Origin of the sequence: Pseudomonas sp. Os17 (assembly GCF_001547895.1) — a bacterium.
Lineage (GTDB): Bacteria > Pseudomonadota > Gammaproteobacteria > Pseudomonadales > Pseudomonadaceae > Aquipseudomonas.
In genome coordinates this window covers 3,325,953-3,383,623 of record NZ_AP014627.1, presented here as the reverse complement: position 1 = coordinate 3,383,623, position 57,671 = coordinate 3,325,953, and the positions used below count along the sequence as shown (strand labels likewise).

At 64.5% G+C, this 57,671-nt stretch carries 23 protein-coding genes and 1 pseudogene (2 of these 24 cut by a window edge); 9 read left to right on the top strand and 15 right to left on the bottom strand.

Features of this window, described 5'->3' with window-relative positions; all coding sequences use genetic code 11:
- Nucleotides 1-384, top strand: the 3' portion of a protein-coding gene (locus POS17_RS14800; protein WP_060839261.1) for a hypothetical protein. The gene continues 294 nt to the left of window position 1, outside the view; the window shows 384 of its 678 coding nt (coding positions 295-678); its start codon lies beyond the left edge, outside the window; its stop codon occupies nt 382-384.
- A 466-nt stretch (nt 385-850) separates the two neighbouring features.
- On the opposite strand, the gene POS17_RS32445 is transcribed toward POS17_RS14800, so the two are convergent.
- The 5 genes and pseudogenes from POS17_RS32445 to POS17_RS14780 form a co-directional block, all read right to left on the bottom strand.
- Entirely contained in the window at nt 851-2,455 is a 1,605-nt protein-coding gene (locus POS17_RS32445) for an SEC-C metal-binding domain-containing protein (protein ID WP_269451940.1), read from the bottom strand.
- A 138-nt stretch (nt 2,456-2,593) separates the two neighbouring features.
- Nucleotides 2,594-2,957 (bottom strand): annotated as a pseudogene (locus POS17_RS30975) (IS3 family transposase); the annotation flags it as partial.
- Between the two features lie 111 nt (nt 2,958-3,068).
- Complete coding sequence (locus tag POS17_RS14790; protein WP_231979039.1) at nt 3,069-3,581, bottom strand: Imm15 family immunity protein; 513 nt, start codon at nt 3,579-3,581, stop codon at nt 3,069-3,071.
- Nucleotides 3,582-3,699: 118 nt separating this feature from the next.
- Nucleotides 3,700-4,845, bottom strand: a complete 1,146-nt coding sequence (locus POS17_RS14785; protein WP_060839259.1) for an AAA family ATPase — start codon at nt 4,843-4,845, stop codon at nt 3,700-3,702.
- A 14-nt stretch (nt 4,846-4,859) separates the two neighbouring features.
- Nucleotides 4,860-5,720: an RNA ligase family protein gene (locus POS17_RS14780; protein ID WP_060839258.1), complete on the bottom strand. Its 861-nt coding sequence runs from the start codon at nt 5,718-5,720 to the stop codon at nt 4,860-4,862.
- Nucleotides 5,721-6,059: 339 nt separating this feature from the next.
- Here POS17_RS14780 and POS17_RS14775 point away from each other — a divergent pair, with 339 nt between their 5' ends.
- Nucleotides 6,060-6,719 carry a hypothetical protein gene (locus tag POS17_RS14775; RefSeq protein WP_060839257.1) on the top strand — a complete coding sequence of 220 codons (660 nt, stop codon included), beginning with the start codon at nt 6,060-6,062 and terminating at the stop codon, nt 6,717-6,719.
- Between the two features lie 67 nt (nt 6,720-6,786).
- Here POS17_RS14775 and POS17_RS14770 read toward each other — a convergent pair whose 3' ends face one another.
- Nucleotides 6,787-8,352, bottom strand: coding sequence for a carbohydrate porin (locus tag POS17_RS14770; RefSeq protein WP_060839256.1), 1,566 nt, complete (start codon nt 8,350-8,352; stop codon nt 6,787-6,789).
- A gap of 167 nt (nt 8,353-8,519) precedes the next feature.
- Between POS17_RS14770 and POS17_RS14765 the strand changes: the two genes are divergently transcribed.
- From POS17_RS14765 to POS17_RS14750, 4 genes are read left to right on the top strand one after another with little or no spacing between them, the layout of a single operon-like run.
- Nucleotides 8,520-9,794 (top strand): ABC transporter substrate-binding protein, encoded by a 1,275-nt coding sequence (locus POS17_RS14765; protein ID WP_060839255.1) that lies wholly within the window; start codon nt 8,520-8,522, stop codon nt 9,792-9,794.
- A 21-nt stretch (nt 9,795-9,815) separates the two neighbouring features.
- Nucleotides 9,816-10,778 carry a carbohydrate ABC transporter permease gene (locus POS17_RS14760; RefSeq protein ID WP_060839254.1) on the top strand — a complete coding sequence of 321 codons (963 nt, stop codon included), beginning with the start codon at nt 9,816-9,818 and terminating at the stop codon, nt 10,776-10,778.
- Nucleotides 10,775-11,617, top strand: coding sequence for a carbohydrate ABC transporter permease (locus POS17_RS14755; RefSeq protein ID WP_060839253.1), 843 nt, complete (start codon nt 10,775-10,777; stop codon nt 11,615-11,617). Before POS17_RS14760 ends, POS17_RS14755 begins: the two co-directional genes overlap by 4 nt.
- A gap of 27 nt (nt 11,618-11,644) precedes the next feature.
- On the top strand, nt 11,645-12,790 hold the full coding sequence (locus POS17_RS14750; RefSeq protein ID WP_060839252.1) for an ABC transporter ATP-binding protein: 1,146 nt from the start codon (nt 11,645-11,647) through the stop codon (nt 12,788-12,790).
- Nucleotides 12,791-13,001: 211 nt separating this feature from the next.
- Here POS17_RS14750 and POS17_RS14745 read toward each other — a convergent pair whose 3' ends face one another.
- Both POS17_RS14745 and POS17_RS14740 read right to left on the bottom strand, forming a co-directional pair.
- Entirely contained in the window at nt 13,002-14,534 is a 1,533-nt protein-coding gene (locus POS17_RS14745; protein ID WP_060839251.1) for a diguanylate cyclase, read from the bottom strand.
- A gap of 176 nt (nt 14,535-14,710) precedes the next feature.
- Nucleotides 14,711-15,460, bottom strand: a complete 750-nt coding sequence (locus tag POS17_RS14740; protein ID WP_060839250.1) for a hydroxypyruvate isomerase family protein — start codon at nt 15,458-15,460, stop codon at nt 14,711-14,713.
- Nucleotides 15,461-15,638: 178 nt separating this feature from the next.
- On the opposite strand from POS17_RS14740, the gene POS17_RS14735 reads away from it, so the two are divergent.
- A complete protein-coding gene (locus tag POS17_RS14735) occupies nt 15,639-16,529 on the top strand; it encodes a LysR family transcriptional regulator (RefSeq protein ID WP_060839249.1) in 891 nt (296 codons plus the stop codon).
- 76 nt (nt 16,530-16,605) lie between these two features.
- On the opposite strand, the gene POS17_RS14730 is transcribed toward POS17_RS14735, so the two are convergent.
- Nucleotides 16,606-17,436 carry a glutathione S-transferase family protein gene (locus POS17_RS14730; protein WP_231979038.1) on the bottom strand — a complete coding sequence of 277 codons (831 nt, stop codon included), beginning with the start codon at nt 17,434-17,436 and terminating at the stop codon, nt 16,606-16,608.
- A gap of 25 nt (nt 17,437-17,461) precedes the next feature.
- Between POS17_RS14730 and POS17_RS14725 the strand changes: the two genes are divergently transcribed.
- Nucleotides 17,462-18,178 carry a helix-turn-helix transcriptional regulator gene (locus POS17_RS14725; RefSeq protein ID WP_060839247.1) on the top strand — a complete coding sequence of 239 codons (717 nt, stop codon included), beginning with the start codon at nt 17,462-17,464 and terminating at the stop codon, nt 18,176-18,178.
- Nucleotides 18,179-18,315: 137 nt separating this feature from the next.
- Here the strand turns inward: POS17_RS14725 and POS17_RS14720 are convergent, their stop codons facing one another.
- Both POS17_RS14720 and fabD read right to left on the bottom strand, forming a co-directional pair.
- Nucleotides 18,316-25,290 carry a beta-ketoacyl synthase N-terminal-like domain-containing protein gene (locus tag POS17_RS14720; RefSeq protein WP_060839246.1) on the bottom strand — a complete coding sequence of 2,325 codons (6,975 nt, stop codon included), beginning with the start codon at nt 25,288-25,290 and terminating at the stop codon, nt 18,316-18,318.
- A gap of 26 nt (nt 25,291-25,316) precedes the next feature.
- Nucleotides 25,317-27,293 (bottom strand): ACP S-malonyltransferase, encoded by a 1,977-nt coding sequence (gene fabD, locus POS17_RS14715; RefSeq protein ID WP_060839245.1) that lies wholly within the window; start codon nt 27,291-27,293, stop codon nt 25,317-25,319.
- A 164-nt stretch (nt 27,294-27,457) separates the two neighbouring features.
- On the opposite strand from fabD, the gene POS17_RS14710 reads away from it, so the two are divergent.
- A complete protein-coding gene (locus POS17_RS14710) occupies nt 27,458-28,324 on the top strand; it encodes a class I SAM-dependent methyltransferase (RefSeq protein ID WP_060839244.1) in 867 nt (288 codons plus the stop codon).
- A 37-nt stretch (nt 28,325-28,361) separates the two neighbouring features.
- Here the strand turns inward: POS17_RS14710 and POS17_RS14705 are convergent, their stop codons facing one another.
- The 4 genes from POS17_RS14705 to POS17_RS14690 all read right to left on the bottom strand — a co-directional run.
- A complete protein-coding gene (locus tag POS17_RS14705; RefSeq protein WP_060839243.1) occupies nt 28,362-35,990 on the bottom strand; it encodes an SDR family NAD(P)-dependent oxidoreductase in 7,629 nt (2,542 codons plus the stop codon).
- A 65-nt stretch (nt 35,991-36,055) separates the two neighbouring features.
- Entirely contained in the window at nt 36,056-48,556 is a 12,501-nt protein-coding gene (locus POS17_RS14700; protein WP_060839242.1) for an SDR family NAD(P)-dependent oxidoreductase, read from the bottom strand.
- A 66-nt stretch (nt 48,557-48,622) separates the two neighbouring features.
- Nucleotides 48,623-50,032 (bottom strand): cytochrome P450, encoded by a 1,410-nt coding sequence (locus POS17_RS14695; protein ID WP_060839241.1) that lies wholly within the window; start codon nt 50,030-50,032, stop codon nt 48,623-48,625.
- Nucleotides 50,029-57,671, bottom strand: the 3' portion of a protein-coding gene (locus POS17_RS14690; protein WP_060839240.1) for an SDR family NAD(P)-dependent oxidoreductase. The gene runs 4,438 nt beyond the window's last position; only the last 7,643 of its 12,081 coding nucleotides appear in the window; the start codon falls outside the window, past its right edge; the stop codon is at nt 50,029-50,031. The genes POS17_RS14695 and POS17_RS14690 overlap by 4 nt, the downstream gene beginning before the upstream one ends.

Below are 57,671 nucleotides of genomic sequence, written 5' to 3'. Positions count from 1 at the left end.
AAAGCGCTGCAAGATCAGCTCGAATCGCTTGAGGAAAAATCGGCGGATCAAGAACGTAAGCTGAAGAAAGCCCACCTGGGGCTCGAGAAAGCCACCGAGGAGAATGCTGAGCTTCTGAGTGAGTATTCGGCAATAGCCGAAGCGCTTGAGGAGCAGAGGTCGATGACAGCTGCCGAAAAATCCAAGCACCTCGAGAAGGACAGAAGGATCAGAGAGCTGGAGGAGCTATCGGAGCGCCAGAAGGGCGCCATGATTGCTCACAATGTGAACTCGGGAGACAAGGAAGACCGATCATTTAACACATCGTCGACAGTGCTTGAGCAGTCCATCACCAAGGTCAGCAGTAACAAGCCACTCGATGGATCCTATGCCTCAAGGCAGTAGCTGCTTCGATGGCCTTTTCAACTGTCCACTCGTACCGGCATTTTGCTCATAAAGGTGATACGGATGACGATGATACAAAACGCCGTGAACTCGATTCGGCTTGGGGTAGAGGATTTCAAGACTGCTGCTGAGGATGAGGCTCGTGCCCTCTCCTCCATCCGTAACCTAACAGCGGGCCTGTTACCACCTTTTAAAGTGAAGCTACAGGCCCTTAGCCCACCCGGCTCCAAAGATGCACTGCTCAAAGAGAGAGTGCCCCCCATTGTAGGCCCAGACGGCGAAACTTTGTGGGTCGGAAGCGGAGCCAAAACCGTTGACGTCGCTTCGATAATTTCTCGCCTTTGTTAGATCGAGAAACAGCCTTCGTAGGAGGGCAATTTAGAAGGAATGACAGAGCTCGGGAGTTGAGAAAGACACGCAAGTGAAATCTGCCATAAGGGGCACAAAGTGCCCCAGGGCCTTGGATTCAAGACAAGCAGCATTTCTTGTACTTCTTCCCGCTCCCGCAGAGGCACGGATCGTTGCGACCGGACTTTTCGACTCGCAAGCCCCTCTCCAGGGTTTTGATCACGGCCTCCATCCGGATGGGACTTTTCATGCCTTTGGTCAGCTCATCCAGCGCGGCGGAGCGAACCCACGGTGAATCGTAGGTCATGCCGAACTGAATATCACCCGCCGGGCTTAGCGAGACTCCAAACCACATGTTCGCCCTCTGAACGTACTTACGCTTCTCACAGTGCAACTGCAGGTCGTGGATCGCTGACGAATCGGGATTTGGATTGCAGTGGAACGTGATGCCGGTCTTGCCCTCGTCAACGACCAGCGTGAAATCATGTCGTTTGCCGTCCTTCGCTGCCAGGGCCGTGATGCCGGACAGGCCTTCGTGAATGTTCCGGCACGACCGATCGTTCATAGACAACAGCTCAAAGCCAAGCTCCAGCACACCGACATCAGCACGGCGCTCGATCTGCATGATCAACCGCTCGTAGAGCGTTCCCTGCATGTGCGTCAGGATGCCAGGCGGTATCCGCTTGCCAGGCACCCCTTCTCGCCTGACCGTCATGGCGACATCCAAGTCACCCGCGATGGAGTCATGCAGCGAGATCATGCTGAGATCAGGGTCTAGCCAGAGGTTTTGATGCAGGTGGTAAGCCAGCGCCGTCAATTCGTGGCTCGTCATCACCGATTTGACCGCCTTCGCCCGAAGCCGCACATAACTGAGCAAACGCAGCTGTGTATCAAGCATTTCCGTCAGGACGTCCAGCAGGAAGACGTCCATGACCAAGGGAGGTTGAACGATCTCCGTTGCCTGGTACTTGAGGTACTGGCTGACTTGGAACGCTAGCGCGGGGTAGTGATCAGAGACGACACAGAACGGGTAGACCTCCTTGATCGCCTGGGGTGGAGTAATCTCCCTACCCTTGTCATCGACCAAGCGGCATGTGCCGGAGAGGATGGCGGTGGCGCACTCCCAAGCTTGATCAGACGCCTTTTGGATTGCAGCTGCGAAATCGATCTTGAGTTGGCCGTCGTGGCCCTTACGAGCGGCCAGGGTGAGCTTCTTCGCCTTGGCCTGAACGATGATCATTCGATCGCCGAAGATGACCAAAACGTCTGCCTCTGCGACGACATCTTTTTTAATGAGATTGACGTTTGTGAAGACGTTGTCGGCGCCGAAGACCGCCGCCAATCGTCTGTGAGCAAACTGTTCGACAAATGCGCCCCTATTGTCGGATGCCTGTTGCCGGTAAAGGGGGTCAGCGTTCATCCAAAAGAACGGAGACTCGTAGAGCGCTTCGTAGATCGCGTAATGCATGAAGAGCAGCACTGACCCACGACCTGTAGACAGCAAAGGTGTGGCAGCCACGCTGTTGAAATCACCAAGCTCCTGGAACGCAGCGTTGTCACCAGTGAATGTCAGGGCATCAAACACGGCCTGGACGATGCCAATGTCCAACCCGGTTTTCTGACTGACTTGCTCCGCCGTAAACTCGAAATGAGCCAGAAGGTCATCAGCAACAGGCTTGGCGACCTTTCCACCCTGGTACAGCTTGGAGGCACGCGAGTCCATGCTCGAACACATCGCCCAGGCAACCTACTGTGCCTGCCGGCTCGTAAAGCCCTTATTCTGTTGAAGCCAGTCATCATCGCAGCTGTGTTTTTCCACGAAGAAGTGAATCACCCCGGATTCTCTAGACACCTTACAAACTCATTGCGTAACGTTTTCAAACTTCCCCGGCGACAGCTGATTGTTGAAGCCATGCCGACGTTTTACGTTGTAGAACATCTCGATGTAGTTGCCTCGGCGACTCTTACTGGCAATCAAATCTTCGTCAATCGGAGCTGCTGTATTAGCTGCCTAGGTCGGAATGAATCATCACCTCTTGCTTAGGTTTACGCCTCCAAACCGCCATCGCCACACGATGATGACCACAATCCTCACCGACCTCGCGCAAATCGTCATGGATTTTGCGATAGCCATAAACGCCGCCGCTCTCCAGCCAGGAATGCTTGATCAAACCCAGTAATCGCTGATCGTCTTTAGCGCGTGCAGATTGCGGATCAGACAACCAAGTACGCGGCGGTCTTCAGTGACGCGCTTGAGTTCTGCTCGCAGACGACGCAGTTCAGCGAGTTGATCATCGTCTTGCTGTCGTTCTTCTAGAGGGACGAGTTCTTTGCACTCAAAAAGTCCTGGGAACAGCAAAAACCCTTACAATTTCCTCAGCGCAAACGGCGTCATGAAATCTACTTTCATAAAAATCAAAAGCAGTTTCTACCCCACAGTTGGAAAAATACCTTTTTACTTCCTGCAACTCCCATGACTCAAGACCTCCATCATTTTCTCGTATTTTTTCCAAAAATCCGACTGAGGCCGGCTTTGGATAAATAAATACATTAGGTATGAGAATTCCTTGCTCCTCCAATCCCGCAAAGTCTGTAAAGGTCACGGCAAAAAACACACTTTCACTTCTAGATACTTCTAACAATCTTAAAGTATTCAAAAGAAACACAGCGAGCCCTGTCAGAAAGTTAGAAGCGCCGCTACCGCCCAGCTCATCCTTCAAGAGCTTTAAGCGACTGTATCTTGACACAAGTGGAATTTCTTCAAAGCTTTCATAGCTCTCGAAGAATACATCCATGTCGTTGTACGGTTCTTCGCTGATTATTTTATTGTAGATATCTGTAAGCTTCATTTTTAGGAGGGGCTCCATCCGTACTTGTTAAGTCATTAACTTATTTTCTTTTGCTCTGCTATAGAACTTTGAAAGCTTTTAATGAAGAACGGACTTATATTGGGAACGTAAGTGCCACTCACCCCGCCACCGCCTGATAAACCACCCGATGCGCCTCGGTCGGCAGCGGTACTTCCCACTTGAACAACATGCGGCGGATATCTTCGTTGCGCAGTGAGGTGTCGCGCTTCTGGTTGCGCCGCATGATCTCGTCCTCGGGCCGCTCCAGGTAAAGAATTTCCACCTCGGCGCCGTAGCCGTAGAGCAAGTCCAGGGTGCGGTTGCGCATCTGCGCCGACAGGTGCGTGGAGTTCCACACAAAGGGTTTGTGCTCGCGCAACAAGGCCTTGGCCCGGTCGATGGCGTAATGCGCAGCGGCGCCTTCGTTCTGTCCGTGGCGCAGGCCCAGGGCCTGGCGCGCGTCGTCGAACGACACCACCGGCAGCTCCGGGTAATGTTGCGCGGTCCAGGTGTCCTTGCCGCTGGCCGGCAGGCCCGAGAGCATCACCACCAACGAGCCCTGCGGCGGGTGCAGCGGGTAGTCGGGATGTACCCGGGCGCCACGCAGGTACTGAATGCGTGTGTAGTCGTCGACAAAGGCCCGCGGCCCGTGCAGGCAGCCCTCCTCCCGCGCCAGTTCGCGCCACAGTTCGATGGCGTCCAGTACATCGGCCTTGCCGGCGTAGTCGCGACCCTGCATATCGGCCTCGGCCACGGCACAGAGCATCCACAGCGGCAGTTCCCAGGACAGTTTGTGCAACAGGAACTCAGCGCTGCGGCCGCTGCGATCACCCTGCAGGGCGAAGAACGGCACCTGGTGCACGGCGATGATGCGGCAGATCTGCTCGCGCAACTCGAACGGCACACCGGCGCGCCACAACAGCAGCCGCGCATCCACCGCGCCCCGGCGTGAATGACCGGGCTGACCGATACGCCCGGTATCCGGGTCGATCACCGTGGTGTCGGGCTTGGCGATATCGTGCAACAGGGCAGCGAAGAACAGCACAAAGCGCTGCTCGGCGCTGGCCTGCTGGTAGGCGGATTGCGCCAGCAAGGCTTCGACCACCAGACGGGTATGAATCCACACATCGCCCTCGGCGTGGTAGGTCGGGTCTTGCGGTGTATCGGCCAGGCGCGCCAGGGCGGGGATGGCCGCCAGGCAGGCGGCGGCGTCCATATCGCGCCCCGGCTCGGGGACCAGTTGTTGCAGTTGTCGAATATCCATATCGGGATGCTCCTTCAATAGCCGTGGCGTGGGCCCTGCCAGTCCATGGACAGGCGCGGGGCATAGAGGTCGACGCCGTCGGCCAGTTGATTGGGGATGAAGGGTTGGTTGGCATGGTGCTGGTCGGCATCGATGATGGCCTGGACGAAGTCCTGGCGTACCCACTTGAGTCGGCCGAGGGTCTGCTGCTCGTCCTCGAGCTTCAGATAAAGGCCTTCCATGCGGCTGGATCGGTCGCACTGGCGCCAGGCACGGGCCAGGTCGAGGCCTTCGCGGCGCACCACCTGCTCGAACACCTCGCGCCAGCGCTCGGTCTTGGCCAGCGAATCGCCCACCAGCGCCATCAGCTCGGCATGTCGGCGCGGCGCCGGGCCTTCGTACAGCACCGGCACCGACAGCACCGGCCCTCCTTCGAGCAGGCACCGGCGCGCCGCGGTGGAGAGGAACAGCCCAGTGGCGCGGTCCCACACATCGAACTCGCAGAAATAATGTGGCAAGCGGTCGTAGAACACCGAGTGCTTCTTGTGCAGCCATTCGCCATACAGCACGAAGCGATCTTCCAGGCGCTCCAGCAACCAGTGTTCGTGAGCCACGGCCCACTGCTTGAACAGATTGAACTGGCGCTCGCGCCCACCGCCGGTGAGGTAGTGACCGCGAGATTGCAGGCGCAACTCGCCGCTTGCGCTAAAGCTGATGCCGGCGTTGGCGCCATCGAGTTTTTCTTCCACCACCAGCCACTGCCCGGCTAGAGCGGCATAGCGCACCTGGCCAGTGTCAGTGTCGCCATCTTGCAGGCGCGAGCCTTGCAGATGGGGCGTGCGGGGGTATTTGAGCAGTTCCAGGTTGTGCGCGGTGGCACGAATATCCATGTGCATGGGTTTGTCCTCGAAAACAGAGAAAAACCAACGACAGGATCAGGCAGGCATGGCAATGAAGCGCCGCCGCGCATAGGCACGGGCAGCCATCAGGCAGGATGGACCGTCGTCGGTATCAGGCGTGTTGGCTGGCGTAGGGCACTGGCTTCACCACTTGGAGAAAAGGTTGCAGAGGCTTTAGGGCGCGCATTCAACAGCAGATAGCGGTATCAGGTCAAGTCCCGAAAGGACAAAACCCCCGCGGCCCTGTTTGCGCGCAACACCCGAGCTTTTGTCATGAAAAAAACCGCCTGGTGCTCATAGGGTGCAGCCAGTCATAACCCCGATAAGGAATCGATCATGAAACTTTCAAGCGTGCTGATGGCTGGCGTCATTGGCGTGGCCCTTGCACCTTTGGCCCAGGCCTCGTCCACATCGGACAGCGAAGAAAAAGCCCAGTTACGCAAACTCTTCTGCGAGTCGAAGGGCGGCGCCGATATCACGGCGCTGGGTGAGTTGAACAAGTCCGACGACGTCGGCGCCGTGGTGGTGTGCAAGCTTCCGCCGTCGCCCACCACCGTGGTGGAAAACCAGGCGGCATCGAGCCTTGCCGCCCTGCCATTGACGCCCGTCACGGCAACGCTTGCGCCACCGTCCGGGGTCTACAAGCTCGCCCCGGGCGCCAGCAGCGTCAACACGTCCTGCTCGGCCAACCTGGCCATCGCCAAATGGGCGGGCTTTCCCAGTACCAGCAACGGCAACGCCACCTTGAACTGTCGCGGATACAACGCCGGCGCAGCAGGCGGCACGCTGGGGTGCAAGATCGAATGGACCGGGCCGACCCAGGTCGCCATCGGGGTCACCCCTTACGGCGGCCAGGTGGCGGTGAACTTCAATTGCCAGGCCCTGTACTTCGGCTCCGTCGGCACGGTGATGGATTTCAGCTACGCCGATCCGACTTATCCGCGCATCCGCTACGGCTCGGTCCAGGCCACCAGCAGCATGACCATCACCCAGTAAGGCCGTGCCGGCTCGGCTGAGCTCCGATCCAGCGCCGGCAAGGCATGTTTGCCGGCGCGTTCAACTATCAAAACCAGGTTTCCATCTGTATGCCGTACTGCCATACACCTCCGGCGTTGAAGTCCGACTTGCCGAAGGCGTCCGAGGAGCTGTATCTGTCCAGATCGGACGACCAACTCATGTAGCTTGCGAACACTCGCAATTCGGGACGTGTGAGTAGGTCTCCAACGTCAAGTTTGAAGGTCGGGGCGACCGTGAATTTCCAGAAATTGCCGTCAACCGCATTACGTTGGAGATAGCCCTTGGGATCGAGGCTCATGGTTTGCCAGCTCATTTCGTAGGCCATCTCGAAGTTGCTGTTGATTGTGTTGGCCAAGCGCACGTTCAGGGTCAGCCAGCGGTAGTCGTCGCCCTTGACGTATCTGTCGGTGCTCTGTTCGGCCAGCACGCTGGGCCCGATGCGCCAGTCGGGCGCTATGGGGGTCTCGCCGTAAAGGGCAAGACGCAGCGCCCGGGCCTCGTCGATCAGTTCGCCATCCGAGCCGACGTTCTTGACCTCCGCGCCCAGGCCTTGCCCATAGAGCAGCGCCGTTTTGAGGAAGCCTTCTCTGCCGAAGAAGTTCTTCTGGTGATTGGCCAGCATGCTGTGCAGGCCGGAATCCGCGGGGGTCAAACCGGCTTTATTGGTGCGGGTAGCAAAATCGTTTTTCTTCGCGCCGATGCCATTGAACATCCATTGCCACTGGCCATCCTCGAAGAACTGGTTGGACGTCAGGATGTAGCTCGCCACATCGGCGTTAAGGCCTGCTTGGCTGAAGTCCCCATAGCTACGCCCAATCAAGGAGTAATTCGAGCGCCAGTTCTTGTTCATCTGCACATCGTAGATTCCACCGCCGGTACCGGCCAGGTAGATGACGTCCGAGTCCAGCCAGTGAATATCGAAGTTGTCCCGATCAAATCGCTTGCCGGCCCACAGGGTGGCGTTCTCGAACACGGAATTGCCCTTGAACGCAGCGATATGGTCGAGCGCGGTGAATACCTGGCGCACGTTGAGTTTGCTTTCGTCGGCGGTCCAGTCATTGGAGCTTTCCACACCGTCGGCGATGGAAACGGTGAATTTGGAACGGGTGCCATTCTGCGCATAGATTTCTTTCGACAGGTCTATCCGCATGTAGGTGTCGTCCTCGTTACCGAGTCGCCCCACTGCCCCACCCACCGAGCCGGCCGGCGTCGTATAGGGGCCGCCACGGCCACCGCCCAGCCCCTCGTCGATCAGCAATCCGGAACGGGCATAGCCGTTGAAGCTGAAGCCATTGCTGAGGTTCGAAGTGCTGGCCTGTTTTTCCATGCTTTCCTGGCGGGCTTCGAGTTTGGCCAGTCGGGTGTCCACCACGGGATTGCTTGCCTGGGATGCGGTGGACGCAGCGGGCTGCGAGGCGGAGGTGGCGAGTTTGATCTGCTGCAACTCCCTGGCGAGTGCCTGGGTTTGCTGTTCGGCTGCCGCCGCGCGTTTTTCCGCGGCGCTGGCACGGGCCTCGAACGCGGCCATGCGCTCTTCCAGAGTCGCGGCCTGAGAGGCCGCCGCCGAGGTGCTGAGCACGCCTGCCAGTAGCCATCTTGATGCTTTCTGCATGTGGATTTCCCTGTTTTATTTTTATTGTCGTGTTCCTGCGACAGGCCGCTTTTTTCGCGAGTGGTGAACTGTCCAAACCCACAAAAAAAGATGCCTTATCGAAAATACGCTGTTACATTTGCCGTGTTAACGTTAACTTCTCTAAAAACAAAAATAAAGAGGCCTATATGAAACAGCTGAAATCCCTCCTTCCAGCAGCGTTACTCACCCTCTGTGCCGGCCTTCCATCCGTCTCCAGCGCAGCCGATCTGACGATCTCCTGCGGCGCGGTGGGGGCCGAGTTGCAACTTTGCAAAGAGGCCGTCGAGGCGTGGTCGAAACAGACCGGCAACCACGTCGAGGTGGTTTCCACGCCTAACTCGGCGACCGAGCGGTTGTCGTTCTACCAACAGATCCTCAGTGCACAGTCCACCGACATCGACATCATCCAAATCGACATGGTGTGGCCGGGGATGCTGGCCAAACACCTGCTGGATCTGCGCGAGGTGCTTCCTGCCAACGCGACCCAGGGCTACTTCCAGGCACAGGTCGATAACGCCACGGTCAACGGACGGCTGGTGACGATGCCGTGGTTCGCCGATTCGGGGCTGCTGTATTACCGCAAGGACTTGCTCGAGAAGTACAACAAGCCGGTGCCCCAGACGTGGGAGGAAATGACCGCGACCGCCAGGGATGTTCAACAGGCCGAACGCAGCGCTGGTCATCCCAATCTGTGGGGTTACATATTTCAGGGTCGCGCCTACGAGGGGCTGACCTGCAATGCGCTGGAGTGGATCAGCAGCCAAGCTCAAGGCGGCCTGGTCAATCCACAAGGCGACATCGTCGTTAACAGTCCAGCCTCAAGAGCGGCCCTGAACCTGGCGAAAAGCTGGGTCGGAGACATCTCCCCGCGTGGCGTGCTCAATTACACCGAGGAAGAAGGGCGTGGCGTATTCCAGTCGGGAAATGCGCTGTTCATGCGCAACTGGCCTTACGTCTGGGCCCTGGTGCAGAGCCAGGACAGTGCAGTGAAAGACCAGGTTGGCGTTGCTGCCCTGCCCCGCGGCGGCGAGACCGGTAACCATGCATCCACCCTCGGCGGGTGGGGCCTGGCGGTATCGCGTTACAGCGCCCATCCGCAACTGGCCGCGGAGCTGGTGAGCTACCTGACCAGCGCCCAGCAACAAAAGCACCGCGCCCTGATCGGCGCCTATAACCCGGTTATCGAGTCCCTGTATCAGGACCCCGAGCTGCTCGCGGCCATGCCTTACTACGCCCAGCTGCACAGCATTCTCAACGATGGGGTCATGCGCCCCGCCGCAATAACCGCCGATCGCTATCCACGGGTCTCCAATGCGTTCTTCGACCGAGTGCATGGCGTGCTGGCGGGCGAGTTGCCTGTCGATCAGGCACTGGCCGAACTGGAAAGCGAACTCACGCGCATCAAACGCCAGAACTGGTAAGCCCCAAGGAAGGAAATCACCATGTCTGTCTCTACTGTCCATGCCTCCTGTGACGAGCGCCTGCTCACCCGGGAAACGCCCATGCAGCGTCGCCGAGTACGCGCCGCATGGCTGTTTCTGACGCCCATGCTGCTGTGCCTGGCCCTGGTGGCCGCCTGGCCGCTACTGCGCACATTCTGGTTCAGCCTGACCGACGCCAGCCTCGCGGACACCCGTGGCGGCGCCTTTGTCGGCTTGAGCAATTATCTGTTCCACGACGGTTCCCACTGGTCGGGGATCCTGGTCGATCCACAATGGTGGAACGCCGTGCACAACACGCTGTATTTCACCCTGGTCTCGGTGGGCCTGGAAGTCGTCCTGGGGCTGTTGCTGGCGTTGCTGCTGAACATCCAGTTCACCGGTCGCTCCCTGGTGCGTGCGCTGATTCTGATTCCGTGGGCGATTCCCACCATTGTCTCGGCGAAGATCTGGTCGTGGATGCTCAATGACCAGTTCGGCATCATCAACCACATGATGCTGAGCGTCGGCCTGATTGACGCGCCTCTGGCCTGGACGGCAGACGCGGATCTGTCGATGTGGGCGGTGATCATCGTCGACGTCTGGAAGACCCTGCCCTTTGTCACGCTGCTGATGCTGGCTGCCTTGCAGATGTTGCCGAGCGATTGCTACGAAGCCGCCAGGGTCGATGGCATTCATCCGCTGAAAGTGTTCTGGCGCGTCACGCTGCCGTTGTTGATGCCGGCATTGCTGGTGGCCACGATCTTCCGCCTCCTCGACTCCCTGCGGGTCTTCGACGTCATCTATGTGCTGACCTCGAATTCGTCCAGCACCATGAGCATGTCGGTCTATGCCCGCCAACACCTGGTGGAGTTCCAGGATGTCGGCTATGGCAGCGCAGCCTCGACCCTGCTGTTCCTGGTCGTTGCGCTGATCGCCATGCTTTACCTCTACCTCGGACGCCGTCAAATGGAGGTTCGAGCATGAGCCCGCGCCTCCTCAAGAAAGCCCTGTGGCGCTGTGGATTCTGGTGCCTGATCGGGATTGTGCTGCTGTATGCGGTCTTCCCGTTCTATTACGCCATCGTGACGTCGCTCAAGCCGTCCAGCGCCCTGTTCGACGTCAGCTACTGGATCGGCACTGCCGACTTCTCCAATTACGCGACGGTACTCCACCAAGCCTCATTCCTGCGGGCGATCGGCAACTCGCTGCTGGTCGCACTGTGCGTGGTGACGCTGGCGCTGTTCCTCAGTGTGACGGCCGCCTATGCCTTGGGAAGGGTGAAGTTCCGGGGGCGTGGCACGGTCTTGATGATGGTGCTCGGCGTGTCGATGTTTCCCCAGGTCGCGGTGCTGTCGGGGCTGTTCGAAGTGATCCGCGCTCTGGGCCTGTACAACACCTCTTGGGCGCTGATCCTGAGCTACAGCATTTTCACCCTGCCCTTCACGGTCTGGGTGCTGACCACCTTCATGGGGCAACTGCCTCATGAACTGGAAGAAGCGGCAATCATGGATGGCGCTTCACCCTGGGTCACGCTGACCCGCGTGCTGTTGCCGCTGCTCTGGCCTGCCCTGGTCACCACTGGCTTGTTGGCCTTCATCGCCGCGTGGAACGAGTTCCTGTTTGCCCTGACCTTCACCCTCACCGACACGCAACGCACGGTGCCGGTCGCCATCGCCCTGATTTCCGGCGGGAGTCCCCATGAGCTGCCTTGGGGGCTGTTGATGGCGGCATCGGTGCTGGTCACCGTGCCCCTGGTGATCCTGGTGCTGATCTTCCAGCGCCGAATCGTTTCCGGTCTCACCGCCGGCGCCTTAAAGGGTTGATGCCCAACAACTACAAGGAACAGCATCGTGATCAAACTGAAGCTAGATAAGGTGAATAAACAATTGGGCGGCGCGCGGATTCTTCGCGACGTCAGCCTGGAGATCGCTGCGGGTGAATTCGTGGTGTTCGTTGGCCCTTCGGGCTGCGGAAAGTCGACCCTGCTGCGACTGATCGCAGGACTGGATTCGATCTGCGCCGGCGACCTGTTGATTGATGGACGACGGGTCAATGACCTGGAGCCGCGCGAGCGCGGCGTCGGCATGGTGTTTCAGTCCTATGCGCTGTACCCGCACATGAGCGTCTACGACAACATCGGTTTCGGTCTCAAGCTGGCCAAGACGGATAAAAGCAGCCTGCGCGAGCGGGTGCTGAAAACGGCGCAAATCCTGCAGTTGGACAAACTGCTGCAACGCAAGCCAAAGGAACTCTCCGGAGGGCAGCGTCAGCGTGTGGCCATGGGCAGGGCCATGGCGCGGGAGCCGGACATCTTGTTGTTCGATGAGCCGCTGTCCAACCTGGACGCGTCCTTGCGGGTGCAGATGCGCAACGAAATCGCCCGGCTGCACGCTCGACTCAGCTCGACCATCATCTACGTCACCCACGATCAGGTGGAGGCCATGACCCTGGCCGACAAGATTGTCGTGCTCAATGGCGGTCACGTGGAGCAGGTCGGTTCGCCTCGCGAACTCTACGAACGCCCGGCCAGCCGCTTCGTCGGCGGTTTTCTCGGCTCGCCCAGAATGAACTTTCTGGCGGCGCGCCTGCACGCCCCCGGCGAAACCAGCCGGGTGGAGACCTCGGTGCTGGGCATGACCGCCCTGCCCTTCGACAGCTCGAACCTGACGGCCGGCACGCCCCTGAGCTTGGGGGTTCGCCCGGAGCACATGTCGCTCAAGGCCGCGCAAGGAACCGGCGGCCTTGTCGTGGCCGGGGTCGAGTACCTGGGGAGCGAAACCTACGTGCACCTCGAAACCGATCAGGACGAGCCGCTGGTCTGTCGCTGCGAGGTCAACGCCGGATGGCAGGCAGGTGATCGAGTCGAACTGCAGCTGGAAATCGACAACCTGCATCTGTTCGATGCCGACGGCACGGCCTTGAAGCGGCACCCGCAGGCCATTGAGAACCTGCCGAATGACCGCTCTCGACGCTCTGCCCAAGCACGCGCCCTATGACCTGGCGACCCGATGCCTGTTACCCCGGACCTTGCGCGGCGCACTGAGTGACGGCCTCATCCAGGCTCATCCACCCGGCGATCATATTGCTCCACCGGCAGGCTGATCGCCTTGCGCTGCAGCGACCCTGGTCGTCAAGCCACCCTGCTTTAGGTTGCCGGGGCGCTGCGGCCTCTGGTGCCTGATCCTGGTCGCCCGGGCTGCCGAGCGTCTAGCGGTCGGCCGCCTGGACTTGGTCCCGGCCCATTGCTTTTGCACGGTACATCGCGGTATCGGCACGCCGAATGAAGGCGTCGAACGACTCTGACGCAATCCATGTGGCAACGCCGAAGCTGCAAGTCACCCGGCCACTATCCTCAAATGGCTGGGTGTTTATCAGCGCCCGAAGCTTTTCTGCCAGCAGCCTTGTATGGTTCAGCTCGCTACCCGGGCAGATCAACGCAAACTCCTCTCCGCCTGTTCTGCACAGCAGATCGGTTTGCCGTGTTGCCGAACTTATTCGGGCGCACAAGGCCTGCAGAACCTTATCGCCACATTGATGGCCCCAACGGTCGTTGATGTGCTTGAAGTGATCAACGTCAAACATGATCAGCGACAGCGGGCGGTGTTGCACGTTCGCCTCGACGAGCAGGCGCGCCATCAACTCTTCGAAGTATCGGCGGTTATAGACACCGGTCAGGTGATCGGTGATGTTCAGCACGCGCAGGTCTTGCGTGCGTTCATCCACCAGCGACAGGGCGCGGGCGCGCTGGGTAATCAGCAAGTACACCATCAAGGTCAACAGCAGCGACAACCCTGTTCCGAACACGACAATCAGGCTGATGGACAGGGTGTAGCTGTTGGCGGCGAGAAATGTAGCGCCGGGTCGAAACTGGACCAGGTAATCCTGGTCGGCGACTTTCAGCAGCCGCTGCGCGTACAGCGCCGAAGGGGCTGCGGGAGCCAGGCTCTGATAGATGTCTTCCCCTTGCTGCTGGTTGTCGATCAATGAAAGCGTCACGTTCAATCGTTGCAGGCTGGGTAATGGAATGCCCTGTTCCATCAGGGACGCCAAGCGCACGCTGGAGACAACGAAGCCCTGCAAATCTGCATCGTGCAATGGCACCTCAGGCGGCGTCTTGAACACCGGTGCGACAAAGAAAACCCCCGATTGCCCATTGGTCATTTTCAAGGGTTCCGACACCACGATTTCGCCTGTTTCACGGGCCTTGTTCATCAAGGCCTGGCGACCCGGGCGAGCCAGAATATCCATGCCGGGCAAGACCTTCACGTCATCGCGCTTCAATAAATAGAGCAATATCCAGTGCTCCGGCCGGCTGCTAAGCGGGACTCTGTCACCGCTGACGGGATCAATTTCATGATATGAAAAATCACCGGTGCCGTTGAGCAGCGCCTTGGCACGAAACCCTTGCAGATCCTTCTCGGGAATCCTGGCCACCCAGCTATAGGCTTCGTCCTCGCCAACCAGAGGCGTGACAAATCCCAGAAACTCCTTTTCAGTGACATCGTCGGCGTTGACAAAGAAACGCCGCACCACGTCCAGTTTCAAGACCTGAATATTAAAGCGTCGTTGCAGGCGACTGAATCTTTCGTCGACCTCCAGTTGAAAGGCAACGCTGACGGTACGCTGCTCTGCCCCGACAAACAGGATCAACACCAATAGCGTGATGGCCACCCCAGCCAGGCACACCAGGGCGCAAAGGGTCACGTCCGATGCTTTGAGCACATTCCCACGAGTAGACATTCGTTTGTGTTCCTTGCTCATCGCCAAAAACAGCATGCCGTGACCTGAAGTACTGTCGAAGTATCGGCATGCTTGTCGTGATCTTTATCAATCTGGCGTGAGAGCAAGGGGCTTGTTCTTCGGCTGATGCTGGCCGGTGCGGTCGTTCGCGACGGCCAGCCACCCACCATCAAGTGCTAGGCATTGTGCAACTTGAGCCAACCCAAGCTTGCCGCAGTCGTGCTGGAAGGACGGTATTCACATCCGATCCATCCCGCGTATCCACGGTGTTCCAGGGCGGCAAACAATGGCGCAAAGTCAACCATGCCGGTCCCCGGCTCATGGCGACCTGGGCAGTCTGCAACCTGTACGTGGACCGTTCGCTCATAAAACTGATCCAGAACAGTTGCGGCGTCGCCGGTCAAAAGCTGTGCATGGTACAGATCGAGAATCAGCCCCACACTCGGGAAGGCTTCCAGCACCTGGAGCGCCTTGCCGAAATCCGACAGGTAGTACCCCGGGATTTCCCTTGGGCTTATCACTTCGATCAGAGGCTGCAACCCCTGATCCTGAAAATAGCCGACGGCATATTCCAAGTTGCTCATGAAACGCGGCGCAGCCGAAACCTGTTCAGTAATCCCGGACATGACGTGCACCTTCGAGCAGCCCAAGACCTTTGCATACCTGGCGGCCAAGGCCAGACCCTCACGAAACTCTTCTTCCTTGCCTTGCAACGCAGCCAAGCCCTTGGTGACTCCGGCCGGGGCCGCGAACTGGATCAGGGGCAGGGAATATTGAGTCAAATGTGCGGCCAGTTGACTGGCTTCAAATGCATAGGGTGAAGGAAACTCCACTGCCTTGAATCCGGCCGCCGCTGCCGCTTCGATCCGCTGGAGAAAGGGCAAATCGTTGAACTGGAAGCCGAGATGAGCGTTGAACTTGAGCATTGAGTAAAAATCCGTTTTGAAAGAGGCAAGTCATCGGCCTGGGCGCGAGCCTCGAAAAGGCGACAACACCGTTAGCGCCGGCATATTAGTCAGGCCCATTCATCACGAAAAATATTATGTTGTGATTGTTTTCATCACTGATTGTTATGCTTTGGCTTTCGATCCGAGCATGACTGGCATGAATCTCAAAGCGTTGATGTGCTGCGTAGAAGTTGTGCGGCAAGGCAGTTTCACCAAAGCCGCGCAGAGCCTGCACATTGCCCAACCGGCATTGAGCATGGCCGTTACTCGATTGGAAGAGGAACTGGGCGTTACCCTTTTCAACCGCGCAGCACGAAAAATCACCGTCACCGCTGAAGGCAAAAGCTTTCTCGCCCGTGTCGAAGTTGCTTTGCTGGAACTCGACATGGCCCGCCAGGAGCTGCGGGATCTGTCGCATTTGCAGCGTGGCGAGATTCGTCTCGGCGTGCCTCCCATGTACGGGATCAACTACATTCCGCAGGTACTCAACGCCTTTGGCAAAAGTTATCCAGGTATCGTCATGACGGTGGTCGAAGGCAGTGCGGATGACATCAGCCAACGCCTGGAAAACCGTGACATCGATGTCGCCCTGCTGGAGTCCCGTCGAGTGGCGAGCGGATGGGACTCGGTTGTATTGGGCACCGACGAGATGGTCATGTGCATGAACGAAGACCACCCACTTGCGCGCGAGGCCTTTATCGAGGCCTCGCGTCTGCAAGATGAAAAAATGGTGCTTTTTGACCAGACCTTCCTGCAACGCCATATGTTCGATGCCTTCTGCGAAGCCGCCGGCACCCGCTATCGAATAGCATTGCAGAGCAATTTCGTCTCGCTGGTCATCCAGGCAACACTGGATGGAATGGGCGCCTCTACCCTGCTGCGCTCCATTCAACACTCCGTACCCGGCTTGCAGGGGGTTCCTTTCAAACCGGCACAGGTCATGAGTTTCAGTCTGTGCTGGCGAGCGGACGAATATCTGTCCGTGGCAAACCGGCGATTCGTCGAGTTTGCCCAGACAACCGGTTTCTTCGGTAAGGATCCCGCCTGACAGGCAATGGAGTTGCAACGCACCACGCCACCGATATCGGCTGCCAGCCCTCAAGCGCCCAGCGGGCGCCTTGAGCTTACAGGGCTTGTGCTGCCGTCTGCTTCCAGGCATCAAGCGCCTGGACTTGCATGAACCAGCGCTGGAGATTGGGCAGATGCGTCACCGGGAACTTGGCCCGGTGCTGATCAGCCAGCGGTGCGGCTATCGCCAGGTCGGCCAGCGAAAGACCGCTGTCGCAAATCCATTGGCGATGACTGAGGTGCGCCTCAAGAATGTTTGCAGCCTCAGTCACCCCTTGCTCGGCGCGAGCGACCTCAACGGGATCGGGCGCCCCCATTCCAGCCAAGGACTTGATCGAGTTCTCCCAGTTAAGAATGCCGATGCCCGGCATGAAGGACTGCCCGCACCAGAACAGCCAGCGGTTGACGTCTGCACGGCCACGGGGTTCGCCGGGATAAAGGGTCTGACCAGGCACCAGGTCCGCCAGGTACTGCATGATGGCGCAAGACTCCCAGAGTACCCATCCATCATGTTCGAGAACCGGAACCCGATGATTCGGGTTCAGTTGCAGAAACTCGGGAGCGTTCTGCTCGCCTTTGAACAGATCCACCGGCACCAGGTCGAGCTCGATTTCGAGGTCATGGGCGGTCATCAGCACTCGGCGGCTGCAGGTCGACGCTGGATGGTAGTGAAGACGCATGGTTCTAGCTCCTTTGGGGTGATCAATGCTGCCATTGTCTTTCTGCGCACTGACAGAAAATGGCAGCAGTGATGCCGTGCCTGGATCGGCGCTCATCAGCCGGCCAGGAACGTTGCTCCTGAAAGGTCGCTGCCATTGAGCATCCCCCACCGCGCGATGCAAACAGTGCTTTGAGTCACTGCCGGATAATGGCAGGATCTCGCGCAAATCACGCCGCCAGCTAAGCCTCTCCATGTCCCGCACCGAAAGATTATTTGCTCTGATCCAGACCCTGCGCAGCCATCGTTTTCCGGTGACGGGCCGTCAGTTGGCCAAAGAACTGGGGATCAGCCTTCGTACGCTGTACAGGGATATCGCAACACTGCAGGCGCAAGGAGCCAACATCGAAGGAGAGCCTGGGCTCGGTTACGTGTTGCGCCCCGGCTTTATGCTCCCGCCGCTGATGTTCACCGAGGAGGAAATAGAGGCCCTGGTCCTGGGTTCTCGCTGGGTGTCCGAGCGTGCCGACCTGCAACTGAGCAGCGCCGCAAAGGGCGCATTGGCAAAAATAGCCTCGGTGTTGCCCCAGGACCTGCGCACCGCGCTGGACGCCAACTCTCTGGTGGTGGGCAAAGGCGATCAGACACAAACAGAGGCCATCGATCTGTCGCAGATCCGAAGGGCCATTCGAGTCGAGCACAAGGTACTGATTCATTACCTGGATCTGAAAGGAACGCGTTCAGAGAGAACGATCTGGCCCGTTGCCCTGGGCTATTTTGACCGTGCTCGAATGCTGGCCGGGTGGTGCGAACTGCGGCAAGAGTTCCGTCACTTCAGGACGGATCGCATATCGGCATTGCAGGTAACGGCCGAGCGCTACCCGCGGCGCAGGCAAGCCCTGCTCAAAGAATGGCGCGAGGTGGACAGGCTCGAGCGACAACAACGGCCGCCGCTGCAGCAGGTGCCTTAGGATCGGAACCTCGGCCAGGCTCCGACAACCGATCCGCATTTCACCGAAACTCACCGACTCGCGCCCAGCCCCGCAGGCCTTCAGGTCCGCAACCGGTCGAGCTCATTGCGCCCCCTGCCACACCCTCTGCCTGGGCCTCATGAACCTGAATCAATGCCTGTCCACGCCCACCCCCCCTCATCAACCGCCAGCCTCTCCAGTAACCGGCAATAGTCGCCAAACATCGCCTCCACCCGTTCCGGTGCCAGCCGATCGGCTGCAAGGTCCCAGTGGATCAACAAGGTCTCCCGGGTCTCGATACCGAGGTTGTCCAGCGCCACGCCATGGGTGCGGCTGGCGCCTTTGACCAGCCTCGCGCCCGCCGGCAGGTCCAGCGCTCCCTGCGGATTGAGCCGGGTAAACACCACCGGAAAATCCAGCTTGCGTGGTCGCTGCTTGTCCGTGGCCATCTTGCGCAGCGCCTGCAGGCCGCTGGTGCCGCTGCGTTGCTGGTCTTCGCTGAAGATCCGATCGCAACGTCGGGCCTGCTCCAGGAGCGTCAGGGGCTCGCTGTCGAAATCGATCCAGCTCAAGGTGGTGAAGTCGCCCACCAGGGTATCGATCTGCGGATGCACCGGTGGCCGCGTCCACCCCGGGGCCACCAGGGTAAAGCCTGGCGTGGCGCCGTGTTTTGCCAGGCTCCAGGCATAGGCGCTGATCAGCAAGGCGTCGGCCGAGACGGCGGCTCGCTGCAGGCGCTCGCGCAGCGCTGGCCAACTGTCCAGGCGGTACTCGTATTCCAGGTACGGGCCATGGCCGTCCTGGCGCTCATGCACTTGCGGCCCCTGGGGCAGCCGGCGGAACTTTTCCTGCCAGTAAAGCGCGGCGTCCCGCGCTGCGGGCGAACGCTGGTACTGCCCCAGCGCTTCGATGTAGTCGGCGAAATGCAGGGTCAGCGCTGGCAGTGACTGGCCGTGGTACAGAGCGAGCAGTTGCCGGATCAACAGGTCCCGGCTGGGCAGGTCGACCAGCAGCAGGTCCACCCCCAGGTGCACCAGGCTATGGGCTTCATCCAGCCGGCTGACCTTGAGTTCGGCATGGGGCCAGTCGCCCAGCGCCGTCACCCGGCCGAGCATCGCGTCGGCGATCCGGGCACAACTAACGCCCTGCTCCAGGGTTTCCAGTGGCACCTCGGGCACTGTTTCCAGGGTCTGCTGGGTGCCATTGGGCAGAATCCGCGTGCGCAGCATCGGATGCCGCGCCACCAACTGTTGCCAGGCCCGGGCCAGCCGCGAAACATCGAGGGCCTCGATGCTGACCGCCAGGTAGAGATGCGAGCTGCCCTGCCCCCGGTGCAGCGCTCGGCTGAAGGCGTAGGCCTGCTGTTGATCGGTCAAGGCAAAGGGCTGTGCCGGCGCAGCAGCGGGCGTCAGATGAAAAGGCGCCGCAGGTGGCAATCCGCTGGCGCTCACCCCTCGCCAGTCGGCGTCTGCGTCCGCCAGGCTGACCAGCAACCGGCAATAGTCGGCAAACAGCTGCTCGATCAGGCCGTCGGGATAGCAGTCGATGGCCACGTCCCAGCTGAAGTTCAGTGCACCGCCCTGCTCCCGCATCTGGTGATCGAGATTGACCTGCGGCGTCTGGGTCACGCAGTAGTGCTGGGCATCGCCAAAGCTCGGCGCGCTGTCGATCAGCGGGTTGTTGAGCATCGAGGTGAAGACCACCTCGCCGCTGCACAAAGGCACTGACGAGGCACCACGGCGGCGGACTTCCCGCAGCGCGGCGACGCCGCCGACGCTGGCGTGGTCCAGGTCCTCCAGCAATTGGCGCTGCACCCCTTGCGTCCAGTCGGCGAGGTTCGCATCCCCCGCAGCGGCAAAGGCAAAGAACTGCGTCGAGATCAACGGCCCGACCAGGCGCTCAATCCCCGGGTGCAGGGGAAATCGGCCATAGCTGGTGCAGATCAGGGAAAACCCCTGACCGGCATTGGCCTGCTGCAGGATCAAGCCGAACAGGCCAAGCAGCAGCGCAGTGCCGGACACCTGCAAGGCGGCGCCCTGCTCCTTGAGTCGCTGCCAGCGGTGGCGCTCCAGGCTCCAGGCCAGCCGTCGACGCTCGCGGCCCGCAGGGCGCGATGCCTTGGGCAGCAGCAGGCCCGCAGGGGCCCGCGCCAGTTTGTCGAGCCAGTACTGCAGGTCGCGCCGGTAGCGCGGTGAGTCCTTGAACGCCTCCAGCGCCTGCTGATAGTCGCGGAACGTCACCCCCAGGTCCGGCAAGCCGGCAGCCGGATCCTGATAGATCATCAGCCACTGCTGTAGCAGCACCTCCAGCGAAGTGGCATCGACAATCAGCTCGTCAATGCTCAGGTGCACCCGGCTGACTTGCCGGTCCAGCAGCGACACCGCGACCTCAAAGAGTCGGTCCTGGCCGACGTGGTAAACCTTGAGCGACATCGCGGCGCGAAGATCGGCCAGGGTGCGTTCGCGCTCCTCGGCAGTACTGCGGCGCAAATCACGGGTCTTGAAGCGATAGCCAGCCCCTGGCGTGACCTGTTGACGGCCATCTTCCAGCAGCCTGAGCCGCAGTGCGTCGTGGTGCAGCACCAGGCGATTCCACGCCTGATTGAGCCGGTACAGGTCCAGGTTCGGCCAGTCGAACTCCAGGTAGATATGACACCCCACCCGTTCCGCCTCGGGTAGCAACTGGCGTCCCGACAGGAACGATTGCTGGATGTCGTTGAGTGCAAAAGGCTCTTGGGCAGCCTCGGGGGCCGGTTGCAAGAGCGGCCCCTGCGCAGCCTCGTCATGCCGTGGGAGTGCCGACAGGCTGGCTTCCACCTCGGCAAGGCTCAAGTACGGGCTCAACTGCGCCAGGGAGAGCGACAGGTGCAACTCCTGCTCGAGCCTGGCCTTGAGGCCCAAAGCCCCCAGGGAATTCAGGCCCAGGCTGGCCAGGCTGCGGGACGCGCAACCGGCGAGCGTCTGCGGATCACAGCCCAACACCTCGGCGAGTACCTGGCGCGGGCTGTTCTGCGACGGGCAGGCCTGTTTCAGGGTCTGGGCCTGGGCCTGGCGCGGGGCCAGCCAATGACGTTCCTGCGCGAAGGCGTATCCCGGCAGGCTCACTCGCTGGGGTTGATCCAGGCGCCGCAGCGTACGCCAGTCCAGGTTCGCACCTTGGCGCCAGGCATCGGCCAGCGTCGGCCAGTCGCGGTCCGCCAGGGCCCGGGCCACCGCGGCCGCGTCCTCTGGCGCCGGCTCCGCCACCGGCAACAGCTCGTCCCCCACGCCCAGGGCCAGTTCATCGAGCCGTTGTTGCAGGCAGGCCCTGCTGTCCACCACGCAGGCCCAGCGGCACTGAAGAGCCGTGCGCCCCACTTGCAAGGTATGGGCGATGTCGGCCAGCGACAGCTCTGGACGCTGGTCGATCGCCTGGCTCAGGCGCCTCGCCTGCGCCCGCAGCCGTTGCCCATCCAGCGCCGACAGCAGGATCAGTTGCGGCCCGACGGCCGCCACAGCCTCCCGCGGACGAGCGACAACCTCCTCCACCACCAGGTGGGCATTGACGCCGCCGAAGCCATAACTGTTGATGCTCGCCCGACGCGGCAAGGGTTCACCTTGTGCATCCCGAAGCGCCGGCCAGGGGCGGTTTTCAGCCTCGAACGCCAGTAGCTGCGGATCGACGCTGATGGTCGGGCTGAGCTGCCGATAGCCGGGGATGCCCGGCAGATGCTGGCGTTTCATGGCATCGATCACCTTGAACAACGCCGCCATGCCGGACGCCAGTTCACAGTGCCCGATCAGTGGTTTCAGGCTGCTGATGTTCCAGGGCGCACCGGCTGGCGCGTCGCCGCTCAACAGGCGGCGCGCGGCCTGGATCGCGTCGACTTCAATGGCATCGCCCATCGTCGACCCGGTGCCATGGGCTTCCACATGGCTGACGGTGTGTGGCGCCACTCCAGCGGCGCGGTAGGCGGCGACCATCGCCGCCTGCATGCCGTGGTGATCCGGCGCGGTCAACGAAAGCCCGCGTCCGCCATGGCCCACGCCACTGCCGATGATCTTCAGGTGAATCCGATCACCGTCGCGCAGGGCATCGGCCAGGGGCTTGAGCAACAGCACGCCCACCCCTTCGGAACGCACATAACCGTCGGCCCCGGCCTGGAACGAACGGGTCTGTGCCTGTTCACTGAGCAAGCCCATTTGCCGGTAGCCGGCGGTTTCAGCAGGCGACAGCAGCAGGTTGACCGCGCCAACCAGCGCCTGCCGGCACTCGCCGGCCCTGATTGCCTGCATGGCCCGATGCAACGCCACCAGCGCCGATGAGCAAGCGCTGTTGCAGTATTCGCTGGGACCGCGCAGATCGAGGAACCAGGAAATCCGGTTGGCGTACATGCACGGCGCCGACGAGGTCAGTCGAAACGGGCTGGCCTGGGGCGCCTCGACGAGGTCGCGGTACTCGCTCGGCGCGGCGGCGATAAACACCCCCGTAGGATGACGGGCGAACTCCGGGGCACTGATCGCGGCATCTTCGAGTGCCCACCAGGCGTGCTGCAACAGCAACCGTTGCTGGGGGTCCATCAGCGCCGCTTCCGCCGGCGAAAGGCCAAAGAAGCCGTGATCGAAATACTCGATGCCATCGAGATAGCCGCCCGGCGGCCCGTCCATCGCGCGTTCGGGCGGTATCGGCCGCAGCTGGCTGACGCCGTCGCCAATGGCGGCCCAGAACCCCTCCAGGTCGCCCCCGGGAAAGGCCCCGCTGATGCCGATCACCGCCAATGCATGCTCGGCGCTGGCAGGCGTCGGCTCAGACGTGGCCGCCTGGGTCGCCTGGGTCGCGATGGGGGCCGTCCCCTGGGGCGATGCGAGGCGTTCCTGCAGCGCGGCGACGATCTTTTCGAAGTGGTTGTAGCGAAAGAAGAAGCTCGGTTCCAGGACCAGGCCCAAGGTCATGGCCAGTTGTTCACTGAGCGCCAGCAGATCGGCGGAATCCAGCCCCAGCTCCATCAGGCTGTGGCGTGGCGAAACCCGGCTGTCCAGGGCCAGGCCCAGACAACGATTGACGCCCTGGCGAACCGCTTCGTCGATGGCCAGCGTCGGTGTGGCAGCCAGGGTCGGGGGCGGCGTCAGTTCCTGACGCTGGCGGCTGGCCAGGTCATAGCGCACCAGGACCCCGTGCCCGTGGTTGTCGGCATCGGCGGGACGATAACCGGGCACCAGGCGCTCGATGCGTGCACCGTGCAACTCGTGGAAGCGCAACACCGGGTCCAGCAGCACGCCGCGCTCGTCACGGCCATGGAGGTAATCCGCCTGGGCCAGGTGCCGGTGCTTGGGATAGTCCTTGCAACGGGTGACGCCGACCACCGTGTCGACACCGTTGCGCAGGGTGCAGTATTGCAGCATGAACTCCAGCAACTGATCGCCATAGCCGCTGTATTGATGTTCCGGCAGGATGTTCAGGCTCTGGATCTGCACGGTACTGCCCTGGCCGTGAAACAGCTGGTCGACCGTGGCGAAGTTCACCGCGAACAGCTCCTCGATGCGGGCGATGCGCTGGGAGTAGATCACCCCGACCAACGCCCCCTGGAACTCCAGCGCCAGTTGCCCGGCGGGGTCCTGGCTCAAGCGGCGGCGCAGGATGGCCGCGTCCACCCGCCCGCCTTCGGGCCAGCAGGCCTGCTCCAGCGCCAGCAGTGCCGGCATGTCCGCCAGCGTCACCGGGCGCACACGGTAATCACGGGCCCGGTAGCAGCCACTGCTGGCCTCGCAGTCGATGCCGTCCAGGGGCCGCGGGTGCAAGCTCCCCGGGTCGGCAAACAACCCGGCGCCTGCCAGCGCCATCAGGTACTGCGCCGCCTCCACCGGGTAGTCACAGGCAAAGTGATCGGCCCGGGGCCCGTTCGGGCGCCAGTGCCGCTCGCTGAGCAGGATCGGTTGATCGCCGATCAGGCTCGCCAGTGCGTGGGCCGAAGCATCGAGGCTGCCAAGCACCTGGGCGCCTGTCAGCGGCTGGCCGTCGGCCCCCAGGTAAAAGCGCGACGGGGCCTGGGCCGTTGCTGGCGGCGAGCTCGGTTGCGGCGCTCGGCGGTTGAGCTGGCCAATGCCCAGCCACAGGATGCGCGCATCGGCCCCTACACCCGCATCCCGCAGCCGCTGGCGCAGCGCCGACGGATCGCCGGGCACGGCGTGCTCAAGCGTCAGCCATTGCAGGGGGTAGCTGTCCAGCGCCCGGCCCCGGGCCGTGTGTTGGCGCAGCCACTGGCGCAGTTCGTTCAAGCAAGTGCCGTCCTGGTCGCCGAGCTGGACGATCCAGTCCGGCTGTGCCGACAGCGGCTGGGCATCGAAGACCTTGCCCAGCAACTGTTCCAGCGCCGGCCGATCCCCCGGCCAGAGCAGCGACGCCCCTGCCCCCTCAAGCCAGTGCAGCACCTCGGTCCACGGCTGGCCCTGGCTGAACAGCAGGTCGTCGAGGATGGCGGGCAAGCTGGCGTAATACTCCAGGAACGGCGCGCTCAACCGCTCGGCCAGCAGCGCCCGCCGTTCGGGGTTGAGCACCAGGTGCCGTTCTTCCCGACGCACCCACTGCTGGCTGCGCAGGAAATCACTCAGCCGCCGGCTACCTTCGGCGTCGCTCTGCTGAACGTCGATGCGGCGCGGGTCGACCCGGCCCGTGCCGAGGTCCAACCCGCCGTTGAGTTGCAGCCGGTGCAGCAGCACCAGGGCCAGCAACTGGTTCAGGCCCTGAACAAAGGCCGGACAGTGCAGGTTCCAATCCAGCGCCGCGCACTCCAGGCAACGCCACAGGCCGGGCATGTCCTCGGTGCGCGGTAGCTGCTGCGGCGCCAACCGGGAAAACAGCTCGGCCACTTCCATGGGCAGGGTGCCGATGGCCGATGCCCGGCCGCTGAAGAAATACTCGTCCTCAGCGGGCTGGCTCAGCCAGCCAAACGCCTTCAGGCCATCAAAGGCCACCCGCAACGGGCCGTCGTTGATCGAGGCGGCGGCGACAAAAGGCGCAAAGCCGAACGGTCGGTTGATGCCTCGGCGCGAGATCAGTTGCCGGCTTTCCAGGCTCAGCACCGTGGCGATGAAAAACAGCTGATCGGTGAAGCTGGGGTGCAGGGGCTTTTCCATGACAGGGCCTCCAGTGGCGTGTGCCGTCACGAAAAGGCCGCGGTGCTTTGCACGCTCTTGACCAGTTTGGTCAGCACCTCACCCGGTCCGAGCTCCTCGAACTCGAACCGGCCCTGGCGCATCAGGTACTGCACGGTATCGAGCCAGCGCACCGAGCCGCAGATTTGTTGGGTCAGGGTCTCCACCAGCGCCTGGTCCCGATAAGGCGCGGCGTTGATGTTGGCGATCACCGGGGTGTGCAGCGGCGCATAGTCGAACATCGCGAGGTAGTCGCCAAAGGCCTGCATCGCACCTTGCATGTAGCGCGAATGGAAAGGCGCGCTGACCGGCAGCACCACGAAGGTGATGTCCAGCGCCTGGAAGATTTCCCTGGCTTCGCTGAGCGCCTCCACCGGTCCGGCGAGCACCACCTGGGATGGCGAGTTGTAGTTGGCAACGTCCAGTGCATCGAGCCCGTGCTGCGCCAGCAGCGAATGGACCTCATCGGGGCTGCGGCCAATCACCGCGGCCATGCTGCCGCCGGTGGCGAGGGCCATCAGTTCGCCGCGCTTCTTCACCAGTTTCAATCCGGTTTCGAAGGAGAACGCCCCCGCGGCAAACAGCGCGCAATATTCCCCCAGGCTGTGGCCGGCGAGAAAGTCGGCTTTACGCGGATCCGCCTGCTGCTTGGCGAGAAACGCCAGGGCACCGACGGTGTAGAGCGCCGGTTGGGTGAAGCGGGTGTTGGACAACTGCTGGTCGGGGTCTTCCAGGCACAGGGTCTTGAGGGAGTACCCCAGAATGGCGTCGGCTTGCGCCACGTGCTCGGGGAACTGCTCGAACAGCTCGGCGCCCATGCCCAGCCGCTGCGAGCCCTGGCCCGGAAACACATACACCCGTTTCGGCCCGGCCGGTGCTGGCGTGGCGGGACGCTGGACCAGCCGCGGCGTCGGCACCTCAACCGGTGGCACGGCCGCTGCGGCGGGCACGGCCGGTGGCACAGGGTTGGCCGGCAAGGGCTGCAAGGCTCGGCCGAGGGTCAGCACCTCGTCGAATTTCTCCAGGTCGCGGCCGAACGGGCTCAGCACCGAGACAATCGTCGGCAAGGCCCGATCGCGAATATTCTGCTTGATCAGGTTGGCCAACGTGCCGCTGGGGCCGAGGTCGAGGTAGATCATCGCCTCGCCGCGCTCGGCGGCCTCGGCCTCGATCCGCGCCAGGGTCTGGGAGAAACGGATCGGCTGGCGGATGCTCTGCCAGTAGTGGTCGCTGTCGAAGCGGTGCATGTCCGGGGTGTCCAGGCAGGAGATCACCGGGATCTGTGCCGGGTTGAAGCGGGTCTGGCCGAGCAGCGCCTCGACCTGGGGCTTGAGAAACTCGATATGCCGCGAATGAAAGGCCTGATTGACCGGCAGGCGCTGGAACACCACATCCTGCGCACTGAGCTGGCGCTCGGCCTCGGCAATGGCGCTGGACGGGCCGGCCACCACCATCAGCGACGGCGCATTGTAGGCGGCGATATCACAGTGCTGGTGCAGCGCCGGCAGTTGCTGATACAGCGATTGCGCGGCCAGGATCGCCAGCATCGCGCCCTCCCCCGAGGGGGCCTGCTGCTGGTGGAACAATTGCCCCTGGCGTACCGCCAGGCGGATCGCCTCAGGCAGCGACACGACCCCGGCCAGCGCCGCGGCGGCCAGTTCGCCGAGGCTGGCGCCCAGCAGATAGTCCGGGGTGATCCCGTGCTCGATCAGGGTCTTGCCCAGGGCGTATTCGATCATGAAGATCGCCGGGTGGCTCAGGCGCACATCATCGAACACCTTCGAACGCGGATTGTTGTCGTGATAGATCCCGGCGATCAGCGATTGCCCCAGCTCGGCGTGAACCAGGCTGTCGAGCTCGTTCATCCAGCGGTGGAAGCGCGAATTGTTCTGATAGAGCTCGCGGCCCATCTGATAGAACTGGCAGCCCTGGCCGGGAAACATGAACACCACGCAAGACGTCTGTCCCTGAAAAAGATACGGCATAAATTTCGTCCTGAAATGGATGGCTGACGTGACGGCTCGCAGTATAGGAGCCGATCTGAAACGGCCTGCGACGTCGACAAAAAAAATCTTCGGGGGCCTTCGCCCGCGCCCGCTATGCTCCTCGGGCGGCCACATCTGCAGTTATTTTTGACACGGAGGTAGACATGACGACAGCAGGAACCGAAACCGTATCGCCGATCAGTCAGTGGTACGACATGATGACCCGGATGTTTCCCGACAAGCGCCTGACCTTCCTCAACTACGGCTACCTGGGCCAAGACAGCGACTTCGACTGGATCAACGACGAAGACCTTGAGCAGAAGTGCTCGGCGAACCTGATTCGCACCTTGCTGGGCGATAGCGACCTGAGGGGCAAGAAGGTTCTGGAGATCGGCTCCGGACGCGGCGGCAATTGCGCCTACCTCATCCGCTATACCGGCGCGGCGTCCGTGACCGGGCTGGACTTCTGCCCGGCGCACATCGAGCTGTGCCAGCGGGTGCACCCACTGCACGGGCTGACCTTCGTCGATGGCGACGCCATGGCACTGCCCTTTGCCGATAACCAGTTCGACGCGGTCATCAACATCGAGTCGTCCCACTGCTACCCCGACCTCAACACCTTTGGTGAAGAGGTGCGCCGTGTGTTGAAGCAGGACGGCCGGTTTTTCTACGCCGACACCATGAAGGGCGACAACACCAGCGCCCTGTCCGAGCGCGACAGCATTGGTGTCGACTTCTTCAGCAACGTGCTGGAGCAGCACCAGGCAATGATTGAGCACGCCGGCTTCAAGGTGGAGGAACATGCCGACATTTCCGATGGCGTGATCAGGGCCTTCGAAAGCGACCAGGGCCATCTCAAGCACCTGCTCAAGCAACTGGTGGCCGAGAAGAAACAGCAGAGTGAACCGCTGCCGCCCGAGGTCTGGCACGCCTTCGACACCATGCTGCACTTCTTCGACGAGAGCGGGGTCAAGGCCTACCGCAATGGCCATCTGGCGTACAAACTCTGGCGTTTGAAAAAAGCCGCCTGAGCCCTTCACCCCAAGGGTGGAGAGACCGCTCGCGGCCCTATCCAACGGCATTCTCCACCCGCTTCTCGGCATACAGGGCCGCGCAGAACCGAGCGATCACCCTGAACACGTCCGGCTGGGTCAGCAACGTCATGTGGTTGGCCGAAGCCACCTCGATCATTTCGAAGTTCGGCAGTTGCCGCTGCCACGTCTGCCAATAGTCGGCGTGGTTGAAGGCGGCGAACTCCTGGCTGTCGGTGGAGAAAAACGGCTCCAGCTCGCCCATCCACAAGCCACTGGCGTTGCGGAAGTAGTAACAGGCCACTTCCGCTGCCCTGGGCAGGGGCTCGATCCGATAGTGCTCGACCTGATACGCCTGCTGCAGCCGGGTGACTTGCGCCATCAGCTGCTGCAGGCGCTCGTCGCTGGCCTTCAGGCCGCGCTGGCGGGCCAGCGTGGTCAATTGCTGCAGATAGTCTGCCGGCGGCAGCGACAGGTCGATCGCGTCACGGTGGATCAACACCTCGGCGAAGCGCTCGGGGGTCTGGCCGATGGTCATCTGCAAGGACATGTTGACCGTCTGCAGCAACCGGGTCTTGTCGGCCAGGCGCGCGGTACGCTCACCGGTCACGTCCGGCGAGTCGAGCATCACCAGGCTGCTGACGGTATCCCCCAGCTCCTGCAACTGGCGGGTCACTTCATAAGCCAGCATGCCCCCCAGGGAGTACCCGCCCAGGTCATAGGGCCCCTGCTGCTGGACCGACTGGATGACCTGAACGTAATAGGCCGCCATCGCCTGGATCCCCTGCAACGGCGCGCGGTCGGTCATCCAGCCCCTGGCCTGGAGGCCGTAGAACGGGCGCTGAACATGCTGGGCCAGGCCCTGGTAGATTTCACAGCCCCCCAGGGCGCCATGGAACCAGAACACCGGCCGCCCCCCAGGCGCCGCATTGAGCCGTTGCAGCTCCGGAAAGCGTGAGCTCGAACCGCTCAACAGATCGAGGATCTGCGCAGGCAGCGCCGGGTCTGGGGCGCTGGCCGGCGTGGCGTGCCGGCCGAGCAATTGCAGGGCCTCGCCCAGGGTCGAGCACTGCTGGAGGTCGGCCAGGGCCACCCGCGGATCAATCCGGGTCTGCACCTGCATGGCCCACTGCAGCATCACGATGGAATCGGCACCGTAGGCGTTGAGGGGCTTGCTCGGTGACAGCTCCTTGGGTTGCATCCCCAACAGCTCGGCGAGCAGGCGCCGGCCCTGTTCGGCGGCGGTCTCGGAGGGGGCTCCCGTAACGTGCAAGGGGGTATCGGCCTCGGGCAGCGCATCCTGCTGGGCCTCGGGCGCGCCGGGTGGCTCCAGCCAGTAGCGCTTTCTGTCAAAGGCATAGGTGGGCAGCGCGATCAGGCGTGCCCCGCTGTTTTGCGCGAGCCTGTGCCACGGCACCTCGCCGCCCTGGGTCCAGAACAGCGCCAGCTGTTGCAGGTCTTGGGCGGCGATCAGCCCCTCGCCCAGGGCCTCGCCCCCCGGGCCGCACAACAAGCTGGCCAGCGCCGCCGGCACCGCCTCGACATCGCCATAGGCCAGGGGCCAATCGGTTGCGGACAGGGCGGTCATGGGTTGCCCCGGCTCCAGCGTCCCCAGGATCTCGGCCAGCAGCTTGCGCAATTCGGCGCAACTGCCGACCCGCAACGCCAGGCGCAGCGGCATCGCTTCACGTCCGCTTTGCAGGGTATGGGCCAGGTCCTTGAGCCGGATCTGGGGATGCCCGTCCAGATGCTCCGCCAGGCGGACCAGGGCCTGCTGCAACGAAGCATTGCTGACGGCCGACAGCGGCACGATATGCACAGCGCCCTCCTCCTGGGCTGGCGGCTCGGGCGGGCTCGGGTATTCCTCGATGATCAGGTGGGCATTGGAGCCCCCGGCGCCAAATGCGCTGAGGGAGGCCCGGCGCGGCACGCCTTGCCGCACGCCATCGATGTCCAGCTCCGGCTGCGGCCAGTCGGCCAGCGTGCGTTGCAGCACGAACGGCGACTGTGCAAAGTCCAGCTTGGGGTTCAGAGGGCCCAGCAGCAGCGACGGCACCCACTGCCGGTGCTGCAGCTGCAGCACCAGCTTGCTCAGCGCCGACATGCCCGAGGCGGCTTCGGCATGGCCGATGTTGGACTTGACCGAACCCATGGCGCAGCTGTGGGGCGCGACCCCCGCCTCGCTGAACACCCGGTTCAGCGCACTCAGCTCGATCGCGTCGCCCATGGCCGAGCCATTGGCCGCCGACTCGACATAACTGACGGTGCGCGGGTCGATCCCGGCGCGCTCGAAGTTGCTGGCGATCAGCGCAGCCTGGACCTTGGCGCTGGGCACCGAAAAACCATGGGTATGGCCGCCATGGTTGGTCGCGGTGGACTTGATCAGCGCCAGAATCGGGTCGCCATCGCGCTCGGCGTCGGCCCGGGTCTTGAGCAGGACCGCGCCCACGCCTTCGGCCGGCAGATAGCCGTCGCCGTCGGCGAAGCTGCGGCTGCCGGCATGACTGCCCAGGACCTGGCCGACGCTCAGGCCGATGTACTTTTTCGGGTGCAGGGTCAGGTTGACGCCACCGGCGATCGCCAGCCGGCAGTCGCCATTGCGCAGCGCCTCGCCGGCGGCATGGATCGCCGAGATCGACGATGAGCACATGGTATCGATCGCCAGGCTCGGCCCTTGAAAGTCGAAGAAATAGGACACCCGGTTGGCAATGGCGCTGTAGGACGTCACCGAGACCAGGGATTCGCGCACCAGATCGGCCTCGAACGCCTGGTATTGCTGGTACATCACCCCGACAAACACCCCGACCTGCTGCTGATAGCGCTGCTTGACCTGCTGCCGGGTGATCCCGGCGCTTTCCAGCAGGTTCCAGCAGGTTTCCAGGAACAGCCGGTCATTGGGGTTGATGATCGGGGCCTCTCGCGGCGAGAGGTTGAAAAACAGCGGATCGAAATCCTCGACCCCGTCGAGAAAGCCGCCCCACTTGCAGTAGGTCTTGTCCAAGCGCTCGCGGGACGGGTCGAAGTACGCCTGGTGATCCCAGCGCGAGGCCGGCACCTCGCCGATCAGGTCCTCACCCGCGGCCAGCTTGCGCCAGAACACTTCCAGGTTTTCAGCCCCCGGAAAACGCCCGCTGATGCCGATGATCGCCAGGTCGCGGTGGTTGGCCGCCGGCGGCGCCTGGCGTTGCTGGCGGCTGCGCTGCCGCTGCACTGCCGGTGCCGGGGTTGGGGTTGGTGCATGACGCGGCGCCAGGCTGGCGTCCTCGGGCGTGCGGGGCGTGGCCCGCTCGGGCACCAGCAACTGGCGCAGGGCCTGCGGGTGCTGGCGGCTGAAGTAGGCGCTCAGCTCGCCCACCGTCTGGTACTCGTACAGCAGGCTGCTGGGCAGCGAGCCAAAGGTGCGCTCCAGTTGGCTGGTCAGCTCGGCCAGCATGATCGAGTCGGCCCCGTAGCGTTCGAACGACGCGTCGCGGTCGATCTTCTCCAGGGGCCGCTTGAGGGTGTTGCACAGCAGTTGCTTGAAATAGCGCACCGCCAGCGCCTCCAGCTCATCCGGCATGGCCTGCGCCGCCGCTGGTACTGGTGCTGGCACAGGGGCCACGGCTGCGGCGGCGGGCTCATCGAACAGGAGCGCTTGCGGCTCGTGCCAGCGCTCGGCAATGAAGTGCCTGATCCGGGCGATATCCCCCTCCAGCACCATCCAGCGTTCGGCGCCGCTGGTGTCGGCCAGCACCCGCTGCAGCAGGTCCAGGCCGCCACGGTCACTCAAGGGCTGGATGCCGGTCTGCTGGATCATCAGTTGTTCGCGTTGCCCGTCGATCTGCAGGCCGCCGTTGCGCCACAGCGGCCAGTTGATCGCCAGCGTGCGGCCCTGGCGGCGGCCGGCCTGTACCTGAGCGTTGCGCCAGCCGGTCCACTCGTCCATGAACGCATTGGCCAGGGCATAGTCGCCCTGCCCCGGATTGCCGATCAGCGCGCTCACCGATGAAAACAGCACGAAACAATCCAGCGGCAGATGGCTGCTGGAGCGGTCCAGGTTCAGCACCCCCGCCACCTTGGGCGCCAACACCGCCGCCAGATCGGCCGCGCTCTTGTTCTGCAGCAGGCTGTCGCGGGTAATACCGGCGCAATGGAAAATCCCGTTGAGGCCGCCCGATACCTGCTCGCACCGAGCAATCAAGGCTTCGACCGCGGCGGGGTCGGCGACGTCCAGGGTCTCCAGGCGCACCTTGCTGCCCAAGGCCTCGATTGCGGCGATTCGTCCGGCGGCCTCGGCCGACAATTGTCCGGCCGAACGGCTGGCCAGGATCAAGCTGATGCCCAGGCCTTGCTGCGCCATATGCTCGGCCAGCAACAATCCCAGGCCACCGGTGCCGCCGGTCACCAGGTAAACCCCGCCAGCACGCCATGCCGGGGCGGTTCCCCGGGCCGGCAAGGCCTGTTGCCAGGACGCCACCTGACGTTGGCCGTTGCGGTAGCGAATCCGCTCGTCTTCCTCCCGGGCGTTGTCCACCAGCCACTGCGGGCTGAGGCTGCCCTGCAGCTCGATGACCTGGGCTGCGGCGATCAGGCCTTCGTTCTTCGCCGTTCTCAACAACGCCAGCAGCGCGGTGTGACTCGCGGTGGCCTGCTCAGGGTCGACCAGCACCAGTTGCACCAGGGTGTCCGCCGGGCCGGCGCGCAAGCGCTCCAGCAGCCACCCGGCCAGGACCGGCAGCGCCTGCGCGGGGTCCTGCGCGACCGCCGGCAAGCACTCGATGCGGACCTGCCGGTCCGTGCCCGCCAGGGCCTGGCATTGCTCGGCCAATGGCACAAGGTCAAGGGAGGGGGCGGCGGCCAGCACCACCAGTTGCCGAGCCAGGTGACGCTGGGTGGGATTGGCCAGGGCCTTGTCGCGCCACAGCGGCGTCATCACCAGCTGGGGCACGCTGGCCGGTTCCAGTGTCCGCGACGAGAAACCTTGCAGGCGCAACGCGACGCGGCCCTGTTCATCGCAGATGTCCAGGTCGAGCTTGCTGATGCGCCCCGGCTGATGACTGGCGCTGTAGCGCACCCAGGCCCGGCAGGGCTGCTCCAGCAGTTGCAGGTCGCCAAGGATCATCCTGTCCAGTGCAAAGGGCACCAGCGGCTGGTGTGCGGAGTGCGCTTGATCCGGGTCCAGCAACGCCAGCCCCAGTGCCGCCTGCAAGGCGCTGTCGAGCAGGCCGGGAGGCAAGCGGCACGGATCCCTGGCCGCTTGCCACTGCAACCGGGCCAGGACCTGGCCATTGCCCGCCTGCAAGCTGCCGAGCCGGCGAAAGGCCTCGCCATAGGCCAGTCCCATCTGCTCAAAGTGCGTGTAGCACTGCTCCGGCGCGATCCGCTGCTCCTGGGTGGCGGCTTCGATGGCATGAAGGTCCAGCGGCGTCAGGTTCTCGGCGCTGCCAACCAGGGCGACACCGGTGCAATAGCTCGGGCCGTCGGCCGTGGCGCCCCGAATCTCGAAGCGGATTTCGCCGTTATCCTGCTCGGTCAGCTCGATATCGATGTCCAGGTCGGCGCCGGCATGCCCCATGGGCTGGCGCCAGGCGATGTTTTTCAGGCTCACCAGCGCGCCCTCGGCGGCCAGTGACTGCTCAACCGCCGCCCTGGCCATTTCCAGGTACGCCACCCCCGGCAGGACCTTCAGGCCGTTGACCCGGTGTTCGCTGAAAAACCATTCGTTGCCGCTGAACCGGCTGCTGAAGCGCTGCCCCGAAAGGTCCGAGGTGTTGCGCTGCAGCAACGGATGCAAGGCCGCCGGCCCCCTGTGCTGCAGTGCTGCAGATGCACTGATCCAGTAGTGCTCGCGGCTGAACGGGTACGTCGGCAGCGAGAGGCGCCGTGGCAGCGGCTGCGAATAGAGCGGCCGCCAGTCCACGCTCGCGCCCTGCTGCCAGAGCTTCAGCAAGGTGACCAGGTCCTGGCGTTGCAGGGCGTCAAGCACTTGCTGCGGTGCGATCTGGCCGACGGGGCTGGTGCCCTCGCCCGGGCCGCTGGCCCGCAGCTGGCTCAACAGGCTGTCGCGGCTGTGGGCGATGATCGCCAGCCGATACTCCATCGCCTCGCGGCCCAGTTGCAGGCTGGCGGCCAGCTCGGCCAGGGGTAGTTGCGGCTGGCGCTGCATCAGCTCGATCAACTGTTGGACCCGCACCTGCAGGGCTTCGGCGGTTCTGGCGGACAGCACGAATGCGGTTGCCGCCACGCCCGGCTCCACCTCCGTGGTCGGCGCCGGCACCGCCTCCAGCACCACGTGGGCATTGGCCCCGCCAAAACCGAACGAGCTGACCCCGGCCCGGCGTGGCAGCGGCTGCCCGCGCTGGTCGGTCGCTGGCGGCCATTCCCGCCCGGCCTGCAACACCTCGAAGGGGCTGGCGCTCAGATCGATATAGGGATTGAGCTGCTCGCTGTGCAGGCTCTTGGGCAGGTACCCCTGCTTGAGGGCCAGCAGGGTCTTGATCACCCCGGCGACGCCGGCCGCCGATTCCAGGTGGCCGATATTGGTTTTCACCGAGCCCAGGTAACAGCGCTGCTCAGGCGCGGCCCCCAGCTCGGCGAACGCCTGCTTGAGCCCGCTGATTTCGATCGGATCGCCCAGGCGCGTGCCGGTGCCGTGGACTTCGACGTAGCCGATGCTGCTGATATCGATGCCGCGGCAAGCCTGCTTGATCAGCTCGGCCTGGGCCCTGGGGTTGGGGGCGGTCAGCGAGTTGGCATGGCCGCCATGGTTTTCCGCCGAGCCGATGATGGTCGCGACAATGGCGTCGCCGTCGGCCAGGGCCTGCTGATAATCCTTGAGGATCAGGATCCCGACGCCCTCGCCCCGGACATAGCCGTCGGCGTCGGCGGCGAAGGCCTTGCAGCGCCCCGTGGGGCTGAGCATGCCGGCCTTGAGCGCGCCAATGAAGACCATGGGCTCGAAGCACAGGTTGACCCCGCCGGCGACCGCCAGGCTGCAGTCGCCGTTGAGGATCGCCTGCGCCGCCCGGTGTATCGCCACCAGCGAACTGGAGCAGGCGGTATCGATGGGGGCGCTGGGGCCATGGAAATCGAACAGGAAGGAAATGCGGTTGGCGATGATCGAATGGGCGTTGCCCGTGGCGTCATGGGTGCCAGCCTCGGCACGGGCCAGCAGCCCGTTGTAGTCGGCGGACGACACACCGATGAACACCCCGGTGTTGCTGCCGCGCAAGGCGTGCGGGCAGAGGCCGGCGTCTTCGAACGCGGCCCAGGTCTGCTCCAGCACCAGCCGGTGCTGGGGGTCCATGGCCTCGGCTTCACGGGCGGAAATCTTGAAGAAGTCGGCATCGAAAGCGCTGGGATCGTTGATGAAACCGCCGGGGCAACTGAAGGTTTCGCGCAGGTGCGCGCGCTCGGCGATGCCCGGCAGGTGCCAGTACGGCAATTCGCTGATGGCGCAACGCTCCTCCATCAGCAACTGCCAGAATTGCTCGGCATTGTCGGCGCCGGGAAAGCGCCCGGAAAAGCCGACAATCGCTACTCGCGGCGTCTGTGCGGGCGCCGCGTCCCGGGGTCCGTCACCGATCTGTCGCCGCGGTCGTGGCGCCGACGTAGCCGATGCTCGCTGGGCCGGCCGCTGATTGGGCAGGCGGATGTCCTGTGTAGCCTTCGCTGGGGTGATATCCATTGTTCTGAATGTCCTTACCGTCCTGGTTTACCCGGCGGCGTGTCCCGCCGGGTCAATGTTTCAGATCAATGCAATGGCGCCTGGACGGCTTGCAGCTTGGCCGCCAGTTCGCCCAGGGGTTGCTGTTCATAAAACAGGTCGGGCATCAGCTTGGTGCCGAAGCGCTTGTTAATGCTGTCCGTCAGTTGCATCACCATGATCGAGTCCAGGCCCAGGTCGTGGACCTGGACCGAGTGGCCGATCTCCTGGGGTGCAAACCCCAGCTTGTGCTGCAACTCCTGCTGGATGAACGCCAGGATCCGTTGGCCGAGGGCGGCCTCGGTTGGGGCGTTCGGCTCCTGGGGTGTGGCGTCCAGCGGCTGGCCCATGGGCAAGGCCGTCCGGGGTACAGCGGGGGCGTCAGCCCCGGCCAGCCACGGGTGATGCCGATCCACAGCGGCCCGTTCCTGTTGGTCCAGGTACAGGCTGACCCGATCGGCCTTGAGGCACACCCGCGCTTGCGGGTCCAGCACCAGCAGGCAGAACGACAACCCGTCGTCGTCAAGGCCGATCCGGGTCAGGACCACCGAGAACACCCCCGCAGGCTGCTCGTAGCAACACAGCTGCTCGATATTGCGCACGATGACCTGTGCCTGGGGCAGCCCCAGCTCGGCGAGCAACAGGTAGATCGCCTTGTCCAGGGTGGTCGCCAGGTAAGGCGTCAGCAGCAGGTTGTCGGCGTGGTGATTGTGCCGGTTGATCGGTGGCCGGCCTTCGAGCAGCAAGCCATGGGCACTGATGACCCGCTGGCCCTGGTTGTCCAGGTAGGGCAGGAAATCGTAGCCGGCCTCGGCCAGTCGCTGGCTCACGGCGGCGGCGCCCAGCTGGCTGTCTCCCGGGCTGGATGCACGGTTCAGCAGCTCGCTGGCAGCGTCCAGCACCGACTGGGCCAGTACCGGCTCGTTGCCGGTCAGTGGGTTGACCAGGGCAAACCCCAGGTTCAGCGACGGCTGGCCCTGGCGCTGTACATCGAAGTCAAGCTCCAGTTGCCCCTCATCCACCTCCAGCAGGCGATACGCCAGGGCGCTGACCGTAGCCCAGTCGGCGATGAAGTGCTCGAACGCACAGGACACCGACAGCGTGCAGCCGGCGAACCGCGAGACCAACCCCGGCATAGCCAGTGCGACATCGGCCAGATTGAAGGCACTGATGCGTTGCCCGCCCGGCGCCCGGTACAGGTAATCGAGCAATTGCGCCGCCACGAAATCGGTGCGAAACAGCGCCCCCGCTTGCGTTGTCGAGCAGTTCTCGGCCACCAGCGGGTGCAGTTTGCCGGTGAACATCAGCGGGTTGATGATCGCCGACTCATAGCCCGGCGCGGTGTACCAGCAACGATTCTTTTCGAACCCGTAGGCCGGCAGGCTGATGCGCTGCGGCTGGCGCTCATACAGGCCGGCCCAGTCCGGCAGGTTCTCGCCCTGCAGCCACTGGTTCAGCAGGGACGCCACTGGATCATGCGCCGTGGGCAACTGCGCGGCATCGGTTTCCTGAAAGCGATAGAACGCCGCGTCGTGGTCTTGCCCGTTGATGCAAGCGGTCAGCGCTTCCAGCAGCGTCTGGCGGTTGGTACAGCGGATCGCCAGCCGATTGCGCAGGTTGTTCTTGCCCACCTGCAGGGTGTAGGCGATCTGTGCCAGCGACGCCTGGCTGGTGGCCAGCCAGTCGCGGAAACGGCTGAGGTTGTCCGCCAGCACCGACAGTTTGTGCACCGAGAACACAAACACCAGGCGTTCATCGGCAATCTGTCCGGCAGGGTCTTCGAGCTGTGGGTACTCCTCGACGATCAGGTGAGCGTTCATGCCACCGGCGGCGATCGAAGTCAGTCCGGCCCGCCGTGGAAAGTGCTGCATCCGGCCGTCTACCAGCCGCTGCGGGCGATGCCAGGGGGTCAACTGCTGCGGCACCTTGAAGGGGCTGTCGGCAAAGTCGATGTCCTGGTTGAGCTGGCCCGAGTGGATCGACGGCGCGATCTGCCCATGCTTGAGCTGCAACAGGGTCTTGGTCAGCCCGGCCACCCCCGAGGCGGCCAGCAGGTGGCCGATATTGGACTTGATCGAGCCCAGGTAGCAGAACTGCTTGTCGTCGGTGGCGCCGGCAAAGGCGTTCTTGAGCCCCAGCACTTCGATCGGGTCGCCCAGGCGGGTGCCGGACCCATGGCCTTCGACATAGGAAATCGACGCCGGGTGCACCTGGGCCTGCTCCATGGCCTGACGGATCGCCAGGGTCTGCAGGTCCGGGTTGGGCACATTGAAGCCGTTGCGTTCGCCGGCATTGGTGATGGCCGAGCCCTTGATCACCCCGTAGATCTGATCGCGGTCGGCAACCGCCCGGTCCAGGCGCTTGAGCAGCACCGCCCCGACGCCCTCGCCGATCACCGTACCGTCGGCGCCGATGCCATAGCTGTTGACCGATTCGGAGGTGATCGAGGTGAAGTTGCCCTGTGAGGTGTTGACCACCGTGTACGGGTGGTACATCAGGTTCAGGCCGCCGGCCAGCACCATCATGGTTTCGTCGTGGCGCAGCATGTGGAAGGCCGTGTGGATACAGGTCGAGGACGACGAGCACATGGTGTCGATAAACAGGCTCGGGCCGGTCAACCCGTAGAAATAGGACACCGTCATCGGGATGGTGGCCATGCCCGAACCCGAGGCGATGGCGCCTTCGGCCAGATTGTGTTCGAAACCGTAGTAGTGATAGTCGTTGCTCATGGCCCCCATCAAAACCCCGACATTGCCGCCATAGCGGCTCTGCAGGGTTTCCCGGGAATAGCCGGCGTCTTCGAAGGTGTGCACCGCCGCCTGCAGGAACAGCCGGACTTCCGGCGACATGTGGTCGGCGTAGACCTTGGGCATCTTGAAATAGCTGTAGTCGAACTTGTCCACGTCCTGGATGAAGGAGCCGTTGAGGCAGGTGGTCTTGCCCAGCACCTCACGATTCTTGTAGTACAGCTTGCTGTGGTCCCAGCGCTCGGCGGGGAAATCGCTCATGCAGTCGACGCCGTTGGCCAGGTTCTGCCACAGCTGGTCGATGCTTTGCGCACCGGGGTAATAGCCCCCCAGGCCGATCACCGCCACGTACTGCGCCAGGTCACTGTCCGGCTCCGGCTCCGGCTCCGGCTCCGGCTCCGGGGCAGCCTCCAGGACTGGCGGCGTGGGCGCAGCAACGGCCGCCTGAGCTGCGTCCGGCACCGCGCTCCAGGGCGCCGCGGCCACGGCGGGCGCCGGCGGTTGCCCGTCCCCCGCCAGGATCGCCATGAAGCGTTGGCGATACTTCACCGCGAAGTGCTGCACCATGCCGGCAATATTGACGTGTTCGAACAGCAGGGTCTTGGGCAGCGAGCCAAGGTGTTTTTCCAGCTCCTGGGTCACCCCCACCGCCATGATCGAATCAAAGCCGTAGGCTTCGAACTTTTCCGCCGGATGGATTTTCGCCGCATCGATCTGGGTCACCTTGGCAATGATCCGGGTGACGAACGCCTCGATGTGCTGCTTCAGGTCGCTGTCGCTGAAGCTGGCTGCCCCGGCGGTCTGCTGCGCTGGCGCGGTGTCCGGCCCGGGAACGGCGACGGGGGCCTGGCCGATGCTCGCCAGCCGCGACCGCTCGCCATACACCACCCAGGCCTGCGCGCTGAGCGAATGACTCAACAGCTGGCACAAACTGGCCAGGCCCTCTTCCCGGGGCAGTGGCACGATGCCGAACTGTTCACGCATCTGCTGCTCGATCACCGGCGCCAGGCCCATGCCGCCGTCGCGCCACAACGGCCAGTTGATGCTCAGCGAACGGCCTTTGCGCTTGCCTTCGGCAGCCAGGTGCTGGCGGTAATGCATGTAGGCGTCCATCCAGGCATTGGCGCAGGCGTAGTCCGCCTGCCCCAGGTTGCCCAGCGCTGCCTGGGACGAGCAGCACACCAGGAAGTCCAGCGGCCGCTCGCCGATGGCCTGGTCCAGCGCCTCGATGCCGGTGACCTTCGCCGCCAGCACCTGGGCGAAGTCGTTGGCGGACTTGTGCATGATCAGGCTGTCGCGGATCACTCCAGCGCCGTGGATCACCCCGTGCAGTTCGCCCTGCTCGGCATAAATCCCATCGATCCACTGGCGGACGGCCCCCGCGTCGCTGACGTCCAGGGCCTGATAGAGCACCCGCGCGCCCAGGGCCTCCAGCGGCGCGAACAGCGCTGGCCCGGCGGCCCCCAGGACCGAGCGGCCGGCCAGGTACAGCACCGGGTGACGGCAACGGCTGGCGATCTGTTGCGCGAACACCAGGCCCAGGCCGCCGGCCCCTCCGGTGATGGCATAGACCCCGGCATCGCGAAATGGCTCTGGGCCGGGGCCGGGCGCCGGCGCCGCGGGCAGCTCGCGCCAGTGGCAGGCGTAAAGGCTGCCGCTGGCAAAGACCCGCACCCGCTGCCGATAGTGCAGGCGACTCTGCCGGGCAATCACCTGGCTCATCGCCGCGTCGCCCATCTCGGGGTCCAGCGCCACCAGCCGCGCCTGCAACTCGCAGTTCTCCAGCATGGCGCTGCTCAGCAAGGCATCCAGGGCACTCAGGCGCAGGTCATCCTGGCCCTGGCCGACATACAGCTGCAGATAGTCGCCGGCTTCGGGGTCCCGCTCCTGCAGGCACTGCAGCAGCGCCAGGGCGGCGCTCTGGTACAGCGCGGCGTCGGTCTGCCCGGGAGCTCCGGGCAACACCCGGACCTGGGCGCCGAACTCGCGGCGCACCTGGGCCACCACCGCCTCCGGCAGCCCCAACAACAGCAGTTGCGGCCGGGCATCGGCAGGCAGCGCCTCACCGGGGCTGTCCAGGGGCTGCCAGAACGGGGTACGGATCAGGCGGCCGAGCGCTTCACCCTCCGCCCGCGAGGGCGCTTCCGTTGCCGTAGCCGCAGCAGCGGCCACTTGCGCGGCCGGAGCCGCCGCTGCGGGGGCTTCGCCGACGGTACGCCGCGAACTGAAGCCCTGCAGTTGCAACAGGCATTCACCGGCGCGGTTGTACACCTGCAGATCGACTTTCTCCAGGGCCGCGCCGCTCGCCCTTCCACGGCTGGCCACCACCGTCAGCGGGCCCTGGCGCAGGGCCTGTTGCAGCGAACCGTACAGACGCAGGCTGTCCAGGGCGAAGGGCAGTGTCGGGGCGGCGGTCTGTTGCCCGCCCCCCAGGGAGGCGGCGATGTGCAGCGCGCTGTCGAGGAGCCCCGGAGGCAGCGCCACGCCATCCATCTGCGGATCCGGCGCGGTATCGGACAACTGCCCCAGCACCCGGTCGCGACCGATGAGGATCTGCCCGGCGGCGCGGAAGCTGCTGCCGTAATGCACCCCCATGGCCTCGAAATCTCGATACAGCGCGTCCTGGCTGCGCTCGCCCAGGTTGCACTCGGCCTCCAGCGGCGCCCGGTCAAGCACCGGCGGTGCGGGATCGGCAGCATTTGCCAGGAGCGCGTCGCCCTGGGCGTGCAGGTGCTGCTCGGTGCCCTCGAGGCTGTAGATCTTGAATGACAGGCTGTCGCCGGCGTTGCCCGTCAGCTCACAGAACAGCTCGACCTCGCCGGCGTCTGCGGCCCGGGCAAAGGTCAGGGGCCGCAACCACACCATGTTGCGCAGCGTGACCTGCTGCATGGGCCGCTCGCTGGCCCGGACAATCGCTTCACGGGCCATTTCCAGGTAAGCGGTGGCGGGGAACACCCGTTGCTCGCCTATGCGGTGGTCGGCCAGGAACCGCTCCCGTCCGCTGAAGCGGCTGACAAAACACTGGCGCGCCAGGGTCGAGATATTGTCCTGCAGCAGCGGGTGGCGGTGCTGTGTGTGCGGCCCGGCAGCGGCCGCTGCAGGCCGGCGGGCCTGGGGCCAATAGCGCTCGCGGGCGAACGGATAGCCCGGCAGCGAGACCCGGGCCGGGGGCTGGGCAAACAGCCGCCGACCGTCGATGTCGTAGCCTTGGCGGTAGCAGTCCGCCAGCCCCGACAACAGTTCGCGAAGTTCGTCCTCATGCTCGCCCAGGCTGTCGTCCAGCAACTGCTCGATGTAGCGCAGCACGGTTTTGCGCGGGGCAAACTCGCGATCCACTTCGCCGCCAAACAGGTTCGGCCGTTTCTCGCCGGCCAGGTACCGCTGCAAGCCGTAGCGCGCCTCCTCCAGGTCCGCCGCCACCAGTGCCAGGCGATGGCGGAAGTGATGCCGGCCTTCGAGCAGCGTATGGCTGATCGCCGGCATCTGCTCGTCGCAGTACCCGCCCTGCTCCAGTGCCCGGTTCAGTTGTGCGGCTTTCTCCTGCAGGGCCTCGGCGGTCTTGGCCGATAGCACCAGCAGGTAGCAAGGGCGCCGCCGTCCAGTGCCTTCAGGCCGTTGGCTGTAGCTTTGCAGCACCACGTGGGCGTTGGTGCCGCTCATGCCAAAGGCGCTGACCGCGCCGATGCGTTGCTGTTCGCGCCCGGCCTGGGGCCAGGCCTTGTTGGCCTTGTTGACGTAGAACGGGCTCTGTTGCCACTGGATATAGTCGTTTTCCTGCTCGCAATGCAGGCTCGCCGGAATGGTTTCGTGGCGCATGGCCTGCAACAGGCTGATGACGCTGACCAGCCCCGAGGCGGCAAAGGTATGGCCCAGGTTGGTCTTGGTCGACGTCAGGGCGCAATGGCCGGCGCGGTTGCCGCGAAAGGCATCGTTGAGGGCATTGATCTCCACCGGGTCGCCCAGCTGGGTGCCGGTGCCGTGGGTGACGATGTAGTCCACCGCCTGGGTATCGATCCCGGCGCGGCGATAGACGTCTTCCAGCAAGCGTTGCTGGGCAAGCCCGCTGGGGGCAGTGATGCCGTTGGTCCGGCCGTCATAGTTCAGGCCGCTGGCGCGCAGGGTGCCGTAGATCCGGTCACCATCGGTCTCGGCCCGGGCCAGCGGCTTGAGCAGCACGCAGCACACCGCTTCCCCCGGCACCATGCCATTGGCCCGGTGATCGAAGGTGAAGCACTTGCCATCCGGCGAGAGCATCCCGGCCTGGGTCATGCCGATGAAGGCATCCGCCGAAAAGATCAGATTGACGCCGGCGGCGATGGCCATTTCGCATTCGTTGTTACGCAGGCTGGAGGCCGCCTGGTGCAGCGCCACCAGGGCCGACGAGCAGGCGGTGTTGATCGCCATGGTCGGCCCGGTGAGGTTGAGAAAGTACGCCAACCGTGAGGCCAGGATGCCGTTGTGGCTGGAGGTCAGGCTCTCGTCCCCGGCCAACCGCTGGAAGTCGCCCTCCTCGACCCCGACGAACATGCCGACCCGCTGGGTGGCCAGCTGACGGGGGCCAATCCCGGCGTCTTCCAGGACATTCCACGACTCCTGCAACAGCAGCCGCTGCCGGGGATCGAGGTGGGTCGCTTCACGGGGCGAAATCTCGAAGAACAGCGGGTCGAACTCGTCGATCCCCGGCACGCTGGCCATCCAGATACAGCGGGTCTTGGCCGGGTTCTCCCGGGGGTCGCCGTAGTGCTCGCGCCAGTCATAGCGCTGGGCGGGAATCTCGTCCACCAGATCACGGCCCTCGGCCAGCACTTGCCACAGCTCATCCGGCGTGCGAGCGCCGGGAAAGCGCCCGCTGATACCGATTATGGCGATGGTGTCCGTGGCCGGGCCCGCAGAGACGGCGTCGGTCGCTGCCGCTGGCTGCTCCTGCTCCTGCTCCTGCTCCGGCTCCTGCTCCGGCGCCGAGGTCACAGGCTGCAGGTAACAGGCTTCGACGGCCTGCCGGTGCTGGTCCAGCAGGTGCGTGGCGAGCTTTGCCAGGGTCGAATGGCTGAAAAACACCTCCGGGGTCAACTTCAGGCCAAAGTGCCGGCTCAGCAGCTCGGCATATTCCGCCAGGCTGATGGAGTCGAAACCGAAGTCGGCCAGGTTGCGCTGTTCGTCCAGGCTCTGCCGTTCGGCCTGCAGCGGCCGGCTCGCCAGCTCCCGCAGGTCCCATGCCAGCGCCTGTTCGAGGCTCAGGCCCTTGAGCTCGGGACGGCGATGGGCCGGCGCATGCGGGGCAACCGCCACGGGCTGTACGGCCCTGGGGCGTGCGGTCGGTTGGTTGATCCCCGCGATGCACTGCTGCAGCCGCACCGGTTGCCCTGCCAGCACCAGCACCTGGGGGATGTCACTGCTGACAATCCGGTCCAGCAAGGCCAGGCCCTCGGCACTTTCCAGCATCCGCTGGCCGCTGGACTTGAGGTAGAACTCGGTGGACTCGCGCTCGCCCAGCGCCATGCCGCCCTCGCGCCACAGTGGCCAGTTGATCGCCACCACGCGCCGGGCACGCCCGCCCTGGACATGGCGGGCATAGGCCTGCTGGAAACGGTTGGCCATCGCATAGCTGCACGCGCCCATGTCCCCCAGCAGTGCCGAGCTGGAGGAAAAATGGCAGATCAGCGCCAGCGGTTGCTCCGCCAAGACCTCGTCCAGCACCTGGGTCGCGGTGATCTTGGGCGCCAGCACCGCGGCAAAAGCCTCGGGCGAGCTGGCCAGGACACTGCCGGCGGCCTTGAGGCCCGCGGCATGGATCAGGCCGTCGATGGGCCCGCTCTGCACCAGGACGTGGGCCAATGCCGCCGTCAGTGCCTGACGATCGGCGCAGTCGGCCTGCACGTGGAACACCCGGCAGCGTTCATGGTTCAGCGCAGCGACACGCGCCTGGGTGGCCGGTGACAAGGGGGACCGACCGTTGAGCAGCAGGTGCAACCGACCGCCGCGGCGCTGGCGTGCTCGCTCCGAGAGTTCGCCGGCCAGCAGCAGGCCCAGCTCGCCGAGCCCGCCGGTGATCAGCAAGGTGTCGAGCCGCTCCAGGGCCAGTGGCGCGACAGTGGCCTCGACCGGCACGGGCGCAAGGACGGGCCGCCGCACCTCGCGGTCCTGGTACAAGCGGCTGCCTGCCGGCTCGCCGCTGAGCTGCAGCCATAAGCGCTGCAACCAGCGGTGCTGGTCGGCGGTGCCTTGGGGCACGTCGATCGCCACCTCGACGGGGCAGTCCAGCAGCGGGCCAAGGGAGCGTTCGAAGCCGATCCACGACTCCAGGTGACAACGGGCCAGCCCATCCCCGGCGCGGCCCGCCAGCAGCAGTCGTTGCAGCGGCGCTGCCGTCACCGCCATGGCCTTGAGCAAGGTGACGATCGGGCCGCTGTCGCCGAGCCAGCGAGCGTCGTCCATGCTCCACAGATACAGGACCCGGGTGGCGGACTCGCCGGCCAGGACCTGTTGCAGCCCGGCCTGCAACTGCTGCGGATCATCGGCCGCAACCTGGTAATGGCCTTCCCGGTCGCGTTGGTTGGCCGCGCCCGCGGCGACAAACACCAGCTCGGTGTGCGGGCTCTGGGCGTGCACGGCCCGGGCCCATTGCCGGCGCAGCTCGGGGTCGGCCAACAGGCAGACCACTCGCTGGGGCCCGCTGCCGCCGCGCGGTTCCTCGGCCTCCAGCCATTGTTCGGTGTAGGTGCCCAGTGCGCTGGCGGGCACCGCCTCTTCCGCCCCGACGGTGCCGCCTGACGTCGGCGCCTCCAGCCAGTAGCGGTCCCTGGCAAAGGGGTACCCCGGCAAGCTGATGCGTGCAGGACGAGGCCCGCTGCCATAGAGCCCTGCCCAGTCGCTATCGGCTTCATCGTCCGTGGCGGCCAGCCACAGCGCCGCCAGTTGCTCCAGGTCGGCAGCGGCCAGGGCCTGTTCCCAGGTCATGCTCGGTGCGGCCAAGGCATCCATCCGCTGGCCATCGAGCCAGGCTTGCAGTTGCTGTTGCAGTTGCAGCTGGCTGTCGACGCGGAAAATCGCCCGGGCCGCCATGGCTTGCCGACCGGTCTGCAGGGTGTAGGCCAGTGCGGCAAGGTCCGGGCTGTGCTGCTTGAGAAATTCCAGCAGGCGCAGCACCTGCTGTTGCAGGCGCTGCTCGTCGCGTGCGGACAAGGGCACCAGCAGCGGCTGGCCCTGGTGCGTGGCGAACAGGCGCTGCTCGCGATACTCCTCCAGCACGGCGTGGGCGTTGGTGCCGGAAAAACCGAACGAGCTGACCCCGGCTCGGCGCGGTGTACCGTGCTCCGGCCAGTCGCCGCCCTGTGTGTCGATCACCAGCGGCGAGTCTTCGAGCTTGATATGGGGGTTCTGCTGCGTGAAGTGCCCCAGTGCCGGCAGCTTTTTGTGTTTCATCTGCTGCAGCACCTTGAGCACCCCGGCAATGCCGGCTGCGCCCTCGGTATGGCCGATGTTGGCCTTGACCGAGCCGATATGGCAGAAGCCGCGGTCGTCGGTATAGCGGGCAAAGGCGCGCTTGAGTGCATTGATCTCGATCGGATCGCCGAGCCGGGTGCCGGTGCCGTGGGCCTCGATGTAACTCAGGGTACGCGGATCGATCGCGGCGTTCTGCCAGGCCTGGACGATCACGTTCTCTTCCCCGGCCACGCTGGGCGCCGTCAGCGACGGTGTGTAACCGCCATGCAGCGCCGCCGACCCCTTGATCACGCCGTGGATCGGATCACCCTCGGCCAACGCCTGGGCCAGGGGCTTGAGCAACAGCGTGGCCACGCATTCACCCGGCACATAGCCGTCTGCACGGGCGTCGAAGCTGTGGCAGCGGCCCGTGGGCGACAGCGCCCGGATGGCCGAGAAATAGCGGTAGTGCCAGGACGACAGCAGCAAGTTGCTGCCGCCGACGAACGCCATCGCGCACTCGCCGTTGCGCAACGCCACGCAGGCCGCGTGCAACGCCACCAGCGACGAGGAACAGGCGGTGTTGAACATCAGGCTCGGACCTTTGAAGTCGAACCAGAAGGAAATTCGGTTGGCGGCGATGGTGCCGCTGCCGGTGGCGATGTAGGGGTCCATCGGCAGGCCGAGTTCGCCGATCTTGTCGACGTACTCGTTGAAGCAGGAGCCGATGAACACCCCGGTGTCGCTGCCACGCAGGCGCGAGATCACCCCGGCATTCTCGGCACTCAGGTACGCGCTCTGCAGCAGCAGTCGCACTTGCGGGTCCATCCACTGGGCTTCGCGGCGGGACAGGTTGAAAAAACCGGCGTCGAACTTGTCGACATCGCTGATGAAGCTGCCCCAGCGGGAATAGGTCCGGTCCTTGGCTTGCGGGTCGGCGTCGAACCAGGGCGTGATGTCCCAGTGATCCGCCGGCACGGGCTTGATCAGTTCCAGGTCGTGCCAGATGTTGCGCCAGAACTGATCCAGGTCCTCGGCTTCAGCGAACTGCCCGTGCATACCGATGATGGCGATATCGCCCGGGGACTGCGGGTTCATCTGCAGCGTGGCCGGCACTTCGCGGCTCAAGCCGGGCTCGGCCCGCGGGGCGGCTTCGGCCGGGCCCTGCTCTCCCAGCAACCGGGTGCACGCTGCGGGGTGCTCCTGCCAGAGGAAGGTCGCCAGTTCGGCAAGGCTCGGGTACTCGAAAAACACCGTGGCTTCGAGCTCGATCTGCGCCGCACTGGCAATCTGCTTGGCCAGAGCGACCAGTTGCACGGACTCCAGCCCCAGGTCCATCAGGTTGCGCAGGCGTTGCTGGCTCCCCACTTGGCGGGCGCCAAGGGCGTGCAACTGGGCCAGCAGGAAGTCTTCCATTGCCGCGCTGCCGGCGGCGCGGATCACCGGCGACGCCGCCGCGGCCGTGAAGCGGGCGCCGCGCAGGCGCTTGAGCGAACAGCCCTGGAGCTGGGCAATCATGGCGCCGTCATCGTCGTACACGTCCGCGTCGAACAGCACCAGTTCGCCGGAGTTCTTCAGCAGTCGGGCATGGATCCAGGCGCTGGACGGCGCCTGGCGCCGATGCAAGGTCAGGGACTTGATGCCCATGGGAATGTAAGGGCTGGCCAGTCGCTCGGCGGCCAACAGCGGAACCAGGGTCAGAAAGGCGCTGTTGATCAGCAGCGGATGCACAGCGTAGTGGCGCTCATCGTCCAGCACCACCCGCGACAACGTCTCGGCGCCACCGGCCTGCTGGTAGAGCGCCTGCAGAGTGCGATAGCTCGGGCCAATCTGCAGTTGCTCGCTGATCCGGTAGATCGACGCCGGCTCCAGCGCCGTCATGCCGGCAACAAGCCCGGCCGGCAGCGCCGGCGGGGGCTGGACCAGGACCGCCGACAATTCGCCGCTGGCCGCCACCTGCCAGGGCTCCAGCGGCGTGCGGCGGCACACGGCCTCGAAGCCGGGCGCGGCGGCACGGATCGCCACCTCAAGCTGCTCGCCTTCGGCCACGGCCATCGGTGCGGCAAAGGTCAGCGCGTTCAGGCGCAGTGCTTCGCCGTCGGCGAGCTGGCCCAGCCCCTGCTCCAGCGCCAGGCTGGCGTAGGTCAGGCCGAGGAGGATCTGCTGGTGATCGAACTGATGATCGCGCAGGCACGGCTCGTCGTAGCGATACACCGCGGCCGCCTCCAGCCCGGCGCTGGCCGCGGGCACTTCGATCCGACGCGTCGCGCTCGCCTGCAGCAGGCTGGCCCTGAGGGCCTCGAATTCCAGCGCCGCTTGTTCGAGGCTGATTTCCTGCCGTTGGATCTTGCCATGCAGAACCCTGATTTTACTGTCCACTGCTCTCTCCAATCCCTGGTTCCGTGAGTGCCTGCAACAGCCCGTCAGGCTGTGTTCCCTGCCCGCTCAGGCGCCGCTGAGGTCGAGAAAGGCCTTGCTCGAGGGCCTTAGAAACGGCAGGTAGGCCGGCGGCGGCATCTTGCCGACCAAGCGCGGCACGATGCCCTTGGGCCCCAGTTCCCGCGCCAGCATGGCGATGAACAGGGTGATTTCCAGGGCGGCCACGTGCCGCCCGAGGCAGGCATGGGGACCACCGCCGAACTGGCAGGTCTCCACCTGGTTCAGCGCCCGGTCCAGGCCCAGCCAGCGCTGCGGCCGCCAAGTGTCGGGATCCGGGTAGCGCTCGGGGTTGCGCGACACATGCAGCAGGCTGACCCCAGCCATCACACCGGCGGGAATCCTGCGCCCCATCAGCTCGAACTCGGTGTGCACCTTGCGCATCTCGAAGGGGGCCGGCGGGTACAGGCGCATGGTTTCGCGGAAGATCCCTTCCGCCAGCGGCACCTGCCTGATCAGTTCTTCGTGGGTCACGGGCATCTCATCGAGCCCCGCCGCCTGCTCGCACAACGCCTGCCAGATGTCCGGATGCTGCGACAGCATCAGCGCGGACCAGGCCATCACCGCCGCGGTGGTTTCCGAACCGGCGAACCCCAGGCCAAGGATGTTGTGCACCAGTTCCACTTCGGACATGCCGTTGCCGTGCTCGTCGCGGCCGAAGATCATCGCCCCCACCAGGCTGTCGTGGTCATTGTTGGCCCGGGTGGTGGCGACAATCTGCGCCACCCGCTGCTCCAGCCAGCCCCGCGCCTTGCGACAGCGCCACGCCGGAAAGCCGGGCAGATTGACCTTCAGCGGAATCATGCCGAGGAAGAATTCTTCGTACTGGTGGCGCCACAGCGCCAGCTCGTGGGTCTGGATGCCGAGGATGCGAAACACCACTTCCAGGGCGATGTCCTTGGTTTGCGGAAAGATCGCCAGCTGGTTTTCCCGGCTCCAGTGCTTGAGCCGCTGCTCGATGGTCTCGATGATGAACTGGCCCACCTGGGCCCGCGTCAGCCCCTTGGGGGTAAAGGCATCGGTGCTGGCCTTGCGCGCATTGCGGTGGCGCGGGCCATCGAAGGCGTTCATCGCCTCGCCGGTAATCACCGGCATCTGTTCGCGCAGGTAGGAATTGTCGGTGTACTTGTTCTGCAGGATCGCCAGGCCGGCCTCGTCCATGATCTGCAGCACCGGCAACTGGGTGCCGAAATAGGTCCAGAAGATCGGCCCGCACGCCGCTTCGGCCTGGCGCAGTTCGCCGAGGGCGTCCCTACCGATCCGGTGCACGTGCCCGAGCAAGGGGATCTTGCCGGGCATGACCGCAAAGCCATCCTTGAGCTTGATCCCGGCCGCCAACGGCCGGGGCGCCTTGATCGCGGGCGCGGTGGCGTCGGCATGCTCCGGCGCGGGCACCCTGGTGTCTTGAATCTGGCTCATAACATTCCCTGTTCGTTGGTTGAGCGGGTGAGCAACTGGGCAAATTGCCCGACGTCCAGCTCGCCGCCGCTGATGCGCCGGTACAGTTCGCTGGAAAACAGCGCAGAAGAGCTTGAACCGGACTTCGGCGGTGTCAGTGGATGCTCGAATTCATAACCGGGCAGCGTCATGCGATTGCCGCCCTGCGGATACAGCGTCGAACTCTGCAGATCGGCGCCGCGACACCAGGCCTGGCCTCTTTGTGCCAATGACCCCGAGGCGATTTGCGGCTCGATCTCTTCAATCCCGGTCGGCGCAGATAGCCAACAGCCATCGCCCGCCACACCGGTCAGCAACTGCGCCAGCCGTGCCCGTACTTGCTCCCTGTCCGTGGCCACCAGCGCGGCGCGGTGGGCCAGACGCTGTTCACGCAGGGCTAAACTGTAGGCCAGATCTGATAAATCGATAGGACAATTCCTATCGATAAAGGCGTGGAGTTTTTTCAGATAAGCCAACAGGCTGCCCCGGCTGGCCGCGGCGACGATCAGCAACTGCTCGCCGGCACTCCCGCGCAACCTAGGTCGAGTGTCCTGGTACTCCTCCAGCACCAGGCTGGCGTAGGTGCCGCCCGCGCCAAAGGAGTTGATCAGGCAACGGCGCGGCTGGCCGCTGTCGTCCGCGGCCCAGGGCGCGGCCTGTTGTTGCAGGTGGAAGGCACTGCCATCGAGGCGGATATGCGGGTTCAGCGGCTCGGCATTGATCGAGGGAGCCAGCTGCCGATGCTGCAGTTGCAACAGCACCTTGGTCAGCTGGGATATCCCCGACGCGGCCTCCAGGTGACCGATGTTGGATTTCACCGTGCCCAGCGCGCAACTGCCCGGAGGCAGCTCGGCAAAGACTTTTTTCAACGCCGCCACTTCTATCGGGTCGCCCAGCTCCGAGCCGTTGGCCGCCGCCTCCACGTAGTGGATCTGTGCCGGCAGCAGGCCCGCGCGCTGGATGGTCTCGGCGATCAGCCGGGCTTGCTGGCGGGTGTTGGGCGCCGAGTACTGCAGTTGCCCGCCGCCATGGTTGAGCCCGGTGCTCTTGATCACCCCGTGGATCCGGTCGCCGTCGGCCAGCGCCGCGGCCAGGGGCTTGAGCAGCACGGCACCGGCGCCCTCGCCCGGCAACATGCCGTCGCTCAGGCCGAAGCCGCGACTCAAGGGCGAACTGCCGAGAAACTGAGCCAGCTTGAGGGTCTGGTAGCGGGACGGGTCGAGGATCAGGTTGACCCCGCCGGCCATGGCCATGGCGCATTCGCCCTGCAACAGGCTCTGGCAGGCCAGGTGAATCGCCGACATCGAGCTGGCGCAGGCGGTGTTCACCGCCAGGCTCGGGCCCTTGAGATCGAAACAGTGGGAAATCCGGTTGGGCAGTTGCCAGTCGGTGACATTGGCCCGGATCGCCGCGTGTTCGCCAGCGCTGTCGCGCAACGATGAGGCGTTGTACATCGACCCGATAAAGACCCCGACGGCGCTCGTTGCGTCCTGCTGGAAACGGGCCAGGGCATCGCGGTTGTAGCCGGCGCTCTCGAACGTCAGCCACGCCACCTCGAGCATCTGCCGCAGCTCGGGCGAAAAGTGCCGGGTTTCGTCGTCGCTGATCCCGAACACCTGGTGATCAAAGGCCTCGACCTGTTCGAGGAAGCCGCCGTAATAGTCCGCATTTTCCGTCAAGGCACCTGACCAGCGCTGGCCGTCGGCCTGGGTGACGCAGTTGCGACCGCTGCGCAGGTTGTCCCAGAAGCGCTCCAGGTCCGCGGCCATCGGGTAACGGCCATTGACCCCGATGATCGCAATGTCTCGGTTCAGCGGCTGGGGCTGCGCCTCGACCCTGGCAGAGTGCGACGCTGTCGGCATGACCGGGTCCGGCCCCGCGGCGGCAGGCATGACCACGGGCGCCGGTGCCACCGGTGGCTGAGCCTGTACCGGGGCAAAATGGCCGACCAACGCCGCACGGTGTTCGGCCAGCAGGTAGCCGGTGAGCTGATTGACCGTGTTGTGTTCAAACAGAATGGTCCGCGACAGTTCGCCAATGCGTTGCTCCAGCGCCTGAATCAGGCTGATCTGCAAGATCGAATCGATGCCGTAGCGATCAAACGCGGTGTCGTGCTGCAACCGTTCAGGGGCCATGTTCAGCAGTTTCGACAGCACCTCGATGATCAGCTGCCGGCATTGCCCGGCCAGCAACTGATCGGCGCCCTCATCCGTGCCTTCGGCTTGCGCAACGGGGACTGGGGCCTGGGGTTCAAGCGCCGTCGGCTCCTCGGTAGCCCTCCCGGGCAGGCAGACCACGCCGTCGCTGGCGGCGACGATGATCTGCTGCCCCAGCGAATGGCTGGCCGCCGCCGGGAAGGCAATGCCGTCGAACCCCTGGGCTTGCAGCAGCTGTCGCCAGCGCTCGGGGTACAGGCCGGGGCAGCCGGGAATGCGCAGGGCCGTGTCGTGGTGCAGCCACCAGCCTTCGAGCAGGCCGAAGGTCAAATGGGTGAACAGCGAGCGGTCGCTGATTTCATTGAGCAGTAACAGGCCGCCGTGGCGCAGCGCGGTCTTGGCGTTCTGCAGGGCGCGCCGCAGGTCGGGGGTGGCATGCAGCACATTGGTGGCGATCACCAGGTCATAGTGCTGCAGGGCAATGCCTTGCTCGGCGCAGGGTTTGCCGACATCGAAAATCGCCGTGCGCAGGTAAGGCGCCAGGGGCAGGAACTGCGTCTGGGCATGCTGCAGGAACGCCTGGGACAGGTCGGTGTAACAGTATTCGGCGATGCCCTGCTGCCACGGCCGCAGGCTCTCGATCAGCCCGGCGGTGGTGCCGCCGGTACCGGCGCCGATCTCCAGGATCCGCAGCGGCCTGCCGTTCTGCGCCTGGCGCCGGGCCACATCCACCACCACCTCGCCCAGCACCGCATTGAAGTAGTCGCTGACCCGGTTGTTCTTGTAGACGCCCTCCACCAGGGCCATCGAGCCGTTCGGGAACATCACCGCGGTGGCCGACTGCTCACCGCGCAGGATCGACGGCAGGGCCTGGACAAAGGTCTGCAGCAGTTGCACTTGCGCCTGCAGATCGGCGTCGCGGCGCCACTCTTCGCTGGCCTGCTGCCACTGTTGCGACAGCGCCGCCGGATCCGGCAGCGCCGACAGCACCCGGCCCTGTTCATCGATATCGGCGCTCTGCACCAGCAGCTCCAGGCTCGCGCGCAGCCAGCGGCGATAGAACGGCCGAGCCAGCAGATTGGCGGCCACCGCCGGGTCGGCGGCGATCCGCTGCTCCGTCAGCGGCCCGCCCGCCGCCAGTTCGCCGAGGCAGGCCAAGGTCTGCGCCAGCAACAGCCGGTTCATCTCGCCGGCCGCCGGGTGCTGCGCCGGCGCCGCACCAGCGCCCAGGGCCACCGGCGCCCAGCTGTCGCGGGCCAGTGACGGCTGCGCCGGGTAGCAATCGAGCTGCCACTGGCTGTGGATCCCGGCAATGGCCTGGGGCTCGCGCAACTTGATCAGCCCCAGCTGGGGCAAGGGGCTGGCCAGCAACCGGTCCAGCGCCGCCATGCCCTCCTCCGGTTCGATGGAACCCAGGCCCTGGGCCGCCATTCGCGCCCGGTAGCCAGGGTCGGCGACCACCCCCACCGAACCCCAGTAGCCCCAGTTGATGACCTTGACCGGGCAGCCGGTACGCTGATCGAGCGTGGCGGCCAGGGCGTCGGCAAAAGCGCAGCCGGCGGCGTAGTTGCCCTGGCCGGCGGCGCGGCTGAAGGCAATCATCGACGAGAAAAACAGCACGAAGTCCAGTGCCGGGTTGTCCGCCGCGGCACACACCTGCGCCAGGGCGATGCTGCTCAGGCGCTTGGCGTCGAAAACCGCGCTGAAGCGCGCCTCGTCCAGCTGCGCCAGCCGCCCATCGTCCAGCACCAGGGCCGAATGCACCCAGCCATTGATCGGCCCACAGGCCTCCTGCACCTGCTGCCGGGCCCGGGTCAGTTGCCCGATGTCCGTGGCGTCAGCCTGGATGTAGCGCGGCGGTGCGGCATGGTACTGCCGGGCCAGCGAGGCCAGCTCCGCGAGGGCCTGATCGATCCGCTCGTCCGCGGCGCGGCGGCCGAGCCAGACCACCTGCGCACGCCAGTGGCGGATCAGGTGGCGTGTCCACACCTGGCCGATCCCTCCGGCGCCGCCGATCACCACGTACACCCCGCCTTCGCGGTAAGCCACCGCGCCAGGCGCTGCCGGTCCAGGCTCGGCCAGCGGCAACAGGCGTTGGCAGAACCACTCGCCGTCGCGCCAGGCCAGGCACTCGCCCGCCAGCTCCGGCTCGGGCAGGGCCTGGGGCAGCGCCGGTGCGCCCGGCGGCAGGTCCAGCAGTTCAACCCGCCACAGGGCCTGTTCTTTGGCCAGGGCACCGGCCAGCCCGTGGCAGGCGGCCTGCTCGGGGTCCAGGGGCTCATCGGCGCGCAGCGCGACGCTGGCGTTGAACAGCAGTTGCAGCTGCAAGGGCTGTTGGCCAAGCTCCCGTTGCAACAGTGCCTTGATCAAGCGCAACAGCGTGAGGCTGGCGTGTTCGGCCGGGGCCAGCCAGATCAGGCGCTGGAATGCGGCACAGGCGCCCAATTGGGCGACGATGCCTGGCACGCTGCCAGCCAGCGGCTCCATGAACTCGATCTGCGGGTACAGCCCGGCCAGCCATTGGCGGTACTCGCCGGACGCGCCGATGGCCAGGGTCGGTACGTCTTCCAGCGTCCGCGGCGAACGTTCGGCAATCAGCCATTGCGCTGCCAGCAGGCTCAAGCCGGCGGGCAACCGCTGATCGTTGCCAGCCAGCAACGGCGCGGCGCGCCCCTCGCGCAGGGGCCGCGAGCTGAATCCGTGCAGCGCCACGGCCACCTGGCCCTGGGCGTCGCACACCTGGATATCGATGCGCTGTACGGCGCTGCCCGGGTGGCGGCTGTCGAGGCTGATCAGGGCCCACATCGACGGCTGGCAGCGCCCAAGGATGTTCAGTTGCTCAAGGGCAAAGGGCAGCAGCGTCTCCCCCGTGGCCTCACGCTGCAGCAGCAGGCCGATGGAGGCCTGGACGGCGCAATCGAGCATGCCGGGATGCAACACCCAATCGCCCTCCAGCCGCTCTGGCGCCAGTTCCAGCCGGGCCAGCACCCGGCCCTCGCCGAGCCACAGCTGGGACACACCGCGGTGGCCGGGACCGTAGTCGATGCCCAGCGCCTGGAACCGCGCGTACAGCTCGGCGGCGTCGACGCTGCGTTGCCAGGGCCCAGCGCACAGGGTGGCGAGGTCCAGCGCCGCCACAGCGCTGGCCGCCCCCGCCCGGGCACTGCCCTTGCAGTGCTCAAGCTCCACGCCCTCCGCCCGGGAGTAGATCCTGAAGTCGACCTGCGACGCCTGCAGCGTCAGGTCGATGTGCAGTTCGCCGTGGGGCGCTGTCGGCGTGTAAGGCGTCAACCAGACGATGTTGCGCAACTGCAGCAAGGCGCTGTCCGCCGCCTGCCCGGGCAGCGCTCGGGCGATCGCCGCCCGGGCCATTTCCAGGTACGCGACCCCGGGCAAGGTGCCCTGGCCCTTGACCCGATGGTCGGCAAACCAGCTCTCGTCGCCCTGCCAGCGGCTGCTGAAACGCTGCTGATGCAAGTCCGAGGTGTTGCGTTCGAGCAGCGGGTGCAACCAGGCCGCCGCCGGGCCCTGGCTGGCTTGCGGCGCCGCGGCCAGGTCGGTGACCCAGTAACGCTCCTCGGCAAAGGGATAACCCGGCAGGCTGAGGCGACGCATTGGACGCTCCACGGGGTAGAAGCGCCGCCATTCGATGTTCAACCCCCGGGCCCAGAGTTCGAGCAATTTGGGGTACTTGCGCTGCTCGATCCAGGCCGCCAGTACGGTGGCCATGTCCTCGTCCTGGCGAAACAGTGCCAGCGCCGGGTTGTCGCCCTCGCACGTACCGCGATAGAGCGCCTCGCCGCTGGTCGCGAACGCCTCGAGCTGGCGTTGCAGATCCCCCGGGGAGTCGCTCAGCAGCGCCAGCCGCTCCTGCATCGCCTCGCGGCCCACTTGCAGCGTGTAGGCCAGCTCATCGAGGTAGCGCTGGGCCTCCGGGCCGTGGGCGAGCGGCGCCGCAGCAAGGTGCCCGGCCAGGCGCCGGGCAGACTCTTGCAGTTGCTCCGGGGTCCTGGCCGACAGCAGGAACGCCCTGGCGCCCGGGGTCACGGGCGTCTGCGGCGCCTGGGGCGCGCGGTATTCCTCCAGCAGCACATGGGCATTGGCCCCGCCAAAGCCGAACGAGCTGACCCCGGCCCGGCGCGGCAACTCATTGCCCTGAGGGTCCTTGATGGCGGCCCATGGCCCCGTGTGCTGGACCACATAGAACGGACTGTCGGCAAGTTCGATATAGGGATTGAGCTGCTCGCAATGCAGGCTCTTGAACAGGGTCTGGTGCTTGAGTTGCAGCAGCACCTTGACCACCCCGGCAATCCCCGCGGCCAGTTCCAGATGGCCCATGTTCGACTTCACCGAACCGACGCCGCAGTACCCCTGCCCCGGTGCCGCGCCGCCCAGCTCCTGGCTGAGTTCGGCGAAGGCCATTTTCAGGCCGTTGATTTCAATCGGGTCGCCCAACGCCGTACCGGTGCCATGGGCTTCGATGTAGCCAACGCTGCGCGGGTCGACCCCGGCCTTGCGGTAGGCCGCCTTCAACAGCTCGGCCTGGGCCCGGGGGTTGGGCGCGGTCAGCGAGTTGGCCTTGCCGCCGTGGTTTTCCGCGGTGCTGCGCACCAGCGCGTAGATATGGTCGCCGTCGGCCTCGGCCTGGGCACGTTTCTTCAGCACGATCATGGCGACGCCTTCGCCCCGGGCGTAGCCGTTGGCCTGGGCCGAAAAGGTCTTGCTGCGCCCGTCCAGGGCCAGCATCCCGGCCTTGCTGAAGCTGATCTGCGCCTCGGGCGCGATCAGGGTGTTGACCCCGCCCACGACCGCCATGGCGCAATCACCGCTGCGCATCGCCTGAACCGCACGGTGGATCGCCACCAGTGACGACGAACAGGCGGTTTCCACCGGTTCGCTGGGGCCGTGGAAGTCCAGCAGGAAACTCATGCGATTGGGGCCGACCGAAGGCACCATCGCCGTGGCGCTGTAGCCTTCCACCGGTACTCCGGCCTTGGCGATCAGGCTGCTGTAGCCGGTCACCCCAGTGCCGACGAAAATCCCCGTGTCGCTGCCCGCCAGCTCAGAGGGGGCGTAGCCGGCGTCTTCGATGGCCAGCCAGACGTAAGTCATCAGCAGGCGCTGCTGCGGGTCCATCAACTGCGCTTCCCGTGGCGAGATGGCGAAGAACAGCGGGTCGAAGTGATCGACGCCGTGGATGAACCCGCCCCACTTGACGTTGGTCTTGTCCACTTCGCGGTGCGGGTCGCCGTAGTACTCACGCCAGTCCCAGCGGTTGGCGGGAATCTCGCTGATGCAGTCGCGCCCGTCCTTGAGGTTGTGGAAAAACTGCTGGATGTCCTCGGCCATCGGAAAACGGCCGCTGATGCCGATCACCGCGATTTCGTCGTCCTCCAGGGTGGCGGGCGCTGTCGGCCGCGCCAGGGTGGCGTCGGGTTGCGGACGCGGGGCCGCCCGAGCCGATT

Coding starts and splice junctions, on each gene's coding strand:
- POS17_RS14695 (WP_060839241.1), bottom strand. CDS start 50,032: ATGAGCCAGATTCAAGACACCAGGGTGCCCGCGCCGGAGCATGCCGAC.
- POS17_RS14775 (WP_060839257.1), top strand. CDS start 6,060: ATGAAACTTTCAAGCGTGCTGATGGCTGGCGTCATTGGCGTGGCCCTT.
- POS17_RS32445 (WP_269451940.1), bottom strand. CDS start 2,455: ATGGACTCGCGTGCCTCCAAGCTGTACCAGGGTGGAAAGGTCGCCAAG.
- POS17_RS14720 (WP_060839246.1), bottom strand. CDS start 25,290: ATGGAAAAGCCCCTGCACCCCAGCTTCACCGATCAGCTGTTTTTCATC.
- POS17_RS14725 (WP_060839247.1), top strand. CDS start 17,462: ATGTCCCGCACCGAAAGATTATTTGCTCTGATCCAGACCCTGCGCAGC.
- POS17_RS14740 (WP_060839250.1), bottom strand. CDS start 15,460: ATGCTCAAGTTCAACGCTCATCTCGGCTTCCAGTTCAACGATTTGCCC.
- POS17_RS14745 (WP_060839251.1), bottom strand. CDS start 14,534: ATGTCTACTCGTGGGAATGTGCTCAAAGCATCGGACGTGACCCTTTGC.
- POS17_RS14755 (WP_060839253.1), top strand. CDS start 10,775: ATGAGCCCGCGCCTCCTCAAGAAAGCCCTGTGGCGCTGTGGATTCTGG.
- POS17_RS14765 (WP_060839255.1), top strand. CDS start 8,520: ATGAAACAGCTGAAATCCCTCCTTCCAGCAGCGTTACTCACCCTCTGT.
- POS17_RS14790 (WP_231979039.1), bottom strand. CDS start 3,581: ATGAAGCTTACAGATATCTACAATAAAATAATCAGCGAAGAACCGTAC.
- POS17_RS14710 (WP_060839244.1), top strand. CDS start 27,458: ATGACGACAGCAGGAACCGAAACCGTATCGCCGATCAGTCAGTGGTAC.
- POS17_RS14770 (WP_060839256.1), bottom strand. CDS start 8,352: ATGCAGAAAGCATCAAGATGGCTACTGGCAGGCGTGCTCAGCACCTCG.
- POS17_RS14785 (WP_060839259.1), bottom strand. CDS start 4,845: ATGGATATTCGACAACTGCAACAACTGGTCCCCGAGCCGGGGCGCGAT.
- POS17_RS14705 (WP_060839243.1), bottom strand. CDS start 35,990: ATGGATATCACCCCAGCGAAGGCTACACAGGACATCCGCCTGCCCAAT.
- POS17_RS14735 (WP_060839249.1), top strand. CDS start 15,639: ATGAATCTCAAAGCGTTGATGTGCTGCGTAGAAGTTGTGCGGCAAGGC.
- fabD (WP_060839245.1), bottom strand. CDS start 27,293: ATGCCGTATCTTTTTCAGGGACAGACGTCTTGCGTGGTGTTCATGTTT.
- POS17_RS14760 (WP_060839254.1), top strand. CDS start 9,816: ATGTCTGTCTCTACTGTCCATGCCTCCTGTGACGAGCGCCTGCTCACC.
- POS17_RS14780 (WP_060839258.1), bottom strand. CDS start 5,720: ATGCACATGGATATTCGTGCCACCGCGCACAACCTGGAACTGCTCAAA.